Here is a 57,671-nt window from a genome sequence, read left to right on the forward strand (position 1 = left end):
TGCCGTTCTCTAGTGAAACTTCAAAGTGCAGCTTAACAAGGCTGCCGTGAGCGATACGAGTGTCTTCGTTTGGATTAATAAATTGAGATTGAGTCATAATAAAAAGCCATCGGTTACTAGAGTAAAAGAATAGAAAATAATGAGTTTGATTGCAGTGTTTTTAATTGCAGTATTATAGTGTAAGAAATAATAAGCCATCTAAGGCTGGATGTAAGCGTCAATAATGTAACGCAGATGGTGTACTATAATTGGCAATTCTAAAAGATATGAGGTGTCGGTAGTGAATAAACAACAAGGCACTGTCAAAAAATGGCAGGACGATAAAGGATTTGGCTTTATTGAAACTGAAGCGGGCGAGTCTGTCTTCTTTCATGTGAGTGAGTTTAAGGCTCAGCGCCGTCCTAATATCGGTGAGGCAGTGGTCTTTAGCATTGGACAAGATGCGGAGGGACGCAAGCGAGCCAAACAAGTACAAGAGCTTGGGTTTGTACAGCAAAAAATGGCACAAAAAAATAAACAGATCCGTCAACGTAATGCCAAACGTAGCGCGCAAGCGGAGTTTGAGGCAGGACAAAAAAAACGCTCGTTTCTTGGACTGGCTTTTTATGGTGTCTTAGCTTTATTAGCAGCGACCGATAAACTGAATTGGCTAGTGGTCGGCTGGTATGCTGCACTAGGGTTAATCACTTATATAATGTATGCCAAAGACAAAGCTGCTGCGCAAAGTGGCGACTGGCGTACGCCTGAGTCTACATTGCACGTGCTGAGCGCGCTTGGCGGTTGGGTAGGGGCGCTATTGGCTCAGACGTATCTGCGGCACAAATCACAAAAGCCTGAATTTCGCGTTACCTATTATTTGACCGTTGTCATTAATATGGCAGGCTTGCTGTTTTTATTATCAGGTGGTGGGTTAGAGACCGTGACTGACTTACTGTCAGTGTCTCTGTAAATAAAACTAAAACATTAGGCATAAATAAAACATGATATTTTCCCGGGATTTGAAACATATAAAGTCAAATTATCACTTTAAACTAAGAACGATATTAGATTTCATCAATGAAATAGATATTTATATAGAAAAGAACCTTGATGAGATTAAAGAAGCTGGCCTTCCTTCTGACCCTGAAACTACGTCAGAAGGAGAGAAGTTAAGAGACTTTTTTATTCAAGCTTTAGATAAGAGTAATAATAAGAAGGGTGAAGGTAAATTCAAGGTTACATCGCCAGCATTGTCTAAATTTATACTAGTTTTCATTAAACAAATGAAATACAGTCAATTTTTAAATGAAATGACGCTGTCATATTTGATTGCATGCCAAGAAGCAATGTTTAAGGATTATTTGCAGTGTATTTTAATGAATAATACTAACTGTCTTAAGTCAGGAAAGGACAAACTTTCATATGATGAAATTTTAAATTTTGATAGTATGGACGAATTGGTTAAAAGTATAGTAAAAAAAACAGTTGATAGTATAGGTTATGGCAGTACCGAGGATATCGCTAAATACTATCTCGAAAAATTCAACATAGAATTTAAAGATTTTCACGGCTGGAAGATAATTGTTGAATCAAGTTTACGAAGAAATCTAGTTATTCATAATAAAAGTTTAGCAAACGATAGTTACTGTAGAAGGTTTAGTGAGTTTAGCGTAGATGATAAGATTGACATTAGCGGTGAATACATTAAGGGAGTTGCAGAAAATTTAATAGAATTTAATGAGTTTTGTCTTTTTACAATAAGTCAAAAATTTGGGATAGAAACGTAGAGTTTAGGGTAAACAAAAAAAGGCGCGTTACGACTGCGTAACCCACCTTTTTAATTTATAAATCGAATTAATATCTCTAGCTACATGCGTTTATGACCGTGGCATTTCACGCTTCTTTTCCAAAAACAGCATATCGATGACAATCAATAGTACACCGATAGATATACCGATATCCGCGATATTAAAAATCGGATAATGCCAAACATCAGCATAATGCACATGGATAAAATCAATCACATGACCATGTAGTAAGCGGTCGATTAAATTACCAACTGCACCGCCCAATACTAAGGCTAGGCCAAAAGATAACAGCGTGGCTTTGCGTGGTGCTTTAATCAGATAGATGATTAGAAATAGCGACATTAGTAATGCCAGTCCTGAAAAAAACCACTTCTGCCAACCGCCAGCATCCGCCAAAAAGCTAAATGCCGCGCCATAGTTATAAGCCAATGTCCAATTAAGAAATGGCTCAATCACCGGCACTGGATCATGAAAGGTCAGTTTGGTTTCTGCCAGCCATTTGGTCCACTGATCGATGATGACAACAACCAATGCCAATATATACCATACAAAAGCACGACTACCATTGGCCACCAGCTTTGGTGTCCTATTTGTTGACTTGGTCAGGCGACTTTTAGGTGTAGTCGAGCTACCCGTGGTTGCATGAGCAGGCTTAGGCGAATGGTCAACCTCAACAACTTGCGGCTGCTGGTCATGCTGGCTTTCAGGTGAGTCTGTTGGGTTAGGCATAGTGACGCACCTCGCCATCGCCACTGACATTGGTTACGCAGCGCGCGCATAGATCAGGGTGTGCGCTATCTGTACCGATGTCATCACGGATGTGCCAGCAGCGTACGCACTTAGTACCAGTAGCCGCGCTTACTTGGACCACTAAATCTACAGCCTCTTCGGTATTGGTATCGGGCGCTTCTGCTGTCTGTGTGATGCTATCAGCAGGCGCTTCGCTCATTGGCTTTAGTGCAGCGTTACTAGTAATTAGTACAAAACGAAGCTCTTCATCAAGCTTGGCTAAGCTCTCATGCATAGCACCGTCAGCGTATAGACTCACGTCGGCAGACAAGTTGGCATTGATAATTTTTTCGCCACGTGCAGTTTCGATATGTTTGTTTACCATGTCTTTTGCGAACATAATGCGCTGCCAGTCATCGTTGCTGATAGCACTTAGCTCAAACGCTGGGAATTCATACCATTCTTGAGTGAATACATAGCCGCCTTTATCAGCATCACGTTGGTTCAGTACTTCCCAAGCCTCTTGCGCGGTGAATGATAGGATTGGTGTAATCCAGCGAATCAGCGCATGAGTGATATGGTAGATAGCCGTCTGCGCAGAGCGACGAGGCTGTCCATCTGCCTGCGTGGTGTACTGGCGATCTTTGATAATATCTAGATAGAAGCTACCCAAGTCTTGTGAGCAAAACGCCGTGACGTGCTGCGTGACTTGGTGAAAGTCCATCGCATCATAAGCGCTAATGATTTGCGCTTGTATGGTTTGTGCGCGCTCAATAATGAATTTATCAAGGCTAACCAATTCATTGATATCAATGCTGTCGGTCGCTGGATTGAAGTCATCGGTATTGGCAAGCAAGAAACGTAAGGTATTACGGATACGGCGATACATATCGATCGCACCTTTAAAGACCGTCTTACCTGCGCTCATCTCATAACGATAGTCACTTGAGGCAATCCATAGACGCAGCATGTCTGCGCCTGTTTTATTGATTTCTTCTTGCGGGGTGATGATATTGCCCAGTGACTTACTCATCTTGCGACCGTTTTCATCGACCACAAAACCATGGGTCAATACTTGCTTAAACGGTGGACGCTCATACATCGCTTCTGACGTTAGCAGTGACGTCTGGAACCAACCGCGATGCTGGTCAGAGCCTTCTAGATACATATCAGCTGGATTGGTCAATTCATCACGCTGATCAAGTACCGCAAAATGCGTGGTGCCTGAGTCAAACCAAACGTCCAACGTGTCAGTTGCTTTGTCATAGTCAGCGGCTTCACTACCTAAGAAATCTTCACAGCTAGCATCAAACCACGCTTCTACGCCGCCTTCATTGATTTTTTGTGCCGCAGTTTCCATCAGCTCAAGCGTGTTTGGATGCAGCTCGCCAGTTTCTTTATGCGTAAAGAAAGTAATCGGCACGCCCCATGTACGCTGACGCGAGATACACCAATCAGGACGACCTGTCATCATTGCTTCGATACGGTTTTGTCCCCACGCTGGCGTCCAGTTGACTGATGGAATATCAGCCAATGCGCGAGCACGTAAGCCTTTGGTTTCCATGTTAATAAACCACTGAGGCGTAGCACGGAAAATAATTGGAGACTTGTGACGCCAGCAATGCGGGTAGCTATGCTCAATTTTGGTATGGCTGATTAAATGGCCATTGTCATGTAGGGCAGCGATGATTTTTGGATTGGCTTTATAGATGTGCTCGCCTGCAAATACAGCAGCGCTATCTAAATAAACGCCTGTACCGCTTACTGGGTTTTCCACTGGTAAGTTGTATTTTAGACCAACGATATAATCGTCTAAACCGTGACCAGGTGCAGTATGTACCAGACCAGTACCACTATCAGTAGTCACATGATCGCCCAAGATGAGCGGCACTTGACGGTCTGCAATTAGTGGATGCTGGGCATGTAGGCCTTCAAGCTCGCTGCCTGATACAGTTGCTAGGATGCCGTTATTTTCTAGCTTAAGTTCGTTCAACGCAGTTTCGACAAGGTCCGCTGCGAGTAGCAGGTTGCCTTTTTCGGTAGCAACCACGCTATAGTTATGCTCTGGATGTACTGAGATAGCTTGGTTGGCAGGTAGTGTCCATGGCGTGGTGGTCCAAATAACAGCAGCGATGTTATCTGCGATATCTGCCAATGCGGCTACTTTATCCGTACCGAGCACATCAAAGCTGACATAGATCGCGTCAGAGACTTTGTCTTGATATTCTACTTCTGCTTCTGCTAGGGCAGAGCTACAGTCCAAGCACCAGTTGACTGGCTTCATACCGCGAGTCACATGACCATTGTCATAGATTTTGGCAAGCGCACGCACGATGTTGGCTTCTTGATGAAAGTTCATGGTCAGATAAGGATTGTCCCAATCACCAAACACACCTAAACGCTTGAAGTCTGCCTTTTGCAGTTCAATCTGAGTACTCGCATATTCGCGGCATAGGCCACGGAATTCGGTAGCAGAAACTTTTTGACCAACTTTACCGACCTTGGCTTCGACTTTTTGTTCGATTGGCAGACCATGACAATCCCAACCAGGGACATAAGGCGCATCAAATCCTGATAAGGTTTTTGATTTTACAATAATGTCTTTTAGTACTTTATTGACCGCATGACCCAAGTGAATCTGACCGTTGGCGTATGGAGGGCCATCGTGCAAAATATATTTGGTTGCACCAGCACGCGCCTGACGAATTTTACCGTAGACGTCATCCGCTTCCCAAGCAGCCAACCAATCTGGCTCGCGTTTGGCAAGGTTTGCGCGCATCGCAAATGGCGTATCCGCAAGGTTCAGCGTGTCTTTGTAATCTTGGCTTGGTGTGTCAGTGCTTTTATCAGTCATAGAAGATATCTTTTTAAAAGGTAGGTTTGTGTGTCGGTTCAAAACCGGATACAAGGCTCGATGTTCAATATAGTTCAATATAGTACTGATGGTTACGCGGTATTGATAATGCTTAATTACTAATAGTAGGTATATTGCTCATCATAGTCGGTTTATCAACCATCATGTCAATAAATACCCATTGTCGCTCATTAGTCGGTAAATAGTTACGTCAATAATAAATGGTAACGAGACGATTGCAACATAAAATATGCTAGTAAAAATAATTCAAAAAAATATTTAGATCGGCAGCTATTATATGACAAAAAGGGTAGGGTAAAAAGAGCTGTGCGAGGTCAGCCCAATTTTGTCCAATATCAATCGTTTATCTGTGTTGTATATCCTCAGCACGGACGTAGCTATAAGCTCCTTGAATGCTTATTCATTGAAACATAAAGTACGACTCAAGTGCTAAAAAACAGATGCTAACCATAAGCGCAGTTTTAGTGACCATAACGGCTGAATACCTGTCAGCCCTTGTGTCATCTCGCCATTTTCTAATACCACATAAGACGGTGTGACTTGTCCTTGCCAATCTGCAAAGATATTGCCTTGTTGATCATTTATGGTGGTGAAATCAAACTGATGCTGATCGAGGTAGCCGCGTAACTCTTGGTTTGAGCCGGACTGTACGGCAACAGTGACAACGGGATAGTTATCTGCTGCTAGTTTATTGATAGTGGGCGAAGTAAAACTACAGACTGAACACCACGTACCCCAAAAGTATACCAGTGTCGGCCGCTCATGACTCATCGCTGCCAAATCGATAGTTTGCCCTTGGTAATCGGTCAGTTGCAATTGAGGGTTGGCAGGCATAATAGGCTGTCGCCACCAATTGACCACGCTATAGATCACGACAAACATGAGACCATATAACATTATCGTTTTAAGTATCGAAATGATCTTTCGCTTCGGCTGCTTCTTTGGCTTTACTTCTGTTTGCTCAGTATCAGTTGTCATGACATCTGCTTTTTAGTTTGTATATTGTTTTCAGTTATTTTCAAATAATGGCTTATCGTTACTGCTTATCTTATCGTGATTGCCTATATGATCATTGCACAAAGAGTAGACAGTAGATAAAAATAAACGGCTGAAAATCAGCCGTATTATTTATAAAGTCTACTATAAGTGTACTACGTCAACCGACCATAACTAACTACAATTAACTACGGCTTTTGTGCTCGGTTTTGTAATGGATCACCAATCAGTACGCTACCTGAATTTTCGCGGCGCTGCTCATCACTTAACTTGCTCGCTGGAACTTTGGCTTTGCGCTTCCACTTTAAGCTGAACAAATCATCACGGCGATCGATTAAGTTATGTACTGAGCCTTCGTGACGAACGTGAGTCAGCTTGTCCAAGTTTACATCAGAGAAGAACACCATCTCCGTGTTGGCAGTGGTCTCTGCCATAATCGCATCATGCGGGAACGCAAAGTCTGACGGTGAAAAAATCGACGATTGAGCGTACTGAATATCTAAACTCTCAACTTGCGGTAAGTTACCGACTGAACCACAAATCATCACATAGCATTCGTTTTCGATAGCACGGGCTTGCGCGCAGTGGCGGACACGTAGATAGCCGTTTTTGGTGTCAGTCCAGAAGGGCACGAACAAGATATCCATGTCATCAAGTGCCATCAGACGTGCAAGCTCAGGGAACTCAACATCGTAGCAGACCAAGATGCCGATACGACCCGCATCCGTGTCGAATACTTTGACTTCATCGCCACCTTCGATTACCCAAGCGCTGCGCTCATGCGGAGTAATATGAATCTTGCGTTGCTCTTCAACGGTGCCATCGCGGCGACACAGATAGCTGACGTTGTATAAGGTATCGTCTTCGTCCAGTAACGGCATCGAACCGGTAATGACGTTGACGTTATAACTGACCGCTAAATGCGAGATTTCATTTTTGAACCACTCGGTATAACCCGCCAAAAATCGAATGGCAATATTTTGATCAGTTTCTTCGCACAGACCCATCAATGGCGCATTGAAAAACTCAGGTAAACAAGCAAAGTCTGAGTTGTAGTCAGCCATGATATCGACAAAGAACTCAACCTGTTGCAGTAATTCTTCAGGTGATTCGACTTCACGCATCTGCCACTGGATACCACCGATACGAACCTCAGACTTGCGAGTATTAGGCTTATAGTCTTTAGGCTCGTAGTAGATATTTGCCCACTCAAGCAAGGTAGCAAAGCCCTTTGATTGCTTATCATCTGGCAGATAAGCGGTCAAAATACGTTTAACGATAAAGCCATTAGACAGCTGGAACGACAAAGCTGAATCGTGAATTTCACGGCTTTCAACGGCATCAATATATTCGCCTGGAGTCAGATCCTTGTGATTATGATAGTTAGGTATACGCCCGCCAGCTAAGATAGCGCGGAAGTTCAACTGTCGGCATAACTCCTTGCGTGCATCATAAAGACGACGACCGAGACGGTAGCCGCGATAATCAGGGTCGATGAGTGCATCTAAACCATAAATGGCATCACCTTCTGGATTGTCTCTAATGATTTCTTTTTGCCCAATCAAATCATCATAGGTATGTGGATTTGAAAACTTGGCATAGTCAACGCGCATGGAGAGCACGATACCAATCAGCTGATCATGATCAAACAAAGCAATCTGACCTTCTGGAAAAGCATCGATTAAAGTATGAATGGTTGTCTTTGACCACGCGCCACCCAAGTTTACATAGACACGATCCATTAAGGCTTTTAATTGTGGATAATCTTTTTTCTTAATCTCAGCAATCGTGAGGTGAAAGTCATCTAGTTTTTCCATCTTACTCATAAGTTTCCTGTTTTGAATAGCTATTGAATGTAGGGGTATCGAATAATGGGGTCATGGCACATTGATGTACCGATTTTTGTGCAAAAAAATAATAAAAACATTCCAATAGGAAGATATTGTCGTTACAATAATTTATTGCCGTATTTACAATAGGTTATGTTGATATCTTAGGCTGTTTTGCTCACTATATTTCGTAGTGATTTCGGCTAACGTATAGGGTTAAAGGATAACGAACGCCGCATTCTATGTCGCTTTATATCTATTAGGTTTGTGAGCACCGATAATCGCCTAACTCTGCATTATCATTGTACCTGCGACTGTCTTGCTATTTATTATCTCAATATAGAATCTAAATAATATCTATCAGCACCTTTTGTTTTGCTTGTTATCATAGCAAGCTGTAACGGTAATAACAGTCTCACGTAGTAAATATTTGCTACGTTTTTGTGAGTCAATTTTTTGGTTCAACTCAGGCATAGTATTGTGTTGCTTGTTTCGTTTAGCCGTATCTCATCGGCTTCTTAGGATTATTTTATTATGCCTTTAAATCATACCAATAGAATCATGAAGTGGGATGATATAGATGACTCCGCTTTGGTTCAGTTGGTTTATGTCAGTACGCTGACGCTTGGCTCGCGTTTGAGCACCTCTATCTTTGATGAAGTAGAAGGCCACGCACGTAACTACAATCAGCAGCATAACATCACAGGCACGCTATGCTACGGTAACGGTCATTTTCTGCAATGTATTGAAGGCAAAAAATCAGATGTATTTAATCTGCAAGAGCGTATTTTCGTCGATAGTCGTCATAAGAATGTAGAAGTATTGCTATTACAAGTCATCAATCATCGCAGCTTTGCCGACTGGCGTATGCGCTTGCTGTTTTTGGAGCGTTGGTTATGGTCACCCGCGACCAAGAAACAGGCCGTACAATTATCTCCATTTTTACCATTTGCGCCGCACGGTTGGTCATCTGATCGGACCGAACAGTTTTTGCAAATTATCAAAACTTTCGATAGTCCACCTCATATTAAGGCGGCAGGTATTACTTATAATGCATTGGGTAATATGGTGCGTCATATCGCGGCACCGCATCAGGCATTTCTGATTATTCAAGGGTTTTTGAGCATACTACTGGTCGTCGCATTGATACTGTTGTATTTATAAGTCGTAGTTTTTGCGAATTATAAACCAAAAAAAAGACGCTAGCCTCTCGGGTTAGCGTCTTTTTATTTGAGATAAGTGTTAAACATCTAATCACATATCAAAAATCTTACCACGGTTCATAATATTGTTTGGATCAAAAACCTTTTTGACCTCTTTTAAGTACTCAATTTCAGTCTCACTACGGCTATAGTGCAAGTACGGCTTCTTCGTCATACCAACCCCATGCTCAGCAGAGACTGAACCGCCATATTTTTGTACCGTCTCAAACACGTATTTATTGACGACCTGACACTCAGCAAAGAAATCATCTTTGCTCATGTTTTCAGGCTTTAAAATATTCAGATGCAAATTACCATCGCCAATATGACCGAACCAGCACACTTCAAAGTCAGGGTAGTTGCTACTGACAATGTGATCAATCTCTTCGATAAAGGTTGGTACATGGCTGATAAGCACAGACACATCGTTTTTATAAGGGGTAAATACTGAGATGGTCTCTGAGATATACTCACGTAGCTTCCACAGCTCTGCCGCTTGTGTGAGGTTTTGACTCATAACCCCATCGACGACCCAGCCTTGCTCCATACAATGCTCAAATATGGCCATCGCTTTGTCCATGATTGGCTCATAAGGCGCTTCAAACTCTAATAGCGTATAGAACTTGGTACGTGATTCAAACGGCTCTTGTACTTGACCATGTGCCATCAGCTTATCAATCGCTACATCGTCAAAGAACTCGAATGCCGTCAAATCAATCTGTGCTTGAAAGGCAGAGAGTACGTTCATCACATCGTTAAAGCTGTCCATACCAAGCACCATGACGTTTAAGTCTTGGGGCTGACGCTCAAGCTTTATTTGCGCATGAGTGACAAGGCCAAGTGTGCCTTCACTACCGATGAATAATTGGCGCAAGTCATAACCAGTAGCATTCTTTACCATACCGCGATTCAGCTGCAAGATGTCACCTTTACCAGTGACAACAGTCAGACCCATGATCCATTGACGGGTCATGCCATAGCGGATGACTTTGATACCGCCTGCATTAGTACCGATGTTGCCGCCTATCTGACTAGAGCCTGCTGAGGCAAAGTCGACAGGGTAGTATAGGTCTTTTGATTCAGCGAATTCTTGCAACTGTTGGGTGACGACACCGGCTTCGACTTCAACTATTCGATCGGCAGGATAGAACTGTCCGATCTGGTTCATTTTATCCATGCTAACAACGATTTCACCGTTGGCTGCGACAGCACCGGCAGATAGACCAGTACGACCACCGCTTGGGGTTAGGACGACGTTGTGCTCATTGGCCAGCAGGACGATAGTCTGTACTTGCTCAGTGGTCTTTGGAAAGACGATGGCAGCAGCAGCAGGCGCAAAATGCTTGGTCCAGTCTTTGCCCCAATGCTCTAAACTTTCAGCGTCAGTTTTGATTTGGCTGGGATCGAAGTCATGGGTATTAGTAAGCGTGCTCAAGATGGTTTGCACGGCATTGGTTTCGGATGTGGGCTGAGCGGTAGTTGGCGTCATGGTCAAATCTCAATATTGGCGTAAGCACGATGCTGGGACTGCTTATTATATAGCGAAATAACTATAAATTCAGTGGTGAGTCAGCTCGTAGAGGTAATAAGTGGATGATAATTTTTACCTATTAAGAAGAGGTAAGTAATAAATAGTTGATTCGATCGGTTTCAAACAGAATAATTCACTATAGCATAAAAATTTTTCAGGCTTGATAACCAATAATTCATCTAATCTGCTAACATCGACCTCAAATTTTGTGTAAGATATCGGGACTGTTTTCGTTTCATCCATCATAGATTATCCAACAGGTAATCTTATAAAACAATTATAGGACAGTTCTCATATGGCGTTATCACTACAAAAAGACAAAATCCGGTTTTTATTGCTTGAAGGTCTACATGACAATGCCCTAAAAGTATTGGAAGGAGCTGGTTACCACAACATCGAGAATATCAGTCACGCTTTAGATCAAGACGAGCTGATCGAAAAGATCAAAGATGCTCACTTTATCGGTATTCGTTCACGCACTCAGTTGACGCGTGAAGTACTTGAGCACGCACACAAGCTTATCGGCATTGGTTGCTTTTGTATTGGTACCAACCAAGTAGATCTAGACGCCGCTCGTGATCTTGGTATCCCTGTCTTTAACGCGCCATTCTCGAACACTCGTTCGGTAGCTGAGCTAGTATTGGCAGAAGCCATTATGCTGTACCGTGGTATTCCTGAAAAGAATGCAACCGTACATCGCGGCGGCTGGGGTAAGTCTGCGACTAACTCACACGAAGTGCGTGGCAAGACTATCGGTATCGTCGGTTATGGCTCTATCGGATCGCAACTGTCTGTCTTGGCAGAAAGCTTCGGTATGAAAGTCATCTATCATGATGCTGTGACCAAATTGCCACTAGGCAACGCGGTACAAGTTGGTAGCCTAGAAGAGCTACTATCAACGGCTGACATCGTGACATTGCATGTACCTGATGTACCAAGCACTCGCTATATGATGAAAGCTGAGCAATTCGCTCAAATGAAAGAAGGCAGCTACTTTATCAATGCGGCTCGCGGTACGTGCGTCGAGATTGATGATCTAGCAGATGCGCTTGAGTCTGGTAAAATTTTGGGCGCGGCTATCGATGTGTTCCCAAAAGAGCCAAAATCAGCTGACGAAGAGTTTGAGTCACCACTACGTAAGTTTGATAATGTGATTTTGACGCCGCATATCGGTGGTTCAACCCAAGAAGCACAGGCCAATATCGGACTGGAAGTAGCAGATAAGTTTGTTAGATACTCTGACCAAGGTGATACGGCGACGGCTGTGAACTTCCCAGAAGTTTCTATTCCGTTCAAAGAAAACTCGCATCGTCTGCTACATATCCACAAAAACGTACCAGGCGTACTGTCGCAGATCAACCGTCTGTTTGCTGAAGCTGGCATTAACATTCTAGCGCAGAGCTTAATGACGGAAGGTGATGTTGGTTATCTAGTCATGGATGTCGATTACAATGATTCAACAGCTGCACTAGACCAATTAAAAGATGTGGAAGAGACTATCCGCGTACGTATTTTGTTTTAATATAGTCAATCCACTATAAATTTGGATTAACTATATCAGTGCTAATAGTTTTGATAGGCACTGAAGATTTATCATAAAAAAAGAGAGGCTCTATTGATTAGAGCCTCTCTTTTTTATTTCACTTCTTTTCTATTGTACTAATGCTAAGTTTAATTGGCTTTCGTGTTGTTTGCAGCTTCTGCTTGTAGACGCGCTTCCGTCTTAGCAGCTTTACGTTTTTCGATTACATCCATCACATCGCTACCGATATGGGCTTCGCCACGCTTTTTCGCTAGCTGCATTTGGTGCTCACGCTCACGGAAACGGGCTTTCTGCTCGTCGGTCGCTTTGTCGATACAGTGTGGGCATGACTCGCCTTTGATATAGGCAGGGCTTTGCATCTCCTCAGCGGTGATTGGCATACGGCAAGCAAAGCATTGCTCGTAGCTGCCTTTTTCTAAGTTGTGATTGACCGAAACGCGATTATCAAAAACAAAGCAGTCACCTTGCCACATAGAGTCACTAGCAGGGACTTCTTCGAGGTATTTTAGGATGCCGCCTTCTAAATGATAGACCTCTTCAAAACCTTGCTCGCGTAAATAGGCAGTCGACTTCTCGCAGCGGATACCACCTGTACAGAACATTGCCACTTTTTTATGCTTGGTTGGATCAAGCTCTTTTGAGACGTATTCTGGAAACTCGCGGAACGTTTCAGTGTTAGGATTGACTGCATTTTGAAAGGTGCCGATTTGCACTTCATAGTCGTTACGCGTGTCGATCAAGGTGACTTCAGGATCTGAGATCAACGCATTCCACTCGCTTGGTTTTACATAGCGACCAACGGACTCCAATGGATCGATATTCTCGACACCCATGGTGACGATTTCTTTTTTCAATTTCACCTTAGTGCGATAAAAAGGCTGTGCGTCAGTATAGGATTCTTTAAAGGTAAAAGTACCAATTGCTTCAATACTGCGCAGGTAGTCAAGTACGGTATCGATACCTTGACGCGTACCAGAAATCGTACCATTAATGCCTTCGCTTGCAAGTAACAACGTACCTTTCACATCGTTATCGAGCATAGTGTTTAGGATAGGCTCACGATATTGCTCAAAATCAGCAAAGCGCGTGAACTTATATAGTGCGGCAACGACGATATTATTAGTTACACTATCGTATACAGGGGCTGAATTGTTGTCAGTTATCGCGGTTTCTTTGATATTACTATCTTGAGAGGTGTTCATGTCTTTCTCCTGCTGGCTAGGTCGCAAACCTAGTGCGTTGGTAATAAAAAAATAGATAGGTATATAACATTATCTCAATTGTGGAATTGGTTAATGCGCGCGTAGTGTAGCAAATTTTAGATGGGTTTTGAATATTTTAAAAGTTAATAGCATCGTTAAGCGTATACATAACTCATTAAGTGATCTGCTCTAAGCTGTAATAGCTTTTAGGCGTTTATCCTATGAGTAGGGCTTGCTATAGTAGACATTTATCATTATCTGTTCTGTTTATTTCATGATAAAGGCAACTAATTATATTTATTTTAGCCATCACCATCGAAAATATATTAACAAGATCCATAGTTCCTTATAGAGCTATAAATCGTGCAAAATTTGTGACGAGTAGAAAATAAGAGATTGCATGCCAAAAACAAAACCTAATAAAGTTTTAAACCTAACTTGTCCTCATGAAAGTTGTCATGAGTCGTTTGCTGTCCCTTTAATCGAAAAAGGAATACTATTTTGTCCACATTGTAATCACAGTCTTTTGACGGAGAAACCAGTTGATGTAGATCAAATCAACAAAGTAAGTATCGTTGAAAATAGAAAATCTAAATCATTTTTACATCACTGGCCCTATTTCGCATGGCTGTCGCTATACGCAATTCTTTTAATTATGGCAAAAATATATAGTTGGACGGATATCATGGACTTATATCTGATTGCGATATTTCTTGTAGGTTCCATAATATTTGAGAGGTATAAATCTCATTATAACAGTGTGTTATACCGCCTAAAACATAATGAAGTTGAGTTCAAGGCTGGTGTTGATACCTTATCTAACATTAAAAGGTTTTCTGAAATTAATACTGATTATGTAAATAATGAGGGTGTATTAAACCATAGTAAGTGCCGATTCAATAAAGTAGAAATGCCAGTTCTAAAAAACTGTCCCCATTGTAAGTCGCAAATGGTTGTAAAATTGCAGCAGATGGTTGATTGGCAGAAAAACCTTTACTGTAAATACGATATTTATCGCCCAAAAGGAGTTCCAGATAGTGAGTACTGCAGTGTCACAAGGCGTTATGTATCGAGGGATACCACACTGTCTAATATGTTCCTATGCTTAAATTGTCACACTCATTATAGTTGGCTATATATTTCAAATGAGCATTCAACCATAGATGAGGAAGATGCACGACAATTATGCAAAATGTAGGCGTAAAATCCAAGATTTAAAGGTAGCTATCAAATAGACGTTATCGTTCTTCATTATTGTGGAATGTAGAATAGTAAGTCTTGTCCTAATCTACTTTCCGAGCGGTATAAGCAGAGAGGTCGAATATATCGATAAGACCAAAGCCAGCATACCGATCATACTAATAATGAGTGTTAAAGTTGATAAGAGCTTTGATGGGCGTTGTAGTGTAATAGCCGAAAGTGTTAAACACACAACAGGAACTATCGACCACCATTCAATGGTACTAAAAACAAACTTAGTATAAGCTGTTTGTTCTACGCCAAAGCTTATCCAAAGTGAGATAAAACGTTCAATGAATTGTGGTTGTGCTATGAAATAAATGAAGAATGACTGTATTGTGATACAAGTCATGATAAAAATCCAAAAAATTACTTTTTTCATAATATGGTTCAGTACTGTTGAGAAGTAATATTAAAGGGTGTAATGCCTTAAATATAAAAAATCCAGCTCAAAGGCTGGATTTTTTATTGCTAAAATAAATAGCTATAGATTTACTTACTCTGGAACCAAGTATCCGCTTTGCTACGGGCACTAGCAATGTCTGAGCTTGATAAGTTCAATGCCAACTGACCAATTTTGCCGCGAGCTTTGTTGCGTACTTTTTCATCTAGCATGCCATCACGGGCGGCCAAGTCATACCATTTATAAGCATCGACCAAATTCTTTTGCTTTTCATCTAACAATGCAAGCGTATAGCTGGCACGGTTATCACCACGCATGGCGGCTTTTTCTAACCACAGACGGGCTTGTTGTAGGTTAGGCTGTACACCTTCGCCACGCAAATACATGATAGCCAAATTCAACTGAGCAGGAGCAACGCCTTGTTGAGCGGCTTTGGTATACCACTGGATTGCTTGTTGGGTATTTTGCGCAATACCTTCACCTTTTTGCAAACGCTTGGCCAGATAGAACTGAGCGTGATCGTTACCTTGGGCGGCACGACTAGACAACTCGCTCACAGGCATAAGCTCAAAACGTGAGGTATCAAGCGGTACGTTTGATATTAACTCAGCATTGGCTAAACCAGCACAAGAAAATAATGCAGTAAACAACGCAGCTTTTAATAATTTCATAGCAGCTCCAAAATTAGGCAGTTAATAAGCAAAAAAAATTGTACCGCTAAACATTGTCTCGCTAAAGACAGTCAGACGGCGATAACAATTAGGTGGAATCTTGCGATATGAACTTACCTAATCATTAGCAAAAGGGGGTTGTCATCTCTAAATCAGAGATTTCACCCTAACTGATTAGACAAACGGTCGTAATAGTGGGGTGGCTGACAATATTTTGCTAGCTTAACACCCAAACTTACGAAACTCAAATACTAATTACAAGGTCACATAGACGTTTGTACCTGATTGTCCTTAACAAAATCAGACAGTTACTAAAAAATTATATTAAGTTAACAATCCATTAAGGTTAATACTAGCTCGTAAAGCACTGTTTAGCAGTCTATAAAACATAAAGACAGCTGAGAATTTATCCGCTATTTCTTGGTCACTCGGTAGATAGCGACGTCTGCTAACAAGTTAGGCGCTTGCCTAATTAACGCCTTCATCAAAGGTGTATGACCTTTTTCAGAATCGCTAACCGCAAAACGATTAATAATATGAATATCATGCTGCGCACATAACAGCTCAAAATCTTTGAAAGTACATAGATGAATATTTGGCGTGTTGTACCATTCGTAAGGCAATGCTTCAGAGACAGGCATCATACCTTTAAGCCCTAAATGAATACGGTTTTGCCAATGTGCAAAGTTAGGGAAGGTAATGACTGCTTCACGGGCAACTCTCAGCATATCAAGCAACAACTCGTCAGGTGCTTTTACTGCTTGTAGGGCACGTGCCATGACGACCGTGTCAAAGCTGTTATCAGCAAAGCGCGCTAGACCATCGTTGAGATCCTGCTCGACAATTGATAAGCCATTACCAATTGCCTCATTGATTTTGTCTTCATCAATCTCTAGTCCGTAACCTGTTACACCTAGTTTCTGCTGTAAGTGGGCAAGCAGCTCGCCATTACCACAACCTAAGTCCAGTACATGTGCTTGCGGCGCAATCCAGCGCTCTGCCAGTTGGTGATCCATTCTCATGAGCGTTCTCCTGTGGCTGAGCGGCTAGGGGTAATAAATGGCGCAGTCAAAAATCCTTTGACCGCACCCATGTAGCGAGGAATATCAAACAAGAATGAGTCATGTCCGTGCGGCGCGTCAATATTGATATAGCTGACTGGTTTACCAGTGGCCATCAGTGCATCGACAATCTCTTGCGAGCGCTCAGGTGCAAAACGCCAATCAGTGGTAAATGACACGACTAGATACTGGCATTGCGTATGGGCAAAGGCCGCTTTGAGCGCAGAAAGCTCTTGCTGACGATCAGACTCAATATCTTCAATCGTCGTTACTGCATCTTCTAACTCACTCTGTGCATTCGCCTTGCTAGATTCGACTGACGCCGCGATTGATTCTTCTATTTGTACTGCTGACTCTGTAGTATCTTTTGCTACGGTTGATGGGTAGTCGCGTATTGGATAGTCGCGCGTCGGATCAAAGTAATCTAAGGCCTTGGTCATAAGCAGATAAGTATTGGCATCAAAGTTTTCACTAAAGCGCTCGCCTTGATAGCGTAGGTAGCTTTCGACCTGAAACTCGACATCGTAGCCATACATAAATTTGCCAGATTTTAAATCACGGCCAAATTTGGCTTTCATCGCGTCATCAGTTAAGTAGGTAATATGGCCAACCATACGCGCCAATATCAGTCCGCGACGAGGATAAGTGCCTTCTTGTATATAGCGCCCGTCTTTAAAGTCGGGATCGGATAATATAGATTGGCGCGCTACTTCGTTAAAGGCGATATTTTGAGCAGATAGCTTTGGCGTACTGGCGATGACCACACAGCGCTTTAATCGCTCTGGATAATCAACAGACCATTGTAGCGCTTGCATACCGCCCATTGAGCCGCCGACAATGGCGTGCCAAACGTCGATGCCTAGACGATCTGAGAGCATTGCTTGGGTTTTTACCCAGTCTTTGATGGTGATCAGCGGAAAATCAGGGCCATACACTTGCGGCTCATCGCTGCTATCTGAATCAAGGCTGTCCGAACTAACACTATCCGAACCAACGCTATCAGGGTTAATAGTGGTAGGCCCTGTTGAACCAAAACAGCTGCCGATATTATTGACACACACCACATAGAACTGATTGGTATCAATTGCTTTATTGGGGCCAATCATATTGTCCCACCAGCCTGCTTTCTTGTCATCAGCACTATGGAAGCCAGCTGCATGATGATTGCCTGACAACGCGTGGCAAATCAGAATTGCATTTGATTTGTCGCTATTGAGCGTACCGTAAGTCTCTACCATCAAGTCAAACGAGGGCAGGGTACGGTTGCATTCTAACGTTAAGGGCTCAGCGAAATGAAAATTCTGAGGCGTAACGATACCTACAGACCCTAAATCACTGTTGGTATTGGCTGAGCTATTAGAGTGAGGTTGTGAATTAGGATGCTGGTCACTGGTATTATCAGAGCGTGCGTTCAAAGCTACCTCGCAAGACTACAATCATCAATAAAATAAAAGCAAAATGGCACGTTGCTAACAGGCTATTTTACCTACACGGTTTTTATAAACTGGGCCTGCCTATTGTATGGTGATGCGCGTTGGAGTACAACCATCGAGCGCGCCTTTCGAGCGCATCGATCGTAGTTTTTATGGAATATACTTTATAAATGAATAACGAGTAAGCCGCCAGCATCAAGTAATCAAGAGTTAATAAATAGCAACTGCGTATCAAATTGTATAGGTGCGCTTTTAGCCCGCGTCATTAATAGATAAAATGCTACACTAATGAGGTGTCTATTCAACTGTGTCTTAACAGTATCGTCTCTTATTATTTTGACATCACCCTTAATAACTTACTGCTAATAAAGTGCTGCTATGAAACCTAAATTGCCCCCACGTATTGCCGTTTTGTTAGTGAATCTTGGTACGCCAGATGAGCCAACGGCACCTGCCGTACGTCGCTACCTCAAACAGTTTTTGTCAGACCCACGAGTGATTGAGATTCCCAAATTCCTATGGGCTATTATTCTCAATTTGTTTGTTTTACCCAGTCGTCCTAAACGCGTAGCAAAGGCTTATGCGAGCATTTGGGAAGGTGACTCACCGATTCGTAAAATACTAAAAAGCCAAGTTGAGCTATTAGAACCACGTTTGGCTGATAGTGTGGCGCCATTTCGTATCTCTGTGCATCCTGCGATGAGCTATGGTAATCCTGGTTTGCCTGATGTCATGGACGCGCTACGTGGTGAAGGGGTTGATCACTTTGTCATACTGCCGTTGTTTCCGCAGTACTCTGCCTCTTCAGGCGGTGCCGTATATGATGCGCTGACAAAGTGGACGCTAAAACAACGCAACTTGCCAAACTATACGATTGTCAAAGACTACTTTGCCCATCCCCTATATATTCAAGCTTTGGCCAACTCTATTCGCCGTTTTCAAGAGAAGCATGGCAAGCCTGAAAAATTGATGTTTAGTTTTCATGGTATCCCGCAGCCTTATGCCGATAAAGGCGATCCTTATCCTAAACGCTGTAAATGTACCGCTGCACAAGTGGCACATGAGCTTGGCCTGACAGAAGATGAATGGATTATCAGTTTCCAGTCTCGCTTTGGTAAGCAAGAGTGGGTTAAGCCATATACCGATGTGGTGTTGGAAGATTGGGGTAAGTCAGGTGTGCGCTCGGTACAGGTGATCAGTCCAGCGTTTTCAGCAGATTGTTTAGAAACATTAGAGGAGCTAGCCATTGAAAACCGTGATAACTTCCTTAATGCTGGCGGGCAAGAGTATCATTATATTCCTGCACTAAACCTTGATGAGACACATATTGAATTGCTTGAAGCGTTGAGCCTGCCTTTGGTAAAAGGTTGGGCTGGCACGTTAGATGGCTGGGTTTAATCAATCAAAAGTCGCTGTTTTAGTAAGCTGAATAGTAGAATAAGAAAAGCACGCTTAATATAGTTAAGCGTGCTTTTTTGGTTTAGAGAGGTAAATTAAAAATCATCATCGTTGCTACGTTCGGCTGCTTCTCTATCAACAATATCCATCGCATCTGGATAATCGCTGTCATCAAGATTGTCTTGAACCAAAATCTCATCGACACGAGACTCATCGATATTTTGACGATGCGCAGGTGTCAGCCCTTGGGTCGCATCACTACCGACTTCTGAATTGTTAAATCCCGCGCTATTATCAATCACATCATCGTTGTCGATGGTATGCAGCATAGGATTGTCCAAATCGACCAATTGATTGTCTTGTTCATCCTGATTATTGTTATCTGAGTTATCGACGCTGTCATTGTTATCACGACGATTACCGTCAATATGATCCATCTCTTCTGGTAGTGGATTTTTTGAGTTTTCCATGAATAATTCCTTATTGTAGTTATTAGATGTCGCCATCATTATAAATAAAAATATCGCGCTGGCTTGTTAAAGCATCGCTCATTGCAATGTAGATAATATGCTTCTCAGTTTGTACGCTTAATCAACTTTTCACTAGTAGTAAGGTGTGACAGGATGTTCAAAAAATGTAAGACGATGATTAGAATACAATTACGGCTACTCAATATGAGTAGCCGTAATTGTTTATGAAATTTTTGCTAAGTCTTTGTACGATAGCAAGACTGCTACATAAGAAATCAAACTTATAGTGTTAATTATTGGCGTGGTCGAACTTGTAATTTAACTTCTGTACTAGACATGACTGATAGTCAGCCAGTTTGAATCGCCATAAATAGGTCAATGCAATACCATAAATGGCAGTCTCAGCCAGCTCTTCGACAATTTCACCAAATGTATGCGGGAACATAATAGCATTCTCACCCATGTATTGAATGACAGCAAGTACAGTAACGCTAAGATAGAGCGAAACTGGCACGTTTTTTAGCACTGCCCATAGGTAATGCCTCGAATAGACCAGCAAACCAAGCGCGACGAGATAGATAACGGTAAGGACGCTGTCCTCCCACCAGTCATAAGATTGACCAAGCATCGAAAAGTCGCTTGGAACCAGTAAGTCTGGTAGATAGTTCAACTCTCGACGAATGACAGAAACAAATATAAGTACGGCTGCCAGCCAAAAAGCCTTAATTTGTTTGACATGACTTTTCATAACATATTGTAAAATACGCAACAGGCATGCTATCAAAAGTATAATGCCAGGGACTTCAATGATGCCATCTGAGCTCAAAATAAATGACTCCTGCGTATCAAAAAGAATGTGTTAAAAACAAAAAAGTGAGCCCAAAGGCTCACTTTAAAGCGAAAATATCGAATAGTTAGGGTTTAACTGATAGCCTATTATAAACCTCATATCTAGATATTACTGTTATGAAATATAACTAACTGGTCATAAGTGATTGTTAATATAAACAATATATAATGACTTATTGTAGTGTCAGTTATCAAAAACTGTCATATTTGCAAAGTACATGAATAATCATACCTTACATATTTGATAAAATGGCAGTTAGTGACAGTTAATGTCTAGTGCGCCTCATCCCAGTTTTGACCACTATCAGTCTCGACCAATAATGGCACTGCAAAGTCGACATTCCAGCCTTTTTCTACTGCTGTAGTCGTCAAGACATCTTGCATAGCGTCAGTAATCAGCTGGCTAACTTCGCCTACTTTATCGACATCTACTTCGAACACCAATTCATCGTGAACCTGTAGCAGCATTTTGGCTTGTTCTTTTGGCAGCACTTTATCAACGGCAATCATAGCAAGCTTGATTAAATCAGCAGCAGAGCCTTGTAGTGGGGCGTTAATCGCCGCGCGCTCAGCACCTTGCTTGACCATACGATTACTGTGATTGATATCAGGCGTATAGAGCTTACGGCCCAATATCGTCTCGACATAACCTTGCTCATAGGCGCTTGCACGCGTATTGATCATATAGTTTTTGACTCCTGGATAACGCTCAAAGTACATATCGATATAGTTTTGTGCCTCGCCGCGGCTCATCTGTAGCTGCTTGGCAAGTCCAAAGGCACTCATCCCGTATAGTAGACCAAAGTTAATGGCTTTAGCATTACGACGCTCGGTTGAGGTGACGTCTGCGACATCCTTACCAAGTACTTCGGCAGCGGTGGCCGCGTGAATATCTAACCCTTCGTTAAAGGCATGAGTTAGGTTTTTATCACCTGAGAAATGCGCCATCAAACGCAATTCAATTTGTGAATAATCCGCAGCCAAAATAACGCGACCTTCCGGTGCGATAAAGGCTTGACGAATTAAGCGACCAGTCGCAGTACGAATTGGGATATTTTGCAAGTTAGGATCTGTCGATGACAAACGCCCAGTGCTCGTTAATGCCTGATGGTAGCTAGTATGTACGCGATCGGTTTCGCTATCTGCGACATTATCTAGCGCATCAGTATAAGTGCTCTTAAGCTTAGACAGTCCGCGATATTCCAAGGTAATGTCGACCAATGGATGATCGATTTTTGATAGTACCGCCTCACCAGTCGAGTATTGACCGGACTTGGTTTTTTTGCCGCCAGCGACGCCTAGCTTTTCAAACAGCATCTCACCGAGCTGCTTAGGAGAGCCTAAGTTAAATTCTTCACCTGCCACTTCATAAGCGCGTTTTTCTAGGGCGATAATTTCTTCATCAAAGCGTTTTGATAGCTCGTTTAAGAATGAACGTTTAATCAAAATACCATGCGCTTCCATTTGGCAAAGTATCTCTGCCGTTGGAATCTCTAGCTCGTGTAGTAATTTGGCATTATTGGCATCGTTAGCCAGCTCAACGCTGAACACGTCAAATAATTGATAGGTGATGTCGGCATCTTCACAAGCATAGTCGCTTGCGATATCGATAGCCACTTGGTCAAAGGTAACTTGTTTAGCGCCTTTACCTGCCACATCTTCAAAGCTAATGGTTTGCGTTTGCAGATAATGACGTGCCAAATCATCCATACCGTGGCGAGTAGCTGCCGCATTGATGACATAGCTGGCAAGCATGGTATCCATCGCCCAGTTATTTGGCTGCTCATGTATGGCGCCGATTAGATCGATATCGTAGTGAGCGAGGATGTGTGCATCATACTTTAGATGCTGACCGATTTTACCAATACTTGGATTCTCTAAGACAGGTTTTAAGCGAGCTAATACCGTATCACGATCAAGCTGCTTGGCAGTTAGCTCATCACCTTCTAGGCTATGCGTAAGTGGAATGTAATAGGCTTCGTGTGCTTGCAACGCGAAAGATAAACCGACAATTTGTGCGTCACGCCAATGAACGCTAGTGGTTTCGGTATCAATGACAAAGTGCGGAGCAGCTTCTAATAGTTCGATCAAGCTATCAAACGCTGGCTGGTCGAGTACAGTGTGCCACGCTTTATCATGGTTAGTACTGTCTTTGATGTTGTCGCTCTTGGTTGATTGGAGTGATTTTGCCACCTGTGCCTGTGACTCAGTATTGGCTTGGCTATCAGCAACACTTTTCGAACCATTGGCAGGATGATTTGGATGATCAAGCGATGCCAGCTCATTTCTAAACTCAAGCTCGGTATATAGGGCGCGAAGCTCCTCTATATGCGCAAAAGGGTCGGTATTTATTTTTAAGTCGTTCCAGTCTTGGCCGATTTCCAAATTGGTGACGATGGTAGCAAGCTTTCTATTAAAAGGAATGTCATCGGCATGTTCAATCAAGCCTTTAGCACCGCGACCTTTGATAAAGCCAATGTGCTTTAACATATTAGCAATATCACCGTACTCAACCAGCAAGTCTTTGGCGGTCTTTTTACCGATGCCAGGTACACCTTTGATACCGTCAGAGGCATCACCCATGAGCGTCAAAAAATCAATCATTTGGTTTGGGTTAATGCCGAACTTATCGATCACCGCTGGTGTATCCGTGACTTTACCAGTAAAGCTGTCTTCTAAGATGACGCAATCATTGACCAACTGCATCATGTCTTTATCGCCCGTTGAGATGACCACATGGTGACCTTGCTCGACGGCACGATAGGCAAGTGTACCGATGATATCATCGGCCTCTGCACCCTCGATACGTAATAGCGGAATACCCAAGGCGCTGACCAAACGATGAATATAAGGAATTTGCTCTACCAGCTCTATATCGATAGGCGGACGAGCGGCCTTATAGTCAGGCGACATATGATGGCGAAAAGTCGGTGACTTTGTATCGAAGCAGACGGCCATATGAGTAGGGTGATAGCGACGCATCAGCTTGAGTAGTGCGTTGAGTGTACCGCGTATCGCATTGGTGATTAGACCCTGCGAGTTTTGCATGGTTTTTGGCAAGGCGTGATAAGTGCGGAACAGATAATAGGAGCCATCAACCAAAATAAAAGGCGGCTGATCTTTGTCTACATGACTGGTATCCATCAGCGCCACATTAGGCATGGTATCGAAGTTCGGTAGTGCTTTGGGGTCAAGCGCTTGGTGAGAGTTGTGGTCGTTATCGGTGGTATTGTCAGCTATGTCATCAGTCATAAAAGTCACTTATCAGCTATTAGATAAAAATATATACGCTTATTATAACGATAAAATTAGCGCATGCCGAACTGCTTAACCGTTACGAGATGTTGTAACGATAATCTTTTTCACCAAGATTTCAAACAAAAAAAGAACCCAGACTAACTGGGTTCTTTTATAATTAATATATTTTTCATTATTAGTTGATAATGGATCTCATAATACGTTATTTTACTTCTGAAGAGACTTCAACATCGATATTACCACGTGTGGCTTTAGAATATGGGCATACTTGATGCGCTTTTTCAACTAACTGTTGAAACTCATCCGCTGACAAGTCTGTATTTTCACCAATGACATGAATTTTGGCTGCAAGCTTATATTCGTGGCCTTCGCCTTGTAGTAAATCTACTTCTATTGAAGTAGTCGAGTCAAATTTTGCCTTTTCCATCTGTTTGACTGCACCAAGTGCACTATCAAAGCAGGCGCTGTAGCCCATAGCAAAAAGTTGTTCTGGATTATTACCTTCTTTTCCGGAGCCTGGTGGTACCATGTTGATGCTAAGATCGTTATCGTTCAAGCTGACTGAACCTGCTCGGCCGCCCACGACAGTTGCTTTGGTAGAATATAGAGATTTCATGACACATCCTTTGTTGTGAGTTTTTATGTTTATATTTGAGTGGTAAATCTTAATATGAAACTTAGCATAACAAATCGCTCACGCAGCTCAGTGCATAGAGAGTAAATATATACTGCTAGTTTGTAAATGAGATTTCGGGCTCAGTTTTATTCGTTTTTAGATTTACAATCTTATCGTACAGTTGTCAAAGAGGTACAATAGCGGTAATGAGCCATATATACGTTATCAGTACGGATAATAGAAATCTGAATCATAAGGACATTGTTTGATGAATAGATGGATTGCGATACCTAGTGTTTGTTTTTTGACGACGCTTGCTTTGATAGGGTGCGAGGAAGAAGACGGCGCTTATGGAACGGCTAGTAGCGAGATTACATTGACAAGCTTTGCTAATAGTTATGATAGCAAAGCCAATGCTACGGCAATTGCGCGAATTGATGAAACGTATCGTACTGGTGCGCGCGAGATCAAAACAGCCAATCTCATCAACAGTTATAGCAACCAAAGCCTGAATGATTTAGACAGAACCGTGCTGGCAGATGACTTCGAGGGTCGACTTGAAAATAAAGACATCGAGGTTAATAATCGGACGGTCAAACGCCCCATCTATGAAAAAAACACCAACAACCAGCTAGACTACCAAACCACTTATAAGATGCTTAACTTATCAGGGCTGCGTGCTAACAGCTATGTTGCTAGTACAAACGTGAACAATAGATACGGTATTATTACCGACTTAAATAATTATTCTGAAATTCCGACCAATGTTGCTTTTCCTGAAGGGTCGGTTTGTTATATCCCTGTAATAACCAGTGAGCGCTCGTTTTTGGCATTTAATGATAAAAACAAGACTGGTTACGCCTCAATAGAAAGATGGATTGAAGTGGCCAAAACTCGCTTTAGTGCAGATAGAGATCATAGAACCTCTCAGTTCGGAGTTGGCATAGGGAATCAGCAACAAGCCGCGCAAGTTATGTTTTTCGAATACGATGAACAGCCTGCTTATGAATATAGCGGTGTTGAGTACGAAAAGGACGTCTATGAAGCAAACTATGTCGCCAAAGGTAGCACCGACCCGAACACAGACAGTCGTTTTGACGTAGTTGATTGTACAATCGTCAATGAGGTAGCTGGCGACTTCTTAGCTGAGCAAATAGAACGCTACTACTGAGATGAATTGATGGCTATTAGTCGTGCTACTCAAGCAGGATGATCGCAATTAAAAAGCCCAAAAACACGCTTCGTTTAAATAACGGGGCGTGTTTTTTATACGCTAATTCTGCACCCTGATGCTAAATCCGCTACAATACGCCCATTATTTATTTTATTTATTTAGAGTCACTTCTAAATCACATAACTGTTGAAGCTGAAAATTATGAGCGTAGATCCAAAGAAATTAAACAAAGAAGTTGCTAAGCGCCGCACCTTTGCCATTATCTCGCATCCCGATGCTGGTAAGACCACCATGACCGAAAAACTCCTGTTGTGGGGTCAAGCGATTCAGGTGGTGGGCGAAGTAAAAGGCCGTAAGACAGATCGTCATGCAACTTCAGATTGGATGAGCATGGAGCAAGAGCGTGGTATCTCGATTACGACGTCTGTCATGCAGTTTCCGTATAAAGACCATATGGTCAACCTACTAGATACCCCAGGTCACGCCGACTTTAGTGAAGATACTTACCGTACTTTGACCGCAGTGGATAGTGCGCTGATGATGGTAGATGGTGCAAAAGGTGTCGAAGAACGAACCATCAAGCTGATGGAAGTGTGTCGTATGCGCGATACGCCTATCATCTCATTCGTCAACAAGCTAGATCGTCAGATTCGTGAGCCACTTGAGTTACTTAGCGAAATCGAAGCCGTTCTAAAAATCAAATGTATCCCAGTGACTTGGCCTATCGGTATGGGTCAAGACTTCATCGGTGTCTATCATTTGACTGAAAATAAAACTTACTTTTATGAGAAAGGTAATGGCGGCAAGATGACGGTCTCTGAGACTCGTGAAGGCTACGATTATCCAGATATCCGTGAGCGTCTAGGACAGCTAATGTTTGACGCTTTCGAAGAGTCGCTTGAGCTGGTACAGATGGCGCTAGAAGAGTTCAGTGTTGAAGCGTTTTTGGCTGGCGAGATGACGCCAGTATTGTTTGGCACAGCATTGGGTAACTTTGGGGTAAACATGGTACTTGATACCTTGGTCAAATATGCACCGCCACCAAAAGCCCATCCAACGACTGAGCGTGAAGTATCAGCCACCGAGACAGATTTTACAGGCTTCGTCTTTAAAATTCAGGCCAATATGGATCCACGTCATCGTGACCGTATTGCGTTCTTGCGAGTGTGCTCTGGTAAGTACGAGAAGGGTATGAAAATGAAACATGTGCGTCTGGGGAAAGACGTACGTATTGCTGATGCTTTGACCTTTTTAGCAGGTGACCGTGAGGCGTTAGAAGAAGCCTATCCAGGTGATATCATTGGTTTGCATAACCATGGCACCATCTCTATTGGTGACAGTTTCACTGAAGGCGAGGAGTTGAGCTTTACGGGTATTCCGCATTTTGCCCCTGAATTGTTCCGCCGTGTGGTATTAAAAGATCCGCTCAAATCAAAAGCTCTGCAAAAAGGTCTTCAACAATTAAGTGAAGAGGGCGCAACGCAGGTGTTTATGCCGCAGATTAATAATGATTTGGTTTTGGGTGCAGTCGGTGTCCTACAGTTTGAAGTGGTCGCGCATCGTCTAAAAGAAGAGTACAAAGTTCAATGTACCTTTGAGCCAGTATCGATAGCTACGGTACGCTGGGTTCATTGCGATGATGAAGTAGCATTGGCGAAGTTCAAGAAAAAAGCCCATGACCAATTATCAATAGATGGTGGTGGTTATTTAACGTACCTTGCACCGTCACGTGTCAATCTACAGCTAATGCAAGACCGCTATCCAGAAGTGACTTTTAGTAGCACTCGCGAACATTAAATTTATTTATACGCTTATATCGTTTATTGATTAAGACACGCCAGCCGTGTCTTTTTTATTGCCTGTATTTACGATTTAAGTAGTAAGAGTCAGATAATCGTTCGCTTACATCACCTCAAAAACGTGAACAGTCTTCCTACAATACATTGCAATTGTTACGGTAGAATATTGAATGACATTTTATATTTGTAGAAGAGGACATATGCACACTACGACTCAAACTGATGATAAATCTATATCGGCTGATCTATTTTCGATAAAAGTAAGCCAGAGACGTTCAATTGCTATGTTGACTGGCAGCTTACTGTTAAGTGCCGTTAGCATGTCGGTAAATGCAGGAAGTTTTATTAGCAGCACGGAATATCTACCGTATCAACTACCCAGTAATATACAAGAGACGTGTGACAAGCGTGATAATTGTCCAGAGATTGAAGTTAAATATCTCAAAAGCAGTCAAAACTGGATAGATGAGATTGCCAATGCCCGTATCGATAATATGGTCGTTAATAGTCAGATGACAGAGTCAGCACCTATCAAGGGTAAAAGCAGCAAGAAGGAAGTTACGGCTGCTCTTGATAGCTTTGTGAATTCGCAATTTCAAGATATGCCTGATGATGTGTCGTGGGGTTATAATCTGATGGTAGCGCCCAATTATCTAGGTCATGTCGATGACTTTGAACTGTTTGAGATTAGCTCTTATGTCTATACGGGCGGTGCACACGGCATGCCTTATAGCGAGTACCTAGTATTTGACCCAAGTACCAAAAAGCAAGTCACGCTTGACGACATGCTTATCTCAGGTAAAAAACCTCGTTTTGAGGCGCTTGCCTATGATGCTTATAAAACGTGGGTTAAAACGGTTGCCGAAGACGTGAGCAGTTATGAGAAAAACTGGCCATTTACGTTGAGCGATAATGTGACCTTGACTGATACAGGCGTTAGCATTCGTTACCAGCATTATTCTATCGGTCCATACGCTTACGGTATGCCTGTCCTTAATATCCCCTATAGCAAGCTTGATAAAGTTATAAAACCTCGCTTTATACCAAAGTAAATACTGTACAGTGTTTGAGGAAAGTACTTAATAAACCGTGCTAGGCAAATATTATTAAAAAAATAGCGACAATACTTATCATAAATTGGCAGTAATATTTTAGAGTTATTATTTTTAGCATCATTGGATATTCAATAGAAAAATAAGGAGTTATAACATGACAAACGAGACAGACAGTATGAATACGGCAGCAAGTACAACTTGGCAGCTGAATGCATTGACGGAAGCATTAGGTGACCTGACACTGACGGTTAGTGATAGCTTATCTATAGGTCGTGGTAGTGACAACGACGTAGTGCTAGGTAGCAAGCAGGTTTCTCGCAACCATGCAGTGCTCAGTGTGCTAGATGGTCAGCTGTACGTAAAAGACTTAGATTCTTCTAATGGCACGTTTATCAATGAGCAACGTATTGCAGGTAATGAATCTAGTCATCTAAAAGCAGACGATACGCTTGGCTTTGCAAGTTTTAGCTTTCAAGTACAGGCATCTGCTGCGCCAGTGACCACAGAGGAGTTAGTAGCAGACACACATGAGAATGCTGACACGGCTACTGTGCTAGAAACTCCTGCCAGTGAGCCTGTGACCGAAGAGCAAGTAGTTGAGGAAAGCGTTCTTGAGGAAGAGCCGATCATAGAGCAAACAGTTAATGAGCCAGTGATCAAAGAGACTGGCATCGAAGAAATGTTACCTGCTACAGATGATACTGTACCTGTAGAGCCTTTACCTGCAGATGCCGGCTCAGATATGACCGAAGAATCAGTAACCCCTACGCACGAAACCATTGAACCAGTTGTTGAAGAACCAGCTGTTGAAGAACCAGCTGTTGAAGAGCTAGCTACTGAAGAAGCCGTTGCTACAGAGCCAGTTGTCAAAAAAACAGGGATTGATGAAGTACTGTCTGACGCGGATGTGGCATCGCCTACGCCAGTAGAAGAAACGCCAGTTGCCACAGAGGTAGTAACTGACACATCTGTACCAATAACAACTGAAACAGAAGCTGGGACGACTACAGAGCCATCACAGGCAGCATCTACTGATAGCGCGCCAGTGGTAGAAAAGCAGCCAGCAGTGCATGAAGAATCAGTAATGCGTGAAGAGCCAGCAGTCCAAGACGAACACGACAAAACGACAAAAACAGAGTTACAAGAAGAAGCTGACCCTGAAGTTTTAAAAGCCAAACAAGCAGCTAGCGCCCAGTTTTCAGGCACAGCTAATTTAGGGCAGCCGCGCGATCTTGGTACCGAAGGCAATAATGCGATGGATCAAGAAATCAGCAATCCTGCTCATGCAGGTCATGTAGAGAAAAAAGCGAGCGGCGGCTGGTTTATATGGGTATTTGTGACCATTCTAATTATCGGTTTGGCCTTATGGTTGTTTAATATGGGCGGTGCATAATTCAACTCTACACTCGGTCTTTGTCGTGATTTTTGATAGAGAGCCTTATTGTGCTTACCGTTTTTTAAACAAATGACTCATTATAGCGTCGATATTTTAGCGAATATTGGCGCTATATTTTTAGAGTAGCTTATAGTTTATTATTGCCTATAAGGTGCTAAGAGAGCGCTATTATGATGACTTTTGAAGAATACCAAGCCTTTAAAGATAGAGGTTTTAGTCACGCACCGCTAGTAAAAAAGCGTCTGATGGATGCGCAGACTCCTGTATCTGTATTCTCCAAAGTGCGTGATCTAAACGGCTCTGCCTATTTGTTTGAGTCTGTGGTAGGCGGTGAGCGCTGGGCACGATACTCCATGATTGGATTGGGTAGTGATCTGATTTTGCAGTACGCTGATGGCAATATGACGACCAAACGAAATGATCATATCGATACAGAATCAGTAGAGAATCCCTTTGATTACCTGCGTGAGCTGATGGCACAATATCATATGCCAACCGCTGAAGATGTGCCGACCATGCCGAGCTTTAGCGGCGGTCTAGTCGGTTACTTTGGATACGATATGGTACGTGTTATTGAGCCAAGTGTCGGCTTATCTGATGCGCCCAACCCAATGTCGATGCCAGATATGTGGCTGATGCTTTCGATGAGCGTGATTGTATTTGATAATTTAGAGAATACGCTATCAATCATCGTCTATGCTGATTGCCAGTCTGAGGATGGCTACAGTTCAGCTATCCGTGAGCTAGAACAAATCGAAGAAAAGCTAGCAGAGCCATCCAATTTGCGCGCACCTGTAATGCCTACGCCTAAATTTATATCGCAAACAGGTGCCGAAAAATACTGTAGCGATGTCAATAAAATAAAGGATTACATTGCCGCAGGTGACGTCATGCAGGTAGTGCCAGCGCAGCGCTTGACAGCGGACTATACAGGCGACTCTCTAGCCGTCTATCGTGCGCTTCGCTACCTTAATCCGTCGCCTTATCTGTTCTTGGTGCATGGCTATACACTCGATGATCACAAACGCTTTGATATTATCGGTGCTTCTCCTGAAATCTTATCTCGTATCGAAAATGGCAAGGTGACGGTAAGACCGCTGGCAGGGACACGGCAACGTGGCCAAGATGAGGCTGAAGACCTAGCGCTTGAGCAAGAGCTGCTCAATGATGAGAAGGAAACAGCCGAGCATTTGATGCTCATTGATTTGGGTCGCAATGATATTGGCCGCGTTTGCGAGTATGGCAGTGTCAAAGTCACAGAAAAGATGTTTATAGAGCGCTACTCACAAGTGATGCATATCGCATCTAATGTTGAGGGTACGATACGAGCTGACAAAGATGCACTAGATGTGTTTTGTGCCACTTTCCCAGCTGGTACGCTATCGGGTGCACCTAAAATCCGCGCTATGCAAATCATCGATGAGATAGAACCGGTGCGTCGAACGGTGTTTGGCGGTTCAGTAGGTTATTTAGGTTGGAATGGTAATATGGACACGGCCATTGCTATCCGTACTGCGGTGATGCGCCGTGGTGAGATACATATTCAAGCTGGAGCAGGAGTCGTCGCTGATTCTGTACCAGAAAAAGAATGGGATGAAACCAATAAAAAAGCATTAGCACTAATAAAAGCGGTAGAAATGGCCTGTAACGGCTTGCGCATTCGCTAATTAAATAGCCAGTGATATGGCAAAAATAAAGGCTGCAAGCAAAAAGCCAATTTATTGCCATATTTTTATTTATAAAAAAACTAGTTTAATCAGTGACTTAAATATTTATATCAAATTAATTTAAAAAAAAGATGAAAAAGTACTTGCGCATCTCAAAAAATTTGATAGAATAGCCACCACTTTAAGAGAACAAGCCGACTTAGCTCAGTTGGTAGAGCAACTGACTTGTAATCAGTAGGTCGCCAGTTCGATCCCGGCAGTCGGCACCATCTCTCTTAAAGTAGCTTTTTATGAATTTGTCTTAAATGTAAGTCATTTTTGTTCAAAGCAACCTAAGGTGGGGTTGGGGAGCGGTCAAACCCAACAGACTGTAAATCTGTCGCGAAAGCTTCGAAGGTTCGAATCCTTCCCCCACCACCATATTTTCTAAAGTTTGTCATAGCGCCAAGCATACTCTCTATATCTCATAACTCTCGATTAGAGTTATCCTGAATAAGAGTAAATGCGGGTGTGGTATAATGGTAACACCTTAGCCTTCCAAGCTAATGACGCGGGTTCGATTCCCGCCACCCGCTCCATATATACACCATCGCAAAGCACAACAATAAATCATCACGAGAGTCAGTAATTATTGCTGCATCGTGATATTTTTTTTAGTGCAACTCAAAGGTTTTAACATACGCTCATATAGCTCAGCGGTAGAGCACTCCCTTGGTAAGGGAGAGGTCTCGAGTTCAATTCTCGATATGAGCTCCATTTATTGTTTATACCTTTTATGCTTGTTTTGCTATTTATATAACTTTGCGTCGATATCGAAATTATAGAATATTGAAATATATAACAGTAGTGCGGTAGACAATGATTCAAAGGTGACACTGAGGTGTTGCCTTTTAGTGCTGTCAGTATATTAATAAATATTGGTTTTGATGGTCTTATATATAGAAGACTAAAACTAATAGGTCAGTATGCAGACATTCATACATTATTTTTTGCACTTTGGTTTCCCTCTTTTTATCGCGATTGCGTTTTTTAGAAAAGAGTGGAAAAAAGCATATCTAATTTTGCTTGCAACCATGTTGGTTGATATAGACCATCTGGTAGCACACCCAATATTTCAGGCAAATAGATGTAGCATTAATTTTCATCCGTTACATACTTATTATGCGATGCTAGTGTATTTTGTTTTACTCTTTCTTCGTAAGCCTTTTAATATCATTGGAATTGGATTGCTGTTCCATATGTTAACGGATTTTACGGATTGTTTGATGATGTCGGTCAGCTAATATCGCGACCTTGCATATCAAGATAATTATACGGTTATAAGAAAGGTTATAATCAATCGAGCTTTATATCTAATAGTTAGAGAGAAGTTGATTTCGATTGAGAGATGTATGACTATTTAAGACAAGTCAGCGTATAATAACGGATACAAGAATTAGTTCGGAGCATTGTTTAAGCAGTGGTTCGTGCGGTTGATAGCTAGGTTTATGATGATTTAATTCTATTATGAGCCATTAAACAGCTTTTTATTGATCATTCACCAAAAAAAGAGGAAATACCCATGGCAAAGGCCAAGTTTGAACGTAACAAGCCACACGTCAACGTCGGTACAATCGGACACGTTGACCATGGTAAAACAACCCTTACCGCTGCAATCGCAACCGTAGCTGCAATCACCTCTGGTGGCGAAGCCAAAGACTACGCGTCTATTGACTCAGCACCAGAAGAAAAAGCACGTGGTATCACCATCAACACCTCACACGTAGAATATGACACAGACAGCCGTCACTACGCACACGTAGATTGCCCAGGTCACGCCGATTATGTTAAAAACATGATCACTGGTGCGGCACAGATGGACGGCGCAATCCTAGTCGTATCTGCAACTGACGGCCCAATGCCACAGACTCGTGAGCACATCTTGCTTTCACGTCAGGTTGGCGTACCGTACATCATCGTATTCATGAACAAATGTGACATGGTTGATGACGAAGAATTGTTAGAGCTAGTAGAAATGGAAGTTCGTGAATTATTGAACGACTATGACTTCCCAGGCGATGACACTCCTATCGTTAAAGGTTCTGCTACTGAAGCCCTAAAAGGCTCAGAAGAAAAATACGGCCAACCAGCTGTTGTAGAACTACTAAACGTACTAGACACTTACATCCCAGAGCCAGAGCGTGACATCGACAAAGCATTCCTAATGCCAATCGAAGACGTATTCTCAATCTCAGGTCGTGGTACTGTAGTAACAGGCCGTGTTGAATCTGGTATCGTTAAAGTTGGCGACGAGATCGAAATCGTTGGTATCCGTGACACTCAAAAAACCACCTGTACTGGTGTAGAGATGTTCCGTAAACTGCTTGACGAAGGTCGTGCAGGCGAAAACTGTGGCGTACTACTACGTGGTACTAAGCGTGAAGACGTACAACGTGGCCAAGTACTAGCTAAGCCAGGTTCAATCACTCCTCACACCAAATTTGACGCTGAAGTATATGTATTGTCAAAAGAAGAGGGTGGTCGTCACACACCATTCCTAAACGGCTATCGTCCACAGTTCTACTTCCGTACTACTGACGTAACTGGCGCAATCCAATTACAAGACGGTACTGAAATGGTAATGCCTGGTGATAACGTTGAGATGGGCGTAGAGCTTATCCACCCAATCGCTATGGACAAAGGTCTTCGCTTCGCAATTCGTGAAGGCGGCCGTACTGTAGGCGCTGGTGTTGTTGCTAACGTATTGAACTAAGACTTAAGTCTCAGTAATGAGCTTATGAATTAGTCATAAAAAAGGCCATCCTATCTAGGGTGGCTTTTTTTTATGATAAAGAATAAATAATGTATTCACTTACTTATATAATCTAAGTACAACCAAATGATGAGACTAATTAAATGAAAGGAACATCATGTTTGCGATAGAAGTATTACCAACGAATGCATTAAATTCCGAAAACGTTATTCAAACTGTTGCCAATATAGAAGCAATGGTGCAACCAGATGATGCTTGGAACCAGAAAACATTGGTTGAGTTGCTTGAGCAGGACAGTATTCGTCTGCTGATTGCTTACGATCAAGCCAAAGAAGAGAGCGTCTCTCATCGTGAGATAGTTGGCTATTGCTTATATCAAATGACTTTTGAGCAAGCAGAAGTGTTGCGTATCGGAACTGATCCAGAGCACCAACGAAAAGGCATTGCTTCGCAGGTATTGAATAGGCTGCATGAGCTGTTACAGCTCAATCAGGTCGAAAGTCTTTTGTTAGAAGTACGTGCCGATAATACAGCGGCGATAGCGTTATACGAGCAACAGGCATTCAATATTATTCATAAGCGTAAAGGATATTATAAAATGCCACATAAACCAGCAGTCGATGCATTAATCATGCAGCATACTTATATTTAATGAAGTGAGTAAAGCTTAGGGCATGTCCTCAATTCAAACGAGTGTCCTCTAAATGGGCTAAAAATAGCTAAATTTTGCCAAACATCGTCAAATAGTTGGTCAATATCTCGATATTATCTGCACTATTTTCCTCGTTTGACGGCAATTTATCTCATTTTTATCACCATTTTTAAAATGAGGACACGCCCTAATAAAAAATAAGTGATTATGATAAAGGTGGCTATAGCAGCTACGATATAAGAGCAGCATTAACTAAGGTTTAAGTTTTATTGCAAAGGAATTTTCTTTTTACAGACTTCCACATCAAGCTGATAATCACTATCTGCTTTCATTCGACCTAAAATATCCAAGCGTTCGCTCAGTAGCTCCACCATTATGCTGATATTGGCTTGCTGTTTTTTGACTTGTTCTAATTTTTGCTGAGTGAGTATGAGCTGCGAATCAATATCCAAATGACCATCATAATAATCATTTAGACTGTTTTTGATTTCGGTAAGAGTAAAGCCAATAGCTTGCGCGCTTTTGATTAGTTCTATGCGTTCGATACATTCTGGATGAAATTCGGTATATAAACGTGAGCCTGCCTGACGCTTGCGAGATTTTAGTAGGCCTAATTGCTCGTAATGGCGAACCGTATCTTTGGTCGTATTGGCCTTTGCTGCTAGCTCACCAATCAATAGAAACGATGTATCAAGTGCCATAATAACCTCTTATTTTTTTCGCTATGATAATCATAACTCTAGTTGCCACGGCGATTCGCTATCCAGTAGCGATACGGATAACGGTTTATGAGAGTGCTTTTGCCATGGCACAGACTGGCTGCCTATCAAGTTGTCTAACTGAGCTAGGAAATCAGCACGCGGTAAAGTAGTCGCACCTAAGCTCATCAAATGATCGTTCGGTAACTGACAGTCGACGAGTGCGACATTACTTTGTTCACACAGGCGCATCAGACCCCAAAACGCTAGCTTTGACGCATTAGATGCTCGGTGAAACATTGATTCGCCAAAATAGATGCCGTTTATCTTTAACCCGTATAATCCGCCAATCAGTTGACCTGCCTCGTCCCAAACTTCAATGCTATGAGCAAAGCCTTGCGCATGCATTTTGGTATAAGCTTCGATCATCTCATCATGAATCCAAGTATGCTCACCTTCAGGCTGATTGTCATTAAGTCTATCGCTACGTGGTAAGCTACAGGAATGTATGACATCGTCAAAAGCTTGATTAAGCGTCACTTGCCAACGTTCGCGATTTGCTTGCTTACGTAGAGACTTACTCGGTTGATAGGCAGATGGGACAATCACGCAACGCGGCTCAGGACACCACCAAGCAATAGGCTCATCTTCATTAAACCAAGGAAATAGCCCCTGAGCGTAGGCTGATATCAGCGTTTCAGGCGCTAAATCACCCCCCATGGCGACGATACCAATACCATCAGGATCTATAGAAATAGGATCGGGAAAGTCATAACGCCCAAGACTTTTTAAAGTCTCAGGCGTAATGTGTTTAGCGTGCTGTTGAGTAAAGTTGCCCATTTAGGCTTCTTTATCTGCAGTTAAGGTTGAATCGTAAGTGTGATCACGAGCGACGGTTTCGCCCAGTGCATCCAAGTACTTTTCAGCATCCAGCGCAGCCATACAGCCTGTACCAGCAGAAGTGATGGCTTGACGGTAGACGTGATCGGCTACGTCACCTGCGGCAAACACACCTTCGATACTGGTCTGAGTGGCATTACCATTCAAGCCACTATTAACGATCAGGTAGCCATCCTTCATGTCTAATTGACCTTTGAACAAGTCAGTGTTTGGCTTATGACCAATAGCGACAAACATACCCATTGTATCTAATTGTTTGGTGCTGCCATCAATCATCGATTCGATGACGACGCCATTGACGCCCATATCATCACCGACCACTTCTTTTACTTGATGGTTCCATTCGATTTTGACATTACCATTTTTAGCTTTTTCAAATAGCTTGTCTTGCAGAATTTTTTCAGAGCGTAGGCTGTCACGGCGATGCACTAAGGTCACTTCAGACGCAATATTAGATAAGTACAAAGCTTCCTCAACCGCTGTATTACCACCACCAATCACCGCAACTTTTTGGTTTTTATAGAAGAAACCATCACAAGTGGCACAGGCTGATACACCAAGCCCTCTGAACTTAGTCTCTGATTCTAGTCCCAAGTACTGTGCAGAGGCACCAGTTGAGATAATGAGCGCATCACAAGTATAGCTACCGTTGTTACCTGTCAATTGAAAAGGACGCTCGTTTAGGTTTACTTCGTTGATATGATCGTAGACCAATTCAGTACCGAAACGCTCAGCATGCGCTTTCATCCGTTCCATTAATGCAGGACCTGTCAAATCATGTGCATCGCCTGGCCAGTTGTCGACTTCGGTAGTGGTGGTTAATTGTCCACCGACTTCCATACCAGTGACCATAACTGGCTTAAGATTAGCGCGTGCTGCATAAACTGCGGCAGAGTAGCCAGCAGGGCCTGAGCCTAAAATAATGAGCTTTTCGTGACGTGGAGCAGTAGTGTCAGTTGCCATGAGTTGTTCCTTGCTAAATATACGAATTAAAAATGTAAGTTATAAATATAATAAAAGAGGAATATCAAAAATGACTACGAATATGCTTCTTCTAATTGCTGTGTGATAATAACATAAGGGCACAGCGCACAAAGTGCAAGTTTGCTAAAACAAACACAGGTATCATTAGAATCAAAGAATAAATAGCTTTGGAATATAAGTGCGAAAAATTATGTGTATTTTATAGAATTTAGGCAATACAGTTAGCCATATTTTGCCACTCGTGTTTCGCTAACCAGCTGTTTTCTTACGCAAAGTGTCTACTGATTTACTTTCTTACACGCTTTCTTGATAAGACTGTCGCCACTGCACCTATGTATTTGTTATTATAAGAAGTTATGCCAAGTGTAGTAGGAGCCAAGCGATAACGGTTGTTTAAAGGCTCTATGATCGGCACATGCCAAACAAACACTTCGCTCGGTACATTTATGTCAACACTTTATGTCAGCATGATTAGGCTTAGTCATGCATTGGCGACCATTTAGTATTAATAACAAGGCAGATCTTACGTGATATCAGCACCGCTTATTGAGTATTTAAAAAAGGGAATGTTTACCCTCCTTGGGTTAATACTGGCCGTTTATTTGTTTGTCATTTTGATGACTTATACAGGCAACGATCCTAGCTGGTCGCACATCAGTAGTGATATGACCACGATTAATAACATGGGCGGCGAGGCAGGCGCATGGTTATCCGATTTGCTTTATAGTTTTTTTGGGTTTGGTGCTTGGTGGTTTTTGGCATTTGTGGTTTATGAATCTATCTTGATTTGGTGGGAAAACAAGCCAACGTTTTGGCTCATGCGATTGGTCGCTTATGTGTTTTTACTATTAAGTACTAGCGCATTATTTGCACAATTGGTCTCTTTAGTCCAACAAGTCACGAACCCTGACGCAATCGGTCTCGAAGGCGTCGCTGGTGGTATCATCGGGCTAGAATTGCAGGCGCGTTTGGCACAGCTACTATCGCAGTGGGGGAGTGTGGTTTTCTTAGCAGTATTCGTTGTGATTACCGCTACGTTTGCCTTTAATATCCATTGGATGACGATATATCAAAAGGTTCGTGCGCTGTCGTGGCTTGGTTCAGGTGTAAAAAGTCAGGATGCTATCGACGCTACTGAACCGAGCATTGCATCACAAGATGATAGCCAAAACTTAGATGAGTCGGTAGATAAAAAAGTAGAGCATGAGCAGCTACCACTTGAGTTACAGTCTGCGGAAAATACTAGCGGTACTCAAGACGTCAGCAGTAGTGGACGTTTCGGTAGTGTCTTGTCAGACTTTTTGGCAACATCAGGATTGGCAGATAGTGTCAAAGCCTCTGTCATCGCAGCAAAAGCAGCGGCAACACCTAGTAATGTCAAAAATGAGCAGGCAAATACCGATATAGGCTCGATTAATAACTCTACTGATAATACGTTTAATAGTACAGTCCAGCCATTAGCCTCAAACTTGACTGCACCTGTTACTCGCAAAGTTGAGCCAAGCTTTGCGTGGAATGATGCCAGTACGGTCGATGATTTACTTGCAAGTGAGCAGATGGCTTACAGTGCTAATGGCATGGACAGCTCGGCTATGCCTATACCCAACTATTCCCAAACGGGTACTAGTACCACAGCATCGTTAGAGAAAGCAGTACCTGCTACTGCAGTAACTACCACGACGGAAGCGGTTGCTCAACCAGATATAAATGATAAAGAATCACTAGCTCAGTCATTACCTGATGAGTCAGTGCACAGCGATTTGGCCAGTCAGCCAGTCATTGAACCTGTTGATCCTAAAATTTCTACAACACATGAGACTGCGGAAGTGGATAAGTTGGCAGAAGCATGGTTGGCAGAGCATGCTGATATATCAGAACCTACAGAATCTGTTGTAGAAACGTCTGAAGACTCTAAGCCTATTCAGGAAACCGTAGCAGCTGAGCCAATAGTACCAGAGAAGACTCTAGAACCTGTCGTAGAAGAGCCTATTAGTTTTGCCCAGGATTTAACCAATCAACTGTCTGATACGCCTGTAGAGTTGCCACAGACTAATAATGCGTCAATAGTCTCTGAGCCTGAAGTCGCTCCGGTAACAGTAGAGACTGAGCCTGCATTGCCAGATGTGTTAGACGCTTCAGACATGACACCAACTAATACGCCTCCTGCCAATCCAAAAGCAGCGCCAACGGTGGAAGTGACTAGCCCAGTCTCAAATGTACAGCCTGAGCCGAAAGCGTCCGTGCAACCATCTGTTAGCTTTGCTGTCCCAGAGGGCGATAGCAGCAACCATATCACTGATATGATGCCAGATGACGATAGTGATGACGATACTAATGTACCGGTCATGCCGCATATTAGTGATGACGCAGCCTTCAGTCAAAAGTCGCGCTCGATGCAAACGGTAGCTTATCGCAGCAGTCTAACGCCCATTCCAGAAGTCTCTATATTGGATAAGCCCGATCCTGATCGCAAGCCTAGCTATACTGTGGCTGAGCTTGAAAAGCTGTCTGAATTGCTAGAAATTAAGCTACAAGAATTTAACGTAAAAGCCTCTGTGGTTAATGCTATCCCTGGCCCTGTCGTCACCCGTTTCGAAGTAGAGTTGGCTGCTGGTGTGAAGGCTAGTAAAGTCACAGGTATCTCGCGTGATTTAGCGCGTTCATTATCGATGGCCTCTTTACGTGTGGTAGAAGTGATTCCGGGTAAACCGTATATCGGTATCGAAGTGCCTAACAAGAAACGTGAAATGGTACGCTTGATTGAACTGCTCAATACAGAAACGTTCAAAGACCCGAAAGCGCAGATTAGCATGGCAATGGGTAAAGATATCGGTGGTAACCCAATCATTACCGACCTTGCACGTGCGCCGCATATGCTAGTCGCTGGTACTACTGGCTCTGGTAAATCAGTATTGGTCAACTCGATGCTACTATCGATGCTACTCAAATATACGCCCAATGAGCTTCGTCTTATTTTGATTGATCCAAAGCAGCTTGAGCTTGCTAACTATAATGATATTCCGCATTTGCTAACGCCAGTAGTCACCGATATGACGGAAGCGGCTAGTAGCTTGTCATGGTGTGTGGCCGAGATGGAACGTCGCTATCAGCTAATGAGCTTGCTAAAGGTTCGTAAGCTCAATGAGTTTAATAAGAAGGTCATCGCGGCGGAGAAATCAGGCAATCCAATGCTCGATCCTCTATGGCGACCGAATGACAGCGTAAGTATTAGCCAAGCCCCAAAGCTTAAAACCTTACCCATGATTGTCATTGTCGCGGATGAGTTCGCCGATATGATTATGCAAGTCGGTAAACAAGCCGAAGAGCTCATCACACGTTTGGCGCAAAAATCGCGTGCTGCAGGTATTCATTTAATGCTAGCGACTCAGCGTCCGTCCGTCGATGTCATTACGGGTCTGATCAAAGCCAACATCCCAGTACGAGCAGCGCTGCGTGTTAACTCAAAAGTCGATTCGCGTACCATCTTGGACAGTGGCGGTGCAGAAGACATGCTCGGTAACGGTGATATGTTGTTTTTAGGTCCAGGACAGATTGAGCCGGATCGTGTCCACGGTGCTTATGTCAGTGATGAAGAGGTTAACCGTGTCTGTGATGCTTGGCGTGAGCGCGGCGCACCTGACTATATTGATAATATGGCAGGGAATTTTGAGTTGTCTAGTCCTGGTGGTGGTAGTGCAGGTAACGCCTCTGGTGAAGATGATGACCTCTACAATGATGCCGTTGCTTTTATTATGGAAACGCGCAAAGTATCAGCGTCTAGTATCCAGCGTAAATTTAGTATCGGCTATAACCGTGCGGCTCGTATTGTCGACTCCATGGAGGAGGCGGGACTGGTCAGCTCAATGGGCAAAAGTGGCAAGCGTGAGCTGTTGATGTGATGAACAGTGAATTTGATTGAGTGATAAAAAGCGAGTTACAGTAAGTAGCTCGCTTTTTTTATGAGCGTTTGTAGCACCGTCATGCTATTTGCAAAACTGACATCATAAATTGGCACAGTGATAGGCATTAGCGTCAAGCATATATTCATGGTCTGGTATGACGTGAACACAGCAGTATCGATAAGAGGGTTACTTGTTGCGCTACCAAACCGATATACTGAGTGGAATGGTGAATAACTCAAGAACAAGGAAGCTCGATTATGTTTAAAGAATACACTCAATATGATGCAATAGCGCTAGCAGCATTGGTCAATGCAGGTGACGTCAGCGCCAAAGAGTTATTGGATGCTGCCGTCTATCAAGCCAATAAACTCAATCCCAAACTCAATGCCATCATCCATCGTTTCGATGAGCGTGCCTATCATGCGGCAGAGCAAGGTCTGCCAACGGGTGTGTTTACTGGCGTGCCTTATTTACTTAAGGACTTATCATTTGGCTTTGAAGGTGAGCCTATAACAATGGGCAGTCGTAGTGTCAATATCGTATCAGAAAACGACAGCGAAATTGTCAAACGTATGAAAGCCACAGGGGTCAATACTTTTGGTAAAACCAATACCCCTGAGTTTGGATTGATTATTACCACCGAACCAAAAGCTCATGGTGCCACTCATAACCCTTTCAAAAAAGGCTATAGCTCTGGCGGCTCCTCAGGGGGTAGTGCAGCGGCAGTGGCAAGTGGTATTGTACCAATGGCCGGTGCCGGTGATGGTGGCGGCTCGATACGTTTCCCTGCTGCTTGGTGCGGTACATTTGGCTTAAAACCAAGTCGTGGTCGCAATCCCATGGGCCCGACAGTTGGTGAAGGCTGGGAGGGTGCTGTTGCTGATCATGTGATTACGCGATCAGTGCGCGATAGTGCGGCGATGCTAGATGCCACTAGTGGAGCAGAGATTGGTGCCCCTTACGTTATTGCTCCGCCAGACGGTACGTTTCTGCAAGCGGCAATGCGTGCACCGCGAAAGCTAAAAATTGCTTTGCATCAGCAGCCTTTGATAGCCAATACGACAGTGGACAAAGAGGTGCTGGCGGTACTTGAGCAAACGGCTAAGCAATTAGAGTCTATGGGTCATGAAGTAGTACCAGCCGAGCCAAACATCAATATCGATCAGTTTTGGCATGACTTCATCGTTGTAGTTTGCGCGCATACTGCTTTTACGATTGATAATCTCGAGCGTGATTTTGGTGCTGATCATATTAAAAACCTAGAGCCACAAACCTATAATATGGCACTGCTTGGGCGCTCACTGTCAGCGGTTGATTTGGCACATGCTAAACATGGCTGGCATCATAGCCAGTATCAGACGGGGCTATTGCTAGAAGACTACGATATGATTTTATGCCCGACTGTGCCCACGCCTGCGGTAAAGCATGGTGTGCTACCGCCCAGTCGTATGGATGAGATGATGATGCGTAGCGCCGAGGTGCTTAACAAGGGCTTTAATATGGGTAGACATGCCTTTAGCTCAGGCATGATAGAAAAGCTTAGTGCCCCTGTATTAGGTAAGATGGGTTTTACGTTATTGGGTAATGTTACGGGGTTACCCGCGATGTCAGTACCCGTTGGTATGAGCAAAAAGGGTCTGCCAATTGGTATGCAGTTAATCGGGCGTATGAATGATGAAGCGACATTATTCAGTGTGGCGGGCGAGATGGAGCGTGCCGGTTTATTTACCAAACACGCTTTTGAGAAGTAGGGTTAAACTTTAGTGTTCGCATTAGTCGCATTCAATCAAAGCGATAGATGTCCATACCCAAACTATGATGGGCCATACTTTGATGAACGACAGAGACGCGCTGACCAGTACCTAATGCAAAAAACAGCGGTAGCAAGTGCTCATCACTTGGATGAATGTCCTTGTAGTCTGGGTACTGCTGCCAATCGAGCGCCGTGGGAATGTCTATTTTGAGCTGCTGTAACAACCACTGCTTAAATGCTTTAGCTGCTTGATCGATGCTGTCAGCTTCCCAGCGCAATGCTTGCAAATTGTGCGTAATGTTACCTGAGCCAATGACGAGGATTTGCTCATCACGTAGATGTGCCAATTGTGCACCTAACTGATAGCAGGCAATACTGTCGTAATGCTGCGGCAGTGATATCTGTACGATAGGCACATCGGCTTCTGGATACAAATGTCTGAGCGGCGCCCACACACCATGATCACAGGCACGCACTGGATTGACACTACAAGTGATACCACGTGCGGTCAGCTGCTGAGCAAGTGTCTCAGCCAGCGCTGGTTGGCCTGTAGCAGGATACTGAATGTCGTAAAGTTCAGGCGAAAATCCTGAAAAGTCATGCCATGTCTTTGGCTGTGGATTGCTGCTAATCTCTAGCTTTGCTGACTGCCAATGCGCTGACATAATGACGATGGCACGTGGCTTAGGTAAGTTTTGACCGATACGTGCCAGTGCACTGGTCGTCGCAGACTGCTCAATTGCAAGCGTAGGCGCGCCATGCGAGATAAAGAGCGCTGGTAGCTTAGATGTATTTGTCGCTACATCAGACGTATTTTCCCATGCGGCAGCCGCTGTGATAGGCGTCTGCACACTATGATGATCATCACGTTGATGAGATGGCTTAGAGGCGTTGGGTGTCGCACGTTTTGGATATTTCATGTTGCATTTATTAGGGCGTGCGCCAGTTTTTCAATCTACTTTAGGGTCAATGTTTTAAATCAAAAAAAATAGCTTAGGGTGTGTTCCCATTTTTAAAATGAGGACACACCCTAGTGTTTTGTTTAATTACCACGGTGATAAGGATGGTTATTATTGATACTCATCGCGCGATACAATTGCTCCATAAGTACGACGCGTACTAGCGGATGCGGCAATGTCAGTGCTGATAGTGATAATTTTGCATCAGCCTTTGCCAATACTTCTGGCGACACTCCATCTGCACCGCCGATGACCAAGGCAATATCATCGCCTTGTAGCATGCCATCAGAGAGCTTATCAGCCAGTCCTTCGGTCGAAATCATCTTGCCTTTAACATCTAGTACCCATAATTGCTCGCGGCTTGATGCATTATGAGCGGCTAATATAGCCTGACCTTCTTGCTCACGGTACTGTGCCAAATTAGCATCTGAAGGATTTTTTGCCCGCTTGGCTGCCGCAATCTCGACAATTTCTGTGCTTAGCATTGGTTGAATGCGTTTGTAATATTCGTCAAAACCCGTCTGTACCCAGCTAGGCATTTTATTGCCAACGGTCAAAATTCTTACTTTCATAATACTTACATCTCGATAATTGAATTCAAGCTTACTAGGGTGTGTTCTTAATAGTTGTATCGCTCGTTCTTCATTGTCTGCAATTTACATCAGAGGATTAATCGTCTCTGATACGTTGCTACTTGCGCTTTGATCGTCCGCTTGGCTTGGCTTTGGAATGACAGTCAATTTTGCATCAGACTCAAAAACAATAGCTTCGACATCATCAAAACTATTAATCCCTTCAGAACGCATGGCACATTCGATTTCTTGACGCGTCAAGCGCTCATCACGCATGGCGTCTGGCAAAAACTGCCCTTGATAAAAAACGATACGCGGCTCTGATAAAATAAAGTTACTAAATTGCGGTGAAACGGACGCATATTTGGTCACCACAAATTGTAATAGGTACAGCACTAAAATCGACGACACCCCTTCGACAAATGGTATGTCTTTGAGCAAAATTGTACTGGCACCCAGCGAGCCGATCATGACCGTAACGATCCAATCGAAGTTATTGAGCTGTGACGTTGAGCGTTTGCCAGAGATTTTGGTAACTGTCACGATCAACACATAAACCATAACAGTCGTCAAAACAATACGACCAAGCTTGTCTATGTTGTCAAAAAAGATCATGTCCATAATGTTCGCTCCTATTATAAAGGTAAAACAAGTCATCGCTAAAATTTTACTTACTAGGGCGCGTCTTACTTTGTCTCATTTTTAGTACTATTCTTAAAATAATGACACGCCTTAAACTTAGCCTAACGGATTTTACGCATTAGCAGGGGAAAACTTTGTAGCACCTTGTAGATGATGGTTTGTACTTACGTTGATTTGCGTATAGGGTCTAATAATCGATTGATAGACCATAGACTGATTCGCGCACTGACTAGAGTAAGGACCAGCATCAGCATTAGTGATGAAAGTAGGGGCAGTGGACGCTGCATCGCCATCTCAAACAGTACCTCACGGCTTATCGTATCAAACAGCCAAAACCAGATGGCTGAAAAATAAATGACCGTCAGCATCCAGACAATCACAACCCCACCAAACATCAATTTATTAATCTCATCTCGCGCTAATGCTCGCTTCTGATGTTTGATAAATTTACTGACAGCGATATAAGCACCTACAATAATAGAAACCACCATGACCAGTTGGGGATTGAGCGCAAGTTTGGTCTGTATCATCATAAATATGGTACTGGCAAGCGTGTATCCAATCGCAAAAAAACCAACATATCGAGCCAGTTTAGGCTGCACTTGTACAAGTGTCTGGGGTTTGTTAAGACTGGTTGTCTGGCGTGACATAAGCTAACCTTGATAAAGGTAAAAAATAGAGTATTGATAACAAATCGACTTAAAGCGTTAATTAAAATATCAACGCTGTGCCGTCCAGTCGAGCATAGCATCTAACACAGGTCTTGCGGCATAAGGATTTAATGCTTGATCAGTATTGATTATGCCGACGACAACGTAATCCTGTCCTGACAGTCCTTTGACATAACCTGCCATTGAGGTGACGTTATTTAACGTGCCAGTTTTTATCCATGCACGACCAGTAGCTACAGATTCAGGCAAGCGATCGCTATGGGCGGCAATAGTGCCACTAACCCCAGCGATACCTAACGAGTCGACGTAAGCATCGAAGTTTGGCTGACTATAAGCATACGTCAGTAGCTCGCTTAGGTTGGCTGCGGTGATAGTACACTCGCGGCAAAGCCCTGAGCCATTGGTCAAATGTGGCGGCGGCGTACTGAGATTGGTTTGCCACCATTGATTGATGGTTTGTAAGGCTGCAGGGTAATCTGTTGTAGCAGGTTTACCAAACTGATATAAGCTATCAGCCTTTTTGCCACTAGATTTATCAGCCGCTACTTTATTATCCATCTCATTACTAGCTTTGACTTCATTACTAGCTTTGACTTCATGACTGCTTGGACTAGTCGCAGTTGTGCTAGCAGGTGTTGAATGAGTCAGCCTTTCTTTATCATAAGCGCCTATAGATAATGCCAATTGCTCAGCCATGACATTGTTTGAGAAGTGGTTAATGTCATGGATCTGCTCCGTTAAATTCAATGACGGATAGCTGACCATAGGTAGAGGCGACATCGCGATAGCTGTAAGTCCGTGCGCTCGTTTTGTCGCCTTGGTCATATCGTAAGGGGTTTCTTGTGAGATCACCTGCCCACTCAAAGTATTCCCCAACGCTTGCCATTTGGCAGCGATGACGTGTGCCGCAAACTCTTTGGCATTGGGATACGCCACGTAAAAAACATGCTCACCGCAGCTATCTGGCAGACTGGCATTTAATATGAGCTGCGTGTTTTGCCACTGCGGCGCTAGGCTATAGCTTGCTTGCCCACAACTGGCTGCACGGGTATTGATTGTAGCAGGCAGCTGATAGTTGGCTAACCGCGGCTTGTAGGTCACACTTGCTTGACCATTATTTTGAGGGTAAGTTTTGATACCAATGGTGCTAAAGTTAACCAAAAACCCATCAGGGCTAGCGTTATAAGGGCGTAGAGGTGAGTTATCAAAGGCGGCAGGATCTTTACTAACATTGTTAAAAACTGTGCTGTCGATGATGATGTCACCATCGATATGACGAATACCGGATGCTTGCACTTTATACAGTAACTGCTTCAAGCGTTCGTGGGTCATTTTCGGGTCGCCACTTCCTTGAATAATCAAGTCACCATGTAGACGGTTGCCGATGACAATACCTGTGTGATACACCCGTGTATGCCACACAAAATCTGCCCCTAGAGTGTCCAAAGCGATAAAGCTAGGCACGAGTTTCATGGTGCTGGCAGGCGTACGAGGGATGTCAGACTGGTGATCTAGCAAAGGCGAAAATGAAATCTTTATAGAGGCTTTACTATTGCTCTCAGTATCTTGAGCTTTGGCATTCTGATCAAGCGTATGCCGAGATTCATCAGGGATAACCGTTGGAATGCTCTCTACGCTCTGATAAGTATAAGGGTCATCGGTATAAGCATGTATTTTTTGCTCGTGCTTCTCAATGGTGCGCTGCTCTATGGTAATTAACGCGCTCTGATGGCTCGGATCGCTGCTACTTGTATCCGTAGAGGCGTTCGTAACTGGATGCTCAGATACTATAGTAGTTGCAGATTGGCTGTCAGATTCATCATTATCAATGACTTGAACAGGAGTAGGCAGACGGCTGGCAGCCTTGTCACCCACAGGGGTAATCACGATACTGATATCCGCTTCTGTTAGATCGGCACGTGCCAAGGCTTTTTGAATGGCTGCTGGCAACACGGCTTGTGCATGTATTGGCGCTACTATAACTGCTGCCAATAACGCTAACCTAGATAGACGTTTACTAGGTTGGTTCAGCGGTCGCAAATGACGACAAAGCGTATCAATTTTGGTTGCAGCAGTAGAGTAATGACGGCGTTTAGAAGGGTATCGCATGAGCATCTTTCATCAGGTGGCAAAAACAGCCTATGGTAACATGAGTTGCTGTTTTCGCGCACGATGCCAGCAGCACAATTTTAGGGTGTGTCATCAATCTGAACAATAAAATTTAAATGGGCTAAAAATGGCTAAATCTTTGCCAAACTGCGTCAAGTAGCTGGCTAATATCTCGATATTATCTGTACTCCTTTCCTTGTTTGACTACCATTTACTTCATTTTTATCACCATTTTCAAAATGAGGACACGCCCTAGCGATAATGACGCCCTTATTTAGATAACTAACTCTAACTATAGATTGAACTGAGAGCATGACTTGCTGCTAACGCACATGTAAAAAAGCCATCGCCGTCATAACAGCATCGTTATAAGCATCATGCGCGCCCAGTTCAGGAATATTGTAATGGGCTAATATGCGAGTCAGATGTTGGGCTTGGCCAGAAAGCCCTTGTGTGTGACCACTGATACGCCGACTGTACAAATGCCGCAAATCTATGACTTCGTTTGGTAGCGAGGTTCCCATATAGCGTTTGACCAATGGATTCAAAAAAGCCATGTCTAGCTGTGTGCAGAATCCAACGATTGGTCGATTATTTATGAATGGTAGTAGTAGTGCCAACATGTCATCGTAACTCATGCCATGTTCAACGTCGGCGGTACGCAAGCCATGAATGACAATAGTGTCGCGGTCTGGCATCACAGGAGGTCTGCAAACCAAATGCATACCATTACCCGTGTCGATGGTATTGCCATTAATATGTATCGCTGCCACAGACAGCAGGTGATGCTTTTTAGGGTTCAGTCCTGTCATTTCGCAATCAATCGCCACCCACTTCTCAGCCGAAGGTGTTGTAAACATTGAGGCAAGCTCTGGACGCTGTAATTGCGTCTTTTGCCAAGCGCAAGATAACTGCTGTAACCAGCTCATATTAATCGCTCATCTATATATGTCATTTTTGTATTTATAAAATTTCTCTATTTATGAAGTCTCTATATTAAGACTGCCACATTTATGCGATTTCTAGTTGATAGTGTTGACGCAATTGATTCTTAAAGCTTTTGACCACGGCCAGACACTCTTTGAGTAGGTCCCGTTCAAGCGCAGTCAAAGTCGTTGGATCCACTTGCCGTGCATGCTTATCATCGGTTGAGAGCGCCACAGATAAGCGCTGCGCCATAAAAAACTCTAGCGCTTCTAGCAGCGTATCGGCGCGCTCTTGGGTCATAGCATCAACCTGTACTAGAGCCTTTAAACGCGCCTTGGTACTAGGCACATCGAGCACATTGTTTTCTAATGCTAAAGTGCGGATACCATGAACTAAGGGAAAGATACCGGCTTTTTTTAGGTCGATATCGGACGATGCTGATTTGCCGCCTAGTAAAGGGACAAACTTTTGCCACCATTGATTAACATCGCCAAACTGTAGCGCTGCCCGCGCAAACTGCCTGACAAACATAGGATCTGCTTGTTGATGAGCAAGCTTTAAATGCTGACGTACTTGAGTAAGCAGTGACTCATCGCCACAGACGTATTCAGCATCTAATATCGCAGACAAGTAAATACCATGCATTGGATCTGAATTTCTAAACCATAGGTTAATTTGTGCAGTGAATGGCTTGAGCGGTTGTCGCCACATAGGATTGGTCATCATAATATTACCATCACACAGTGGGTAGCCAAGCGTTGCTAAATGGCTATTAAAAGTATCAGAAAACTGTGCCAAATCAGAGTGTGTATAGCCATCGCGAATGATGAGCGCATTGTCTTGATCGGTACGCATGATTTGCTCACCGCGCCCTTCTGAACCCATAACGATAAGGCAGGTATTGGCCATCACTTCATCAGGTACGATTAGCTGCCATAGCTTGGTAAATACCTGCGCATTTAGCGTCTGTACCATACGACTGATATTGCCGATTTTGACACCATTGTGATGCTGTGCTCGAATATAGCGCCCGATCAGCTCAACAGCGGTATCTAGGCTCGATAAGTCTTGTGCCTGTTCGATTTGAATACTAATCAGCTGTGAATGATGGCCTATGTGAGCGAGCATATCGCTTTGCCCAAGCACACCGACGACATCGCCACTCTTATCAATGACTGGCAGTCTATGAATACGATAGCGAGTCATGGTCAGCAGCGCATCGCCAATCTCATCACTGGCTTTAATGGTTCGCAGATTAAAATTAGCATAGCGCTGGCAAGGAGTAATAGCTGGATCTTGTCTGTCACTCACCGCGCGGCAGATATCAGTATCGGTCAAAATCCCTAAAAGTAATCTTGTCTCATGTTGCGCTGTTTGTGAGCCACTTAAGTCATGTAACGGTCTGACCAGTACATGTTTTAATCCAGCTTTGGTCATGATGCGGGCCGCTTCGTACAAGCTATCATTGGCATCGACGATATGCACTGGCAATAGATGAACATCTATCACTGGTTGCAGCATGATTTGCTGTACTTCTTGTTGGTTGGTATAGCTGGCAGGATCTAGCGTTTTATTATGACGTCGTTGGCGCAATGCTTTTAATCGTTCAGGCAGTTTGTCTGATAGCATTTGCCGTACCAAATGATTTTGTGCACTGATTTTATCAATAGCGGTGCCAGCGACTTGGAGCAGTAACGTCTCTTCATTGGCGCGGAATTGATAGGGCTGTATGGCCGTACTTTCAGGCTCTAACTGATTGTCCTTGGTAAGTGATTCAGGCAGGCGGCGACTATCAAACCAATCATTATTATTCAGACCGTCAGCGTGATTGCTACCTACATAGGACGCGACAAATTCACCATCTAGTGATTGCTCAATCTGTCCTTTGATGACCACATATAGACATTGTAATTCTTCTGCAGGCAAGCTTTCATTTTTGGCAAGATAGCGTATCTGGGTGTTTTTTCTAATGCTTTGACGCTCGGCTAAGCTCAATACATCAAAGGGCGGTTGGCTAAAATCAAGATGGGGCATGGCATCATCCTTGATGGCATATTTTCGGCAGAGACTTTACTATAGCATTAATAAAACAAAAAGCCTCCAATAACCCTATTTATATTGTGGTTATTGGAGGCTTTTTGCTACTGCGACATTTATTCCAGCTACATTAGATTTTTCTAATTAGCTTTAAGCACCTAACAATTGGCGGATACGACTGATTGCTTCTCGGCTCTCATCGACACTCGCGACCAGAGCGATACGCACATAACCTTGTCCAGGATTATGACCATCAACTTCACGTGACAAATAACGTCCTGCCAATGCATGAATATTGGCTTGCTCATACAGCGCTTTGACAAAGATTTCATCATCACCATCGAACTGCTCAGGCACTTTGACCCAAAAGTAAAACCCAGCATCAGGCATACGTAACTCTAGCAATTCCCCAAGCTCAGACATCCATAGGGCAAACTTTTCTTGGTATAGCGCGCGATTATGAGCGACGTGTTTTTCGTCTTGCCACGCAGCGATAGAGGCGAGCTGATGTGGTATCGGCATCGCACAACCTTGGTAAGTACGATATTGCAAATAAGCCTGCAAAATTTTGGCATCACCAGCCACAAATCCAGAGCGCAAACCCGGTAGGTTTGAACGTTTGGATAGAGAGTGGAACACGATACAGTTTTTGAAATCACGGCGACCAAGGGCCGCACAGGCTTGGAGCAATCCAATCGGTGCTGTATCAAAATACAGCTCGCTATAACACTCGTCACTGGCAATAATAAAACCGTACTGATCTGACAGACGAATAAGGTATTCCCAGTCATCCATTGTCATGACGGCGCCTGTTGGATTGTTTGGACTACAGACAAGCAATAGCTGCGTACGCATCCAAACGTCTTTTGGCACCGCGCGATAGTCACCTTTATAGCCATTATCTGATGTACAAGGGACAAAGTAAGGCGTTGCCTGTGCCAGTATCGCTGCGCCTTCATATATCTGATAAAACGGGTTGGGCATGATAACCGTAGGCGATGTATCAGACGCTAAAGAATTGCTCTCTTTGTCAGCTACATCATGATCAACGACCGCTTGTACAAAGCTAAAAATCGCTTCACGTGTGCCCATTACTGGTAATACTTGAGTATTGGCATCAACGTGATTTAGAAAAAACCGTTTCTCTAACCAGTGGGCGATGGTTTGGCGCAGCTCAAACATACCGTTTGTAGTCGGATAACGACTTATTTTGTCCAATTTTTCGCGTAGGACGTCCAGCACAAATGCAGGGGGCTCATGTTTTGGCTCACCAATACCGAGCTTTATTTCACTGTAACCGTTGGCAGGCTTGCTATCAGCAAGCAAGGTTGCCATCTTTGCGAATGGATAAGGATGGAGATGCTTTAAGTTGTGATTCATAAGTGTGATAACTATAATAGACAATTAATAATAAAGTTATAAAGAAAATTTACATTAGAGCAGTGTAGCACTTCTCTAATTTTTTGTCCTTTTCTTCTTATATCGTGAGTAGGTATTTACCAGGCGTAAGCTATTCATCATAGGACTACCAAATAGGTAGTCGCTCAAAAGTCTTTTAAACCTTTCATAATTTATAACCTATAACAATACAAAAAATGACTACATCACAAACGTGGTAGATCGTTTTAAGGATAGTTTGATATGTCTAGTGTGCTAAATAATGATGATCTCATCGCTAAAGATATCAATAATGAAAAACTTGATAACAGTTTGCAGCGCTCTAACCTGTATAAACTGCTCAAAGAGCGTGAACAGAGCTGGTGGCAAGCGCGCCAACAACTGATCGAACGTCAAGAAAAGAAAATGTTTTGGTATGGCGAAAACAGCCTCATTATGTGGCTGTTATGGCAATTGGTCGGCTACGTGGTAGTGGCAATGGCCTTGATGCTGCTCAATAATATATTTGGTATCTCATTACCGCTATGGCAGTACGTTTCTTTGTTTGTAATACAGACCATATTTTTTGTCAGCGCACTTGCTGCTAAAGGCCAGTTGGAAAACAAACTGCAGCGCAAAATAGACAACGATGAGCTGATGCGCGAAGAGGCGCTCAATGAGATGATTATTTTGGCAGAGGATAGCCTGTATCCTGATATACATGCCAAGTCGCCTATTTCTTTAGAAGCATTAGACGATTATCTAGATGGACAGTTTCACCTAGCAAGCTTGCAATGTCTGCTACAAAAAGAAGTCGATGCTGGACGATTAATCATGGAGCAGCAGCCACATGAAGTAGGTGTTTTGCCGCCAGAGCTTGCTGACGATGAATTGAACGAACATGCCAGCGAGATAACCTATAGAAGTACGTTATAAAACGTACTTCTATGATGACTATCACACTACTTTTGCTAGTTAATATTCAAAATAATGGCTAACCAAAACTATCTAGCCGTATCAAAAATATATTACGCTATTATGCTCTTTCTGAACGGTAAGACTGGCTAATAGCGCTGCCTTTAATGCTTCCAGTCTATCAGGTGAGAGTGGCTTATCGTTTTGATCACTGATATAAAACATATCCTCAGCACGCTCACCTAAAGTGGTAATACGCGCAGCATGTACTTCGATTTGCTCTTGCAAAAACACTTGCCCAACTCGCGCCAGTAGCCCTGGCTGATCAAGCGTTTCTAAGCTCAAGATGTGCTGATCTGATGCTTCATTGAACTCGAAGTTAATCACCGTTTTTACTTCAAAGTGTTTTAACTGACGCGGCATACGCTTGTTCGTCAGTTTAAGTACAGTAGGGTCTTTGAATGAGTCAATTAAGCGTTGTTTTAGCTCTTGTTGACTGTCTTCATCAACCAACAATGTGCCACTAGGATCTAGCAATACATAAGAATCCAAAGCAAAGTCACGGGTCGCTGTGATAATGCGTGCATCTAAAACGTCGAGATTCATCTGATCAAATACTGCCATGGTAACGGCAAACAGGTTCATCTGATCTTGGGTGTAAACAAAGACCTGTACCGCATCAAGCGCCAATTCGCGATGTTCACGCAAAACGACCAACGGTGGACTGTCAGCATTAGAGGCCAATCCAATCGGTGGGTGATTCAAAATAGCTTCAGTATGCCATAAGATATCTTCTGCAATCTCTCGCAAGAAATACTCATCGCCCAAGTCATCCCATAGACGCAATACTTCATCGCGGTTCATATGTTGGTTATTGACATTATCTAGCATCGTCAACGCTTGCTTGCGTGTAGCGCTAATCATATCTTGACGATTGGTGGGTGCATCGATATCAGCGCGCAAGATGCGCCGAGTTTGTGAATATAGCTGTTTCATGAGGGTCGCCCGCCAGCTGTTCCATAGCTGTGGGTTGGTCGCATTCATATCAGCCACCGTCAGTACATACAGATGGTTTAGATGAGTCACATTACCAATGAGATCAGAGAAAATAGTTACTACCTCAGGGTCTGAGATATCTTTTTTCTGTGCAGTAATCGACATAAGAAGGTGATAGCGTGTGAGCCAACCAACCAAGTTCGCATCCGCCAAGCTCATACCATGCGATAAGCAAAACTCAATCGATTCAGTTTGACCAAGCTCACTATGATCGCCGCCACGGCCTTTAGCAATATCATGGAACATCGCTGCCAGCACCAAAATCTCTTTACGCTCGATACGCTGAAAGATAGAGCTAACCAGTGGAAACTCTTCGTGAAAGGTCGGATCTGTAAATCGATGCAAGATTCTAATTAAAAATAAGGTATGCGCATCTACCGTATATCTATGGAACAAGTCATATTGCATGAGGCCAGTGACTTGCGCGAAAGCAGGAATGTAGTTACCCAATACTCCATAGCGATTCATGGTACGTAGACGATGAAACAGGTAATTTTGTTCTTTTAGATTCGATAAAAACAACGCTTTGTGAGTAGGGTTGTCTCTATATATCTGATCGATACCTCGCGCAGCAATTTTGAGTGCGCGCAAGGTGTGGGTGCGAACTTTATCGATGCCGTGCTGACCCATCAATAAAAACATCTCTAAGATAGACTCTGGGTGCTGTGCAAAAACTCGATGATGCGCAATGGCAATCTGGTTGCCAATACGATTGAATCGCGCATTTATAGGCTGTTTTTTTGGCCGTTCATCGTCAGGCAGCTGCGGCTCTATGATCGTTTCATAATAATGATTGGTCAGCATCTCAGACAGTGTTGATATTTGCATTGCACAGCGATAATAGTCACGCATAAACCGTTCGACCGCAGCATTAGGCTGGTCATCAGGCTGGGTCTCGTAGCCCATTAGCTGAGCGATCTCACGCTGATAGTCGAACAATAGCTTGTTTTCATTACGGCCTGTTAGTACATGCAAGTAATGACGAATCTGCCATAAATACCCTTCGGCAAAGCTTAGCTCATCAAATTCTTTTTCGGTCAAAAAGTTCTGTTGCACCAAATCATATAGCTTACTCACGCGAAAATAGCGCTTGGTGACCCAGCCGATGATATGGATATCACGTAGCCCGCCCGGTGCTGTTTTGATATTGGGTTCAAGGTTGTACTCGGTGGCATTATGCTGCAAATAACGCGCTTTGGATTCTTCCATTTTTACATCAAAAAAGGCGCGAGGAGACCACTGTTTATTGACGATTTGAGCGGGCATATCTTGCAATGCTTCATTGCCGATTAGGAGTCGAGCCTCTAGCTGAGCACTGGCAATCGTATGGTCAAGCGCGGCCTCTAGCGCATCATTGACACTACGTACAGAGAGCGCAGGCTCTAGTCCTATATCCCATAGTAGAGCGACCAGTTTGTCGATTTTACTACTGGCATCAGTACCTATCTCACCAGGAGACAGAAGTAAAATATCAATGTCTGAGTAGAGCGATAGCTCACCGCGCCCGTAGCCACCAGTTGCAAAAAATGCCAAATCAGTTTTATCCAACTCAAACCATTTAAACAACGCAATCAATAGGCTGTCGATAGCGCAAGCACGTGCTGCAACCAGCTGACGAATATTGGTGCCACGTTCTAGTGAGCGGCTGATATCGTCGTTGATCTGGGCCAACCACTCAGGAATGCCAAGTAGATTCTTGTCTGTCACATTTTTAGCTGACAGTGGGGATGAGTCTGTCGCCACCTCACTTGGTAGTATCGGTAAAGGCGTCAAATCAACAGAGGCGATATCACAATTAAACATGAGTGTTATCCAGTTAAGAGTTTAGAAATAGAACGTTTGAGCTGAGCGCTATTGGGCATCTAATATGACGATGGCTAATAAAAGTCACGAATAGCAATTATCAATAAAAGTGCTGATAAATATATTAATAGAAGTTATCAGGTCATCTGAGTATAAAGACAAAGCGCCTATAAGCACAATACTCAATATGCCCTAATTAAAGACCAAAAAAAAGACCGCCTAAGCGATCTTTGATTGTACTACTGCGTCAAAAAACTTAAGTCTTCTTCGGGGCGAGTAGTAAATACCTCACAACCATTATCTGTTACGACCATGGTGTGCTCCCATTGAGCAGACAATTTACGGTCTTTAGTAATCGCCGTCCACTCATCAGGCAAAATCTTAGTTTGCCACGTGCCTTGGTTAATCATAGGCTCGATGGTAAACGTCATACCTGTTTTTAGCTCAAAACCAGTGCCCTTTTTGCCATAGTGCATGACTTGTGGCTCATGGTGGAATTCATCACTGATACCATGACCACAGAACTCGCGAACGATACTAAAGCGCTCAGGCTCGACAACGGCCTGAATAGCAGCGCCGACATCACCTAGGCGTGCACCGTTTTTGACCACGCTCATACCTGCGTAAAGGGCGTCTTGTGCCACTTTGCAAATACGCTGTGCCATGATAGAGCCGTTGCCGACGATCCACATTTTTGAGGTATCGCCATAGTAACCGTCTTTAATGACAGTCACGTCGATGTTGATAATATCACCATCTTTCAGCAGCTTGCTTTCAGT

At 43.3% G+C, this 57,671-nt stretch carries 44 protein-coding genes and 4 tRNA genes (2 of these 48 cut by a window edge); 21 read left to right on the plus strand and 27 right to left on the minus strand.

Going from position 1 to position 57,671, the window contains the following annotated elements:
- Positions 1–97 carry the start of an FKBP-type peptidyl-prolyl cis-trans isomerase gene (locus tag JMX07_RS08305; RefSeq protein ID WP_201607374.1) on the minus strand. The gene continues 401 nt to the left of window position 1, outside the view, so only the first 97 of its 498 coding nucleotides appear in the window; the start codon lies at positions 95–97; its stop codon lies beyond the left edge, outside the window.
- Positions 98–280: 183 nt separating this feature from the next.
- Between JMX07_RS08305 and JMX07_RS08310 the strand changes: the two genes are divergently transcribed.
- Both JMX07_RS08310 and JMX07_RS08315 read left to right on the plus strand, forming a co-directional pair.
- On the plus strand, positions 281–949 hold the full coding sequence (locus JMX07_RS08310; RefSeq protein WP_227684721.1) for a DUF1294 domain-containing protein: 669 nt from the start codon (positions 281–283) through the stop codon (positions 947–949).
- A 31-nt stretch (positions 950–980) separates the two neighbouring features.
- Entirely contained in the window at positions 981–1,766 is a 786-nt protein-coding gene (locus JMX07_RS08315; protein WP_201607378.1) for a hypothetical protein, read from the plus strand.
- Between the two features lie 90 nt (positions 1,767–1,856).
- Here the strand turns inward: JMX07_RS08315 and lspA are convergent, their stop codons facing one another.
- The 4 genes from lspA to JMX07_RS08335 form a co-directional block, all read right to left on the minus strand.
- A complete protein-coding gene (gene lspA / locus JMX07_RS08320) occupies positions 1,857–2,516 on the minus strand; it encodes a signal peptidase II (protein ID WP_201607379.1) in 660 nt (219 codons plus the stop codon).
- Positions 2,509–5,370, minus strand: a complete 2,862-nt coding sequence (gene ileS / locus JMX07_RS08325) for an isoleucine--tRNA ligase (RefSeq protein WP_201607380.1) — start codon at positions 5,368–5,370, stop codon at positions 2,509–2,511. Before ileS ends, lspA begins: the two co-directional genes overlap by 8 nt.
- A 450-nt stretch (positions 5,371–5,820) precedes the next feature.
- The gene (locus tag JMX07_RS08330; RefSeq protein WP_201607381.1) at positions 5,821–6,369 is read right to left on the minus strand and encodes a protein disulfide oxidoreductase; all 549 of its coding nucleotides are present in this window, start codon (positions 6,367–6,369) and stop codon (positions 5,821–5,823) included.
- 206 nt (positions 6,370–6,575) lie between these two features.
- Positions 6,576–8,213, minus strand: a complete 1,638-nt coding sequence (locus JMX07_RS08335; protein WP_102094613.1) for a carbon-nitrogen hydrolase family protein — start codon at positions 8,211–8,213, stop codon at positions 6,576–6,578.
- A gap of 537 nt (positions 8,214–8,750) precedes the next feature.
- Here JMX07_RS08335 and JMX07_RS08340 point away from each other — a divergent pair.
- Positions 8,751–9,380, plus strand: coding sequence for a BLUF domain-containing protein (locus JMX07_RS08340; RefSeq protein ID WP_114701153.1), 630 nt, complete (start codon positions 8,751–8,753; stop codon positions 9,378–9,380).
- Between the two features lie 90 nt (positions 9,381–9,470).
- Here JMX07_RS08340 and JMX07_RS08345 read toward each other — a convergent pair whose 3' ends face one another.
- Complete coding sequence (locus JMX07_RS08345; RefSeq protein WP_201607382.1) at positions 9,471–10,907, minus strand: FAD-binding oxidoreductase; 1,437 nt, start codon at positions 10,905–10,907, stop codon at positions 9,471–9,473.
- Between the two features lie 337 nt (positions 10,908–11,244).
- Between JMX07_RS08345 and serA the strand changes: the two genes are divergently transcribed.
- Positions 11,245–12,471, plus strand: a complete 1,227-nt coding sequence (serA, locus tag JMX07_RS08350) for a phosphoglycerate dehydrogenase (protein WP_057758460.1) — start codon at positions 11,245–11,247, stop codon at positions 12,469–12,471.
- 149 nt (positions 12,472–12,620) lie between these two features.
- Here the strand turns inward: serA and JMX07_RS08355 are convergent, their stop codons facing one another.
- Positions 12,621–13,694: a rhodanese-related sulfurtransferase gene (locus JMX07_RS08355; protein ID WP_201607383.1), complete on the minus strand. Its 1,074-nt coding sequence runs from the start codon at positions 13,692–13,694 to the stop codon at positions 12,621–12,623.
- Positions 13,695–14,094: 400 nt separating this feature from the next.
- On the opposite strand from JMX07_RS08355, the gene JMX07_RS08360 reads away from it, so the two are divergent.
- Positions 14,095–14,892, plus strand: a complete 798-nt coding sequence (locus tag JMX07_RS08360; RefSeq protein ID WP_201607385.1) for a hypothetical protein — start codon at positions 14,095–14,097, stop codon at positions 14,890–14,892.
- A gap of 533 nt (positions 14,893–15,425) precedes the next feature.
- On the opposite strand, the gene JMX07_RS08365 is transcribed toward JMX07_RS08360, so the two are convergent.
- The 3 genes from JMX07_RS08365 to metX form a co-directional block, all read right to left on the minus strand.
- The gene (locus JMX07_RS08365; RefSeq protein WP_102090512.1) at positions 15,426–16,007 is read right to left on the minus strand and encodes a tetratricopeptide repeat protein; all 582 of its coding nucleotides are present in this window, start codon (positions 16,005–16,007) and stop codon (positions 15,426–15,428) included.
- Positions 16,008–16,420: 413 nt separating this feature from the next.
- Complete coding sequence (gene metW / locus JMX07_RS08370) at positions 16,421–17,029, minus strand: methionine biosynthesis protein MetW (RefSeq protein ID WP_057758464.1); 609 nt, start codon at positions 17,027–17,029, stop codon at positions 16,421–16,423.
- A complete protein-coding gene (metX, locus tag JMX07_RS08375) occupies positions 17,026–18,384 on the minus strand; it encodes a homoserine O-acetyltransferase MetX (protein WP_227684732.1) in 1,359 nt (452 codons plus the stop codon). The genes metW and metX overlap by 4 nt, the downstream gene beginning before the upstream one ends.
- 495 nt (positions 18,385–18,879) lie before the next feature.
- Here metX and hemH point away from each other — a divergent pair, with 495 nt between their 5' ends.
- Entirely contained in the window at positions 18,880–19,899 is a 1,020-nt protein-coding gene (gene hemH / locus JMX07_RS08380) for a ferrochelatase (RefSeq protein ID WP_201580451.1), read from the plus strand.
- Positions 19,900–19,994: 95 nt separating this feature from the next.
- Here the strand turns inward: hemH and JMX07_RS08385 are convergent, their stop codons facing one another.
- The 4 genes from JMX07_RS08385 to JMX07_RS08400 all read right to left on the minus strand — a co-directional run bounded on the left by JMX07_RS08385 (position 19,995) and on the right by JMX07_RS08400 (position 25,092).
- On the minus strand, positions 19,995–20,369 hold the full coding sequence (locus JMX07_RS08385) for a hypothetical protein (RefSeq protein ID WP_201607387.1): 375 nt from the start codon (positions 20,367–20,369) through the stop codon (positions 19,995–19,997).
- Between the two features lie 289 nt (positions 20,370–20,658).
- On the minus strand, positions 20,659–21,117 hold the full coding sequence (locus JMX07_RS08390; protein ID WP_227684724.1) for a hypothetical protein: 459 nt from the start codon (positions 21,115–21,117) through the stop codon (positions 20,659–20,661).
- 374 nt (positions 21,118–21,491) lie between these two features.
- Positions 21,492–24,470 (minus strand): DNA polymerase I, encoded by a 2,979-nt coding sequence (gene polA / locus JMX07_RS08395; RefSeq protein WP_201607388.1) that lies wholly within the window; start codon positions 24,468–24,470, stop codon positions 21,492–21,494.
- A gap of 208 nt (positions 24,471–24,678) precedes the next feature.
- Positions 24,679–25,092, minus strand: a complete 414-nt coding sequence (locus JMX07_RS08400; RefSeq protein WP_201607389.1) for an organic hydroperoxide resistance protein — start codon at positions 25,090–25,092, stop codon at positions 24,679–24,681.
- A gap of 268 nt (positions 25,093–25,360) precedes the next feature.
- Here JMX07_RS08400 and JMX07_RS08405 point away from each other — a divergent pair, with 268 nt between their 5' ends.
- From JMX07_RS08405 to rimI, 12 genes are all read left to right on the plus strand, one after another.
- The gene (locus JMX07_RS08405; RefSeq protein ID WP_201607390.1) at positions 25,361–26,263 is read left to right on the plus strand and encodes a hypothetical protein; all 903 of its coding nucleotides are present in this window, start codon (positions 25,361–25,363) and stop codon (positions 26,261–26,263) included.
- A gap of 204 nt (positions 26,264–26,467) precedes the next feature.
- Positions 26,468–28,063 carry a peptide chain release factor 3 gene (locus JMX07_RS08410; protein WP_201607391.1) on the plus strand — a complete coding sequence of 532 codons (1,596 nt, stop codon included), beginning with the start codon at positions 26,468–26,470 and terminating at the stop codon, positions 28,061–28,063.
- Between the two features lie 202 nt (positions 28,064–28,265).
- A complete protein-coding gene (locus tag JMX07_RS08415; protein ID WP_201607392.1) occupies positions 28,266–29,117 on the plus strand; it encodes an RsiV family protein in 852 nt (283 codons plus the stop codon).
- A gap of 157 nt (positions 29,118–29,274) precedes the next feature.
- Positions 29,275–30,513, plus strand: coding sequence for an FHA domain-containing protein (locus JMX07_RS08420; RefSeq protein WP_201607394.1), 1,239 nt, complete (start codon positions 29,275–29,277; stop codon positions 30,511–30,513).
- A 173-nt stretch (positions 30,514–30,686) separates the two neighbouring features.
- Positions 30,687–32,183, plus strand: a complete 1,497-nt coding sequence (trpE, locus tag JMX07_RS08425) for an anthranilate synthase component I (protein ID WP_201607396.1) — start codon at positions 30,687–30,689, stop codon at positions 32,181–32,183.
- 193 nt (positions 32,184–32,376) lie between these two features.
- Positions 32,377–32,452 (plus strand) — tRNA-Thr (locus tag JMX07_RS08430).
- Positions 32,453–32,519: 67 nt separating this feature from the next.
- Positions 32,520–32,603, plus strand: a tRNA-Tyr gene (locus tag JMX07_RS08435).
- A gap of 84 nt (positions 32,604–32,687) precedes the next feature.
- Positions 32,688–32,761 (plus strand) — tRNA-Gly (locus tag JMX07_RS08440).
- A gap of 103 nt (positions 32,762–32,864) precedes the next feature.
- Positions 32,865–32,939, plus strand: a tRNA-Thr gene (locus tag JMX07_RS08445).
- 209 nt (positions 32,940–33,148) lie between these two features.
- Positions 33,149–33,466: a DUF6122 family protein gene (locus JMX07_RS13600; RefSeq protein WP_227684726.1), complete on the plus strand. Its 318-nt coding sequence runs from the start codon at positions 33,149–33,151 to the stop codon at positions 33,464–33,466.
- A 278-nt stretch (positions 33,467–33,744) separates the two neighbouring features.
- Positions 33,745–34,935 carry an elongation factor Tu gene (tuf, locus tag JMX07_RS08450; protein ID WP_057758488.1) on the plus strand — a complete coding sequence of 397 codons (1,191 nt, stop codon included), beginning with the start codon at positions 33,745–33,747 and terminating at the stop codon, positions 34,933–34,935.
- A 157-nt stretch (positions 34,936–35,092) separates the two neighbouring features.
- Complete coding sequence (rimI, locus tag JMX07_RS08455) at positions 35,093–35,587, plus strand: ribosomal protein S18-alanine N-acetyltransferase (RefSeq protein WP_165598440.1); 495 nt, start codon at positions 35,093–35,095, stop codon at positions 35,585–35,587.
- A 266-nt stretch (positions 35,588–35,853) separates the two neighbouring features.
- Here the strand turns inward: rimI and JMX07_RS08460 are convergent, their stop codons facing one another.
- The 3 genes from JMX07_RS08460 to trxB are packed head-to-tail and all read right to left on the minus strand — an operon-like array spanning position 35,854 to position 38,148.
- Positions 35,854–36,288, minus strand: coding sequence for a MerR family transcriptional regulator (locus JMX07_RS08460; protein WP_102078510.1), 435 nt, complete (start codon positions 36,286–36,288; stop codon positions 35,854–35,856).
- 30 nt (positions 36,289–36,318) lie between these two features.
- Complete coding sequence (gene aat, locus JMX07_RS08465) at positions 36,319–37,125, minus strand: leucyl/phenylalanyl-tRNA--protein transferase (RefSeq protein ID WP_201607398.1); 807 nt, start codon at positions 37,123–37,125, stop codon at positions 36,319–36,321.
- A complete protein-coding gene (trxB, locus tag JMX07_RS08470) occupies positions 37,126–38,148 on the minus strand; it encodes a thioredoxin-disulfide reductase (RefSeq protein ID WP_057758497.1) in 1,023 nt (340 codons plus the stop codon).
- Between the two features lie 548 nt (positions 38,149–38,696).
- Between trxB and JMX07_RS08475 the strand changes: the two genes are divergently transcribed.
- Positions 38,697–42,068 carry a DNA translocase FtsK 4TM domain-containing protein gene (locus JMX07_RS08475; protein WP_201607401.1) on the plus strand — a complete coding sequence of 1,124 codons (3,372 nt, stop codon included), beginning with the start codon at positions 38,697–38,699 and terminating at the stop codon, positions 42,066–42,068.
- Positions 42,069–42,328: 260 nt separating this feature from the next.
- The gene (locus tag JMX07_RS08480) at positions 42,329–43,822 is read left to right on the plus strand and encodes an amidase (protein WP_201607403.1); all 1,494 of its coding nucleotides are present in this window, start codon (positions 42,329–42,331) and stop codon (positions 43,820–43,822) included.
- A 31-nt stretch (positions 43,823–43,853) separates the two neighbouring features.
- Here the strand turns inward: JMX07_RS08480 and JMX07_RS08485 are convergent, their stop codons facing one another.
- The 8 genes from JMX07_RS08485 to dapC all read right to left on the minus strand — a co-directional run bounded on the left by JMX07_RS08485 (position 43,854) and on the right by dapC (position 53,121).
- Positions 43,854–44,744: a DODA-type extradiol aromatic ring-opening family dioxygenase gene (locus tag JMX07_RS08485; RefSeq protein ID WP_201607405.1), complete on the minus strand. Its 891-nt coding sequence runs from the start codon at positions 44,742–44,744 to the stop codon at positions 43,854–43,856.
- A gap of 122 nt (positions 44,745–44,866) precedes the next feature.
- Positions 44,867–45,355: a 23S rRNA (pseudouridine(1915)-N(3))-methyltransferase RlmH gene (gene rlmH, locus JMX07_RS08490; protein ID WP_101204969.1), complete on the minus strand. Its 489-nt coding sequence runs from the start codon at positions 45,353–45,355 to the stop codon at positions 44,867–44,869.
- Between the two features lie 84 nt (positions 45,356–45,439).
- A complete protein-coding gene (locus JMX07_RS08495; RefSeq protein ID WP_201607407.1) occupies positions 45,440–45,976 on the minus strand; it encodes a DUF421 domain-containing protein in 537 nt (178 codons plus the stop codon).
- Positions 45,977–46,161: 185 nt separating this feature from the next.
- Entirely contained in the window at positions 46,162–46,647 is a 486-nt protein-coding gene (locus JMX07_RS08500) for an ABZJ_00895 family protein (protein ID WP_057758504.1), read from the minus strand.
- Between the two features lie 69 nt (positions 46,648–46,716).
- Positions 46,717–48,777 carry a D-alanyl-D-alanine carboxypeptidase/D-alanyl-D-alanine-endopeptidase gene (locus JMX07_RS08505; RefSeq protein ID WP_227684728.1) on the minus strand — a complete coding sequence of 687 codons (2,061 nt, stop codon included), beginning with the start codon at positions 48,775–48,777 and terminating at the stop codon, positions 46,717–46,719.
- A gap of 323 nt (positions 48,778–49,100) precedes the next feature.
- A complete protein-coding gene (locus JMX07_RS08510) occupies positions 49,101–49,706 on the minus strand; it encodes a 3'-5' exonuclease (protein WP_201607409.1) in 606 nt (201 codons plus the stop codon).
- An 82-nt stretch (positions 49,707–49,788) separates the two neighbouring features.
- On the minus strand, positions 49,789–51,738 hold the full coding sequence (locus tag JMX07_RS08515; RefSeq protein WP_201607412.1) for a DUF294 nucleotidyltransferase-like domain-containing protein: 1,950 nt from the start codon (positions 51,736–51,738) through the stop codon (positions 49,789–49,791).
- 153 nt (positions 51,739–51,891) lie between these two features.
- On the minus strand, positions 51,892–53,121 hold the full coding sequence (gene dapC / locus JMX07_RS08520; protein WP_201607413.1) for a succinyldiaminopimelate transaminase: 1,230 nt from the start codon (positions 53,119–53,121) through the stop codon (positions 51,892–51,894).
- Between the two features lie 261 nt (positions 53,122–53,382).
- Here dapC and JMX07_RS08525 point away from each other — a divergent pair, with 261 nt between their 5' ends.
- Positions 53,383–54,054, plus strand: a complete 672-nt coding sequence (locus JMX07_RS08525; protein WP_201607414.1) for a hypothetical protein — start codon at positions 53,383–53,385, stop codon at positions 54,052–54,054.
- 81 nt (positions 54,055–54,135) lie between these two features.
- Here JMX07_RS08525 and glnD read toward each other — a convergent pair whose 3' ends face one another.
- Positions 54,136–56,892 carry a [protein-PII] uridylyltransferase gene (glnD, locus tag JMX07_RS08530; RefSeq protein ID WP_201607415.1) on the minus strand — a complete coding sequence of 919 codons (2,757 nt, stop codon included), beginning with the start codon at positions 56,890–56,892 and terminating at the stop codon, positions 54,136–54,138.
- Between the two features lie 239 nt (positions 56,893–57,131).
- A protein-coding gene (map, locus tag JMX07_RS08535; protein ID WP_371548431.1) for a type I methionyl aminopeptidase crosses the window boundary here: on the minus strand, positions 57,132–57,671 show its 3' portion. It continues 252 nt past the right edge of the window; only the last 540 of its 792 coding nucleotides appear in the window; the start codon falls outside the window, past its right edge; it ends in the stop codon at positions 57,132–57,134.

The sequence above is a fragment of the Psychrobacter immobilis genome, assembly GCF_904846235.1.
GTDB lineage: Bacteria > Pseudomonadota > Gammaproteobacteria > Pseudomonadales > Moraxellaceae > Psychrobacter > Psychrobacter immobilis_C.

What these genes read in the sequence shown, in the direction of transcription:
- JMX07_RS08345 (WP_201607382.1), bottom strand. Translation starts at nt 10,907, where the DNA reads ATGACGCCAACTACCGCTCAGCCCACATCCGAAACCAATGCCGTGCAA.
- dapC (WP_201607413.1), bottom strand. Translation starts at nt 53,121, where the DNA reads ATGAATCACAACTTAAAGCATCTCCATCCTTATCCATTCGCAAAGATG.
- glnD (WP_201607415.1), bottom strand. Translation starts at nt 56,892, where the DNA reads ATGTTTAATTGTGATATCGCCTCTGTTGATTTGACGCCTTTACCGATA.
- JMX07_RS08485 (WP_201607405.1), bottom strand. Translation starts at nt 44,744, where the DNA reads ATGAAATATCCAAAACGTGCGACACCCAACGCCTCTAAGCCATCTCAT.
- JMX07_RS08315 (WP_201607378.1), top strand. Translation starts at nt 981, where the DNA reads ATGATATTTTCCCGGGATTTGAAACATATAAAGTCAAATTATCACTTT.
- JMX07_RS08335 (WP_102094613.1), bottom strand. Translation starts at nt 8,213, where the DNA reads ATGAGTAAGATGGAAAAACTAGATGACTTTCACCTCACGATTGCTGAG.
- JMX07_RS08385 (WP_201607387.1), bottom strand. Translation starts at nt 20,369, where the DNA reads ATGGAAAACTCAAAAAATCCACTACCAGAAGAGATGGATCATATTGAC.
- JMX07_RS08500 (WP_057758504.1), bottom strand. Translation starts at nt 46,647, where the DNA reads ATGTCACGCCAGACAACCAGTCTTAACAAACCCCAGACACTTGTACAA.
- JMX07_RS08340 (WP_114701153.1), top strand. Translation starts at nt 8,751, where the DNA reads ATGCCTTTAAATCATACCAATAGAATCATGAAGTGGGATGATATAGAT.
- trxB (WP_057758497.1), bottom strand. Translation starts at nt 38,148, where the DNA reads ATGGCAACTGACACTACTGCTCCACGTCACGAAAAGCTCATTATTTTA.
- JMX07_RS08330 (WP_201607381.1), bottom strand. Translation starts at nt 6,369, where the DNA reads ATGACAACTGATACTGAGCAAACAGAAGTAAAGCCAAAGAAGCAGCCG.
- JMX07_RS08460 (WP_102078510.1), bottom strand. Translation starts at nt 36,288, where the DNA reads ATGGCACTTGATACATCGTTTCTATTGATTGGTGAGCTAGCAGCAAAG.
- serA (WP_057758460.1), top strand. Translation starts at nt 11,245, where the DNA reads ATGGCGTTATCACTACAAAAAGACAAAATCCGGTTTTTATTGCTTGAA.
- JMX07_RS08525 (WP_201607414.1), top strand. Translation starts at nt 53,383, where the DNA reads ATGTCTAGTGTGCTAAATAATGATGATCTCATCGCTAAAGATATCAAT.
- JMX07_RS08390 (WP_227684724.1), bottom strand. Translation starts at nt 21,117, where the DNA reads ATGAAAAGTCATGTCAAACAAATTAAGGCTTTTTGGCTGGCAGCCGTA.
- JMX07_RS08480 (WP_201607403.1), top strand. Translation starts at nt 42,329, where the DNA reads ATGTTTAAAGAATACACTCAATATGATGCAATAGCGCTAGCAGCATTG.
- rlmH (WP_101204969.1), bottom strand. Translation starts at nt 45,355, where the DNA reads ATGAAAGTAAGAATTTTGACCGTTGGCAATAAAATGCCTAGCTGGGTA.
- JMX07_RS08415 (WP_201607392.1), top strand. Translation starts at nt 28,266, where the DNA reads ATGCACACTACGACTCAAACTGATGATAAATCTATATCGGCTGATCTA.
- JMX07_RS08420 (WP_201607394.1), top strand. Translation starts at nt 29,275, where the DNA reads ATGACAAACGAGACAGACAGTATGAATACGGCAGCAAGTACAACTTGG.
- JMX07_RS08365 (WP_102090512.1), bottom strand. Translation starts at nt 16,007, where the DNA reads ATGAAATTATTAAAAGCTGCGTTGTTTACTGCATTATTTTCTTGTGCT.
- JMX07_RS08360 (WP_201607385.1), top strand. Translation starts at nt 14,095, where the DNA reads ATGCCAAAAACAAAACCTAATAAAGTTTTAAACCTAACTTGTCCTCAT.
- JMX07_RS08355 (WP_201607383.1), bottom strand. Translation starts at nt 13,694, where the DNA reads ATGAACACCTCTCAAGATAGTAATATCAAAGAAACCGCGATAACTGAC.
- JMX07_RS08515 (WP_201607412.1), bottom strand. Translation starts at nt 51,738, where the DNA reads ATGCCCCATCTTGATTTTAGCCAACCGCCCTTTGATGTATTGAGCTTA.
- JMX07_RS08400 (WP_201607389.1), bottom strand. Translation starts at nt 25,092, where the DNA reads ATGAAATCTCTATATTCTACCAAAGCAACTGTCGTGGGCGGCCGAGCA.
- JMX07_RS13600 (WP_227684726.1), top strand. Translation starts at nt 33,149, where the DNA reads ATGCAGACATTCATACATTATTTTTTGCACTTTGGTTTCCCTCTTTTT.
- hemH (WP_201580451.1), top strand. Translation starts at nt 18,880, where the DNA reads ATGAAACCTAAATTGCCCCCACGTATTGCCGTTTTGTTAGTGAATCTT.
- tuf (WP_057758488.1), top strand. Translation starts at nt 33,745, where the DNA reads ATGGCAAAGGCCAAGTTTGAACGTAACAAGCCACACGTCAACGTCGGT.
- polA (WP_201607388.1), bottom strand. Translation starts at nt 24,470, where the DNA reads ATGACTGATGACATAGCTGACAATACCACCGATAACGACCACAACTCT.
- JMX07_RS08410 (WP_201607391.1), top strand. Translation starts at nt 26,468, where the DNA reads ATGAGCGTAGATCCAAAGAAATTAAACAAAGAAGTTGCTAAGCGCCGC.
- trpE (WP_201607396.1), top strand. Translation starts at nt 30,687, where the DNA reads ATGATGACTTTTGAAGAATACCAAGCCTTTAAAGATAGAGGTTTTAGT.
- aat (WP_201607398.1), bottom strand. Translation starts at nt 37,125, where the DNA reads ATGGGCAACTTTACTCAACAGCACGCTAAACACATTACGCCTGAGACT.
- JMX07_RS08510 (WP_201607409.1), bottom strand. Translation starts at nt 49,706, where the DNA reads ATGAGCTGGTTACAGCAGTTATCTTGCGCTTGGCAAAAGACGCAATTA.
- JMX07_RS08495 (WP_201607407.1), bottom strand. Translation starts at nt 45,976, where the DNA reads ATGGACATGATCTTTTTTGACAACATAGACAAGCTTGGTCGTATTGTT.
- metW (WP_057758464.1), bottom strand. Translation starts at nt 17,029, where the DNA reads ATGAGAATGGATCACCAACTGGCAGAGCGCTGGATTGCGCCGCAAGCA.
- lspA (WP_201607379.1), bottom strand. Translation starts at nt 2,516, where the DNA reads ATGCCTAACCCAACAGACTCACCTGAAAGCCAGCATGACCAGCAGCCG.
- ileS (WP_201607380.1), bottom strand. Translation starts at nt 5,370, where the DNA reads ATGACTGATAAAAGCACTGACACACCAAGCCAAGATTACAAAGACACG.
- rimI (WP_165598440.1), top strand. Translation starts at nt 35,093, where the DNA reads ATGTTTGCGATAGAAGTATTACCAACGAATGCATTAAATTCCGAAAAC.
- JMX07_RS08405 (WP_201607390.1), top strand. Translation starts at nt 25,361, where the DNA reads ATGAATAGATGGATTGCGATACCTAGTGTTTGTTTTTTGACGACGCTT.
- JMX07_RS08505 (WP_227684728.1), bottom strand. Translation starts at nt 48,777, where the DNA reads ATGCGATACCCTTCTAAACGCCGTCATTACTCTACTGCTGCAACCAAA.